We start from the raw sequence: 57,671 nt of genomic DNA, 5'->3' as shown, positions 1-57,671 counted from the left end.
GGCGTCCCGTGAGCACCCTTCCCGCACCCTGGTCGTCATCAAGCGCCACGCCCGCTCCCCGCGCGCACGCAACGAGCCCCGCCTCGACGCCGAGGTCCGCGTCGGCACCGACGCGGGCGCCGGCGAGACCGTGCTGCTGCGGCTTCACGGCGAAGTCGCCCGCCGCGCCGACTCCGTCGTCCTGCCGCTGCTGCTGCCCGACGCGCCCGTCGTCGTCTGGTGGCCGGTCGACGCCCCCGACGTCCCCTCCCGGGACCCGCTGGGCTCCCTCGCCCAGCGCCGTATCACCGACGCCTACGCCGTCGAGGACCCGCTCGGCGCGCTCTCGACCCGCGCCGCCGCCTACGCGCCCGGCGACACGGACCTCGCCTGGACCCGGCTCACCCCCTGGCGCTCACTCCTCGCCGCCGCCCTCGACCAGGCCCGTACGACGGTGACCTCGGCCGCCGTCGAGAGCGAGGCGGAGAACCCCAGCGCGGAACTCCTCGCCCGCTGGTTCGAGCAGCGCCTCGACGTCCCGGTCGAACGGGTCGTCAGCGACGGCCCCGTCGTCACGGCCGTCCGCATGGGCACCCCCGACGGCGAGATCCGCATCGACCGCCCCGAAGGCCCGGTCGCCCACCTCGCCATCCCGGGCCAGCCGAGCCGCGTCATGGCCCTCAAGGTGCGCACCACCGCCGAACTCATCGCGGAGGAGCTCCGCCGCCTGGACCCCGACGAGGCATACGAGTCGGCCCTGCGCCACGGCCGCTAGCGGAGCCCCCGGCCCGCGGAAGCCGTACCCGCGCCCGCTCACCGAGCGGGTGGCGAAGCCGGCTCCTGCCGCACCCGACGGCGCGGCCAGGGCAAGAGCAGCGTTGGTGCACGCTCGCTGTGTCCTCGTACGACGAACCCACCCTGCGGCACGCGGTGTTCCGCGCGGCCGACGGCACGCCGCACCTCACGGTCGACGTGGGCCGATGGCGTCACCCCGCCCGGCGGAAGACCATCACGAAGTCGGCCATCTCCCGGACCCGGGGCAGCTCCGGGTCCGGGAGGGCGCGGAGGCGCGCGCAGGCGTGGGTCACGAGGGGCAGGTCCGCGTCGGCGACCTGCCAGGCGCCGGTGAAGAGGCGGCCGCCCTCGATCGCGCGGGCCATGTCGGTGGGGGACACCCGGAAGACGGTGGGCCGTTCGCTCGCCGTCCCCTCGTAGGCCAGGCCGTGGGCGGACGCGAGGGGGGCGAGGAGAGCCGGGCCGTCCTGGCGGGTGCCGGACGGGTCGAGGCGGTCCTCGAGCTCGCCCACGATCCGGCCGATGTCGTCCGTGGGGCGCATGCCGCGGGCCGGGATCACCAGATAGCGGCCGCCGGGCCGCAGCACCCGCGCCACCTCGCGGAACACCGCGCGCGGGTCCGGGCCGGCGTGCAGCAGCCAGGTCGACACGGCCTGCGCGACCGAGGCCGTACGGACCGGAAGCCGGCCCGCGTCGCCGACCGCGACCCGGGGGCCGAGCCGCTCGCGGGCGTGGGCCAGCATGCCGGGGGAGAGGTCGACCCCGTACACCCGGTGGCCGCGCGCGGTCAGTTCGGCCGCCACGATCCCGGTGCCGACGCCGATGTCGAGCACCGGCTCGGCAGGGTCGAGCAGCGGCGCGAGCTGCCCGGCGAAGCCGGCGGCCCGCGCGGTCCCGCCCCGGGAGGCGTCATAGGTGGGCGCGATGGCGTCGAACGCGGCGGTGCGGCCCGGGGTCGGCCCTCCGCCGCTCACGCGGCGCTGCCGCTCGGCGCCACCGGCGTGAAACTGACCGGCAGCGTGGCCATCCCGCGCAGGATGCCCTCGCGGCGGGTCAGGTCCTCGTCCGGGTCGGTCAGCCGCAGGTCCGGGAAGCGGCGCAGCAGGGTGCCGAGCGCGATGCGGGCCTCCGCGCGGGCGAGCGGCGCCCCCAGACAGAAGTGCACGCCATGGCCGAAAGCGAGTTGTTGCGGCATCTCGCGGCGGGCCACGTCGAGGATGTCCGGCCGGTCGAAGCGGCCCGGATCGCGGTTGGCCGCCGCGAGACCGATGATGATCATCTCCCCGGCCGGGATGGTGACGCCGCCGATCTCGAACGTGTCGGTGGTGAACCGCGCGACCCCACGGCTCACCGGCCCCTCGTAGCGCAGCAGCTCCTCGATCGCCCCCGGCAGCAGCGCCGGATCGTCGCGCAGGGCGGCGAACTGGTCGGGGTGGCGCAGCAGGGCGTGCACACCGTTGGCGATGAGGCTCGCCGTGGTCTCGTGCCCGGCCAGCGTCAACAGGATGGCCATCGCGGTCAGTTCACGATCGCTGATCTTCTCCTCCGCCTGCGCCGCGCACAGTGCGCTCAGCAGGTCGTCGCGCGGTTCCCGCTTCCGCAGGGCGATCAACGGCTCGTAGAACGCGGTGAGTTCGGCCCGCGCCCTGGCCCCCTTCGCGAGCCGCTCCGGAGTGTTGGGCGGCATGATCAGACCGACCGCGAGCCGGGCGAAGTCCGGCCGGCCCTCCTCCGGGATGCCGATGAGCTCGCCGAGCACCGCCATCGGCAGCGGCAGGGCGAACTCGGCCACCAGATCGGCCGTGCCGCGCGCGGCGAAGGCGTCGAGGAAGGCGTCCGTGTGCGCCTGGATGCGCGGCGCGAGCGCCTCGATCCGGCGGGCGGTGAAGGCTTTGGAGACCAGGTTGCGCAGACGGGTGTGGTCCGAGCCGTCGGCCACGAGCATGCTGGCCATCAGGACGTTGGTCCGCTCCTGGTGGGCCATCTCCTCGGCCAGCCCGTTCACCCCGGCGGGGCTGCTGCTCAGCCGGGGATCGGTGAGTGCGGCCACCGCCTCGTCGTAGCCCGTGACCATCCAGACTTCAAGGGTGGGATTCAGCCGAACGCGCTGCACCACCCCGTGCTCCCGGATCCGCTCGAACAGCGGGTAGGGATCGGGCTGTTGAGCGACGTTCAGCGGCACATCGTGAACGATGGTCCGGCCTTGATCCGACATCCGCTACTCCCCGTGGGCGTGGGAAAGATCCGTGGCAGGTAGTCATACCAGCCACGGAAGTTGCGTGGTAGCGTCACCGGCCATCGGCACGGAGGATTACCCGCGGAACGGCGTCGCCCACCGGCGAAACGTTTGTTCCGCACTGCTCAACCGCAAGCATTTGCGGCCTGGACCAGGCCCTACTGCGCAGGGAGAGACGTTTCGTGACACCGCTCGACCAGACGGCGAAGGCCGATCCGCTCCTGCGACTCGCCCGTCCCGAGCTGCTCCGGAACCCCTACCCGGCATATGCCGAGTTGCGTGAAAACACCCCCGTCTTCTGGCACGAGCCCCTCGGCTCCTGGGTCCTCACCCGGCACGCCGACTGCCTCGCCGTCCTCACCGACAGCGCCCGCTTCGCCTCCGACTGGCGCCGGGCCGGCGAGGATGTCCCGGACCCGCTGCTCAGCGTCCAGACCCTCGACCCGCCTGAGCACACCGCCATCCGGCACCTGCTCCTCGACGGCTTCCGCGCCCAGGACCGGCACGCCCTCGCCGCGCGCCTCGACCACCGGGTCCGCGAACTCCTCGCCGACCTGGCCCGACGGCCCTCCTTCGACCTCGTCGGCGAGCTCGCCGAACCGCTCGCGCTGCACTTCGTCACCGACTTCCTCGGCGTGCCCGCCCCCGATTTCGGCCACTTCGTTCCCATGTCCCGCACCATCGTCGACGGCATGGACGCCGGGCTCTGGCCGGAGAAGCACGAACCCGCCGTCGCCGCCCGCGCCGAACTCGCCGCGTACGCCGGCGGCTGGCTCGCCGACCCGCCCGAGCACGGCCTCATCGCCTACGTCGCCGCGCACGCCGACGACAGCGGCGTCGAGCCGGCCGTCCTCCGCAACAGCCTGCGCGCCGTCCTCCACGCCGGATACGAGTCCGCCTCACGGCTCCTCGGCAACGCCGCCGCGGCCCTGCTCACCACCCCCGGCGCCCTCGCCGCCTTCCGCGCCGCCGGACCGGCCACCGCCGTCGACGAGCTCGTCCGCTTCGACGCCCCCGTCCAGGCCGACGCCCGGGTCTGCGTCACCGACACCGACATCGCGGGCGTCACCGTCAGGGCGGGCGACCCGGTCACCCTCCTCCTCGGCGCGGCCAACCACGACCCGCTGCGCTTCGCCCGCCCCACCGAGCTGCGACTCGACCGCGCCCCGAACCCCCACCTCGGGTTCGGCCGCGGGGCCCACGCCTGCCTGGGCGCGTCCATGGCGATCCGGCTCGCCGGATCGGTCCTCGGGACCCTCGCCACGGACCACCCCGAGGCGCGGGCGGTCGCGGAACCACACCACCGGCGCAACCTCACCCTGCGCGGACTCGACCGCTTCGAGGTGACGCTGCGCCCCGGGACGGAGGAGGAGGTCAGGACATGAAGTACTGGCACTGAGCACCGGCCGTGCGACGCACCGGGCCTGTGAGGCCCGCCCTTCGCCGAGGAGGAGGTACGGACATGAAGTACTGGCACTGAACCTGACCACCGCGCCGCCCGGCCCACGGGCGGGCGGCGCCGCTCCATGAGCCGTGGCCCTCGCGCCCGACCGCGCGAGGGCCACGGCCACGCGCCCGGGCACCAGGGGCCGTACCGCCCGGACCCGGGCCCACCCGTGGTCGTACCGCCGGTGGGGCCTTGGGACGCGGGCGCGATCTCCCGGCCGTCCGCCGCGCCTTCCGGAACACCGGACGATGAGAGGGTGGGAGACCCGGGGCGGGCGCCGAAGACCGGGTGAGGGGAGGGGAAGGATGGCGATCGGTGAGCTCGTACGGGCCGAACTCGCCCGGCACGACTGGGCGTCGCTGCGCTGCGGGTGCGGCGACGACGCGGAGCACCTGCCGCTGATGTTCGAGACGATCCTGGAGGCGCGGACACCCCGCGACATGATCGGCTACACCCTCGAGGACCACGTCGAACTCAACGGCACCCTCTTCCCGTGCTCGCCGCCGGCGGTCGCCGTGATCCTCGCCGCCCTCGCCTCCGGCCCCTCGCCGCTCGCGCGCGGAGTGCTGCTGCAGACGCTCTGGTACATGTCCGGATGCCACTAAGCCCATCAGGACCCGTCCCGGACGATCGAGGAGGAGTGCCGGGCCGCCGCCGACCGGGGTTTCTGGGTGCTCGCCCACCTCGGACTCAGCGGCGACGCCGAGGACGCCGAGAACGTGGCCGAGATCTGCGCGGGCTTCGGCCTCGGCGGAGAGCGCTACGACGACTACCAACGGCTCCTGCGGGACCGGATCACGGCGAAGACCAAGCGCCGCCGACGCCCCTGAACCACCCGAGCCGCGCGCCCACCCCACGGGCCCCGGGCCGCCGCATGCGGTCCGGCCTTCGACCGGGCGGCTCCCGCCGCCCCCGGACGGCGGGGCGGACCGTGTACATCTCGCCAAGCTGCGCGGGTAGTTGGCCGAGACCCGCTGGTGCCGCCCCCGCGGCTTGCTCCGGCCCCGCCCCACCGGCGAGGATCGCCCGCGGAACAACGCGTCGAACGGGGGATCCATGAAGCCTCGCCTGGTCTTCGTCCACGGCATCGGCGGTCCCCGCGACCCCGCCGCCGACCTGGACGAATGGCTGCGGGCCGTCGCCGCGGGCGCCCGCGCCGCAGGACACTCCGCCCACGTCTCGGCGCTGACCGCCGGCTGGGGCGCCGACGCCCGCTTCGCCTACTACGGCGACCTGTTCCGTACCGCCGGAGCCCAGGGCGGAGCCGCCGGAACCACCGAGGACCAGGACGACGAACTGCTCGCCGCGCTGCTCCTCGAAGCCGTCGACGAACGGCTCGCCGACCCTTCCCTCGCCCCCGCCCTCGACCCGGCCGAGGCCCGCGCCCTGCACGCCGCCCGCACCCGGCTCGTCCCGCCCGCGGGCGCCCAGGGCGCCGGCGCGCCCGCCCGGCGCGCGGTCAACGCCGTCACCAGCCTGCTCGCCGTGCCCGGCCTGCGCTCCGTCGGCGGCTGGCTCAGCGCCCGCGCCACCGTCGGCATGCTCGGCCAGGTCGCCCGCTACCTCAACCGCGGCGAGGCCGACGGCGCCACCACCCTCGACCAGCGGATCCGGGCCCGGGTCGCCGACTGCCTGGACCCCGAAGGACCCAACATCGTCGTCGCCCACTCCCTCGGCACCGTCGTCGCCCTGGAGACCCTGCACGAACAGGCCGCCGACGTCCCCCTGTTCGTCACCCTCGGCTCGCCGCTCGGCATCCGCACCGCCGTCGGGCCCCGCGTCCGCCCGCATCCCCTCGGCACGCCGGACTCCGTCCGCCGCTGGCTCAACTTCTGGGACCGCGACGACATCGTGGCCGCCCGCCCCCTCCTGGAGCGCTTCGTACGGCCCAACGCCGACGCCGTCGTGCCCGCGAGCAGCCGCGTCGACTCCGACGGAGCCTGGGTGCACCCGGCCGCCAAGTACCTGGCCCAGCCCGCCGTCGCCGGCCCCCTCGTCGAAGCGCTCACCACCGTCGCGGAGCGATGAGCGCACCGCGGCACGTGCTCGTGATCGGGGCCCAGTGCCCCGAACTCGGCCTGCTCACCGACCTCGAACGGGCCGCCCGCTCCCTGCACGACACCCTCACCACGCCCTGGGCCGGCGCCTGCGAGAAGGACCCGGCGCAGGGCCCCACCCTCCTCTACGGCCCCGACCTCACCCAGCAGCGGATCGAGACCGCCGTACGCCGGGCCGGCCGCACCGCCGCCGAGGCCGGCGCGGTCCTCGTCCTCGCCTTCCTCGGCCACGGCATGGCCGCCGGCACCCGCTTGTACTTCATGGCCGGCGACTCCCGCGCCGAGGACCCGCTCAGCGCCGTCGACGTCGGCTCGCTGCTCGGCGGGCTCCTCGACAGCACCGGCCTCGACGGTCTCGTCACCCTCGTCGACACCTGCCACGCCGGAAACGCCGTGCCCGACCTGAAGTCCCTCGCCGGCGGCATCCGGCGCGGCGACACCCGCCTGTCCCTGCTCATGGGCGCCGCCGCCGACGAGGAGGCATACGCCCTCCGCTTCAGCACCACCCTCGTCAAGGTGCTCCACCAGGGCATCCCCGACGCGGGCGAGACCCTGACCGCGGCCGTCGTCGCCCGGGCCGTACGGGAGGACGGCGGCGCCCTCGGACAGGCCGTCCAGCACGTCGACTACGACGGCGCCCAGTTCGCCACCGGACCGCTCTGGCTCGCCCGCAACGCCCGCCACGCCGTACACCGCGCCGGCTCCCCGCTCGGCCCGATCGGCCGGGCCGAGCTCGCCCGCGCCCTGCGCCCCCTGAACGGCACCGGAGGCGGCGACGAGGCGGGCGGTGGTGCCGGCGACGCAGGGGGAGACGGACCCAGTGCCTGCGAGGCACCCGGAGCCGGGGGCGAGACCGGCGGCGGTGCCGCTGTGGCCGACGGCGCACTCCACCCCCACGACCTGGACGCCCTGCGCGGACGCGTCGAAGCCCTGCCCGCCCCCGAACGGCAATGGGCCCAGGGCGTCCTGGACGCCCTGCGGGACGCCGCCCGGACCGTCGACCTGCTCGCCGCCTGGCCCGGCGCCGCCCTCACCACCACGCTGCTGCGCCGCGGCCTCGCCGCCGTCGAGGCCGCCCCGTCCGCCCCGCTCCCGGACTCCACCGGCACGGACCTGCTCCGCGACGCCGTCGAACACCTGCTGCTGCGCGCCCCGCGCGCCGGCCGCAGCCGCACCGGACCGCTCGCCGAGTTCATCGCCCTGCTGGCCCGCGAGACCGAGGTCGACCCGCAGGAACCGGCCCTGCGGGCCTGGGCGAAGGAGACCGGCGCCGTCATCGACCTCAACGACGCCTTCGCCCGGCTCGCGGAACGCACCCAGGAGATGCGGCTCCGGCTCGTCGTCAGCCTGCACGCCGCCGTCGGCGACGAATGGCCCGACACGCTCGCGGCCTGGCTCCTGGACGGCGGCACCGTCCGCCACCGCGAGGAGTTCCCCTGCCCCACCCAGGACCGCGCCGGCACCGAACGCACCCTCGGCGGAGTGCTGCGCTGGGCCTCCGGACTCGCCCGGACCCTGGACACGCCGCTGCGCCGGGTGGAGATCGCCGCCCCCGCCCCGCTGCTCGCCGGCTGGCGGCCCGAGGAGACCGACTTCGGCATCCGCCTCGGCACCCGCTACGACGTGGTGCTGCGCTGGAGCGACCGGATCCAGCCACCCGACCACCTGTGGTGGATCAACGACCAGGCCCGCGACATCCTCAAGGCCATCGACCAGGGGCCCGGCCCCGACGGCAGCCGCGTCGACTGGCTCGGCGAGACCGACACCCGCCGCCTGCCCGAACTGCGCGCCCGCCTGGCCGGCACCCCCCGCACCCGCGCCCTCGCCCTGGCCCACCGGCCCGAGCGGCTCGGCGAGCTGATGGAGACCCTGCTGGCCTCCTCACCCATCGTCCTGTGGCCCGACGACGACCCGGCCCGCCCCGCCGGCACCCCCGTGCCCGCACCCGTACGGCGCGCCGTGGACCGCCACTGGCACCTGCTGCCCACCGGGTTCTGCCGCGCCTACCGGGAGAAGTGGAGCGCCTGCTCGGCCCCCGACGACCACGCCCACGCCGCCGACGGCGGCGGCCTGCACCACCTCGCCGGGCTCCGTACCGTCTGGGACGGACCCGAGTGGCTGGAATTCTGTGCCTGGTTCGACCGGGAGCACACCGCCCACGCGTACACCGGCGACGCGTACACCGCCCCGGACCACACGGCTTCCGACCACACCGGCCACGCCTCCGCGGCCCCGGGGCCTTCCGGCCTGGGGCACGCGCATCACGACGACATCGAGCGGGAAGGGTTCCGCCCGGAACCGCTCCCGACGCACGGGGAGGAACCCGCATGACCTGGCAGCCCTTCTACGCCGGCCACGGCACCCCGCCCGCCGGGGCCGCCGACCGCGTCGAACTCCCCCCGGCCCCGCCGTGGCGGGAGTTCCCGCGCCGCTCCCTGCACCGCCAGTTCGTGCCCCCGCCCGGCCTCGTGGAGGCCGTCAACGCCGCGCTCGCGCTGCGCCGCCCCCTGCTGATCACCGGACCCGCCGGTTCCGGCAAGTCCACGGTCATTGAACAGGTCGCCGCCGAACTCGACCTCGGCACCGTGCTGCGCTGGCACATCACCTCCCGCAGCAACCTCGCCGACGCCCTCTACCGCTACGACGCCCTCGGCCGCATCCACGCCCAGCGCCTCCAGGGTGCCACCGGCGCCGACGACATCGCCCCCTTCCTGCGCATGGGCCCCCTCGGCACCGCCCTGCTGCCCGCCGAACGGCCCCGCGCCCTCCTCGTCGACGAGATCGACAAGAGCGACCTCGACCTGCCCAGCGACCTCCTCGACGTCCTGGAACGCGGCGAGTTCGAGATCCCCGAACTCGCCCGCTACGGAACGGACGTCGTCGCCGTACGGGAATGGCAGGGCGACCGGCACCACGAGGTGCACCGCGGCCGCGTGCAGTGCACCGAGTTCCCCTTCATCGTCATGACCAGCAACGGCGAACGCGACTTCCCCGCCGCCTTCCTGCGCCGCTGCGTCCGCTACACCATGCCCCTGCCCACCCCCGAGACCCTGCTGCGCATCGTCGAGGCCCACATGGGCGCGGGCACCGCCGGCACCCCCGAGGCCGGCCGGCTCGTCACCACCTTCCTGGAACGCCTCAGCGCCGGCGAGAGCCTCGCCGTCGACCAGCTCCTCAACGCCGTCCACCTCCTGTCCGGCACCGACGCCCCCGACGAGGCACGCCGCCAGGCGGTCGAGGACCTCATCCTGCGCGAGCTGTCCCATGCCTGATCCACTGCCCCGGCTGCTCTCCGCGCTGCGCACCACCGCCCCCGAACTGGACGGCACCGCACTCGCGGAGGCGCTGTGGCTGGCCGCCCTCATGGCCGGCCGGCGGCAGGAGCCGGGGCCCGGCCCCGTAACGGAACCGCCGGCGACGGATCGGAAGCGGCCCGGGCGGCAGCTCCCCGAGCCGCCCGTCACCTCCCCCGAGAACACCCCCACCCAGGAGCCGCCGCCCGCCCCGGCCCCCCGGCCCCGCACGCCGGACACCGTCACCCCCACCACCCGGCCCCTGCACGAGCGGCTCCCCGGCAGCACCGTCCCGATCCGCGGCCACGCCGTCGCCGCACCCCACACCGGCGGCCTGCCCCGCCCCCTCGAACTCACCCGCGCCCTGCGCCCCTGGAAACGGCGCTGGCCGGAAGGCCGCCGCAGCGCCCTCGACATCGACGCCACCGTCGACGGCTACGCCCGCAGCGGCGAACTGATCCCGGTCCTCAAGGCCGCGCCCGAGCGCTGGTTCGACCTGGTCCTCGTCGTCGACGGCTCACCCGGCATGCGGGTCTGGAGCGAGACCGTCGCGGAGTTCACCGCCGTCCTCGACCGCCTCGGCGCCTTCCGCACCCTCCAGGTCACCGACCTCACCTTCGACCCGACCGGCGCGCCCCGCGCCCCCGGCCCGCTCCGCTCGGCCGACGGACGCCGGCTCGTCGTCGTGGTCTCCGACTGCATGGCCGACGCCTGGCGCCGCCCCGCCGTCTGGCACCTCCTCAGGGAGTGGGCCGGCGCCCACCCCACCGCCCTGCTCAACCCGCTGCCCACCAAACTGTGGCGACGCGGCGGCCTCAACCTGCCCACCGCCCGCTTCACCCCGGCCGCCCCCGGCACCCACCGCAGCCGCGTCCCCGTCGTACCGCCGCCGCTGCCGGGCACCGGGGGAACCGGGGACGACGGCACCTGGCTGCCGATCCCCGTCCTCTCCCTCACCCCGCACTCCCTCGGCCGCTGGTCGCGCACGCTGATGCGCGGCGACCCGGAGGGCTGCACCGCCGTCCTCGTCCCGCCCACCGGCCGCGCCGCCACCGGCCCCGCCCGGCCGCCCACCACCCCTCTCCCGCGCGCCGAGCTCACCCGCCGCTTCCTGCGCACCGCCTCACCCCGGGCGGCCCGACTCGCCGTCCTCTGCGCCCCCTTCGACCGGCTGAGCCTCCGGCTGCTGCACCTGGTCCGCGAGAACAGGGTGCCGGAGGCGGTGACGGCGGACGTGGCCGAGGTCGTCACCAGCGGTGTCTTCGACGTCGTGGAGCGCGAGGAGGGCGGGACCGTCGAACTGATCCTGCCGCCCGACGCCCAGGCCGTCCTGGGCGAAGAGCTCCCCGCCCACGAGGTGTGGGCCCTCCACCAGGCCCTCGACCGCCACCTCGCCTCCCGGGGCGGCGGCCGCGGCCGCCTGCCCTCGGTCGTCCGCGACGGCGACGGCCCCCGCGACCTGGCGGCCGAGCAGGAGGCGTTCGCGCGCGCCTCCCGCCGGACGCTGGAATTCCTGGGCCTCGCGGAACCCGGGCCGGCGAACCCCGGCGCCACGACACCGGACGAGGCAGGCACGGAGGACGCCGGAACGGACGAGGCCGGGACCGCGCCGGCGGCGGACACCGAGACGGCGGCCGGGACGAGCCTGCCCCCGGCCCCCGACCCGTACATCGGTCACGGCGACCTCGCCGACCGGCTCGTCGGCGACCTGAGCTCCGGCGCCGTACGGGCGGTCTGCCTCGTCGCCCAGGACGACGCCCCCGGCGCCGGCCGGACGGCCCTGGCCCTGCACGTCGCCCACCGCGTACGGCGGCACTTCCCCGACGGCGTCCTGTACGTGCCGCTGCGCGCCTCCACCCGCCACCCGGTGTCCATGGAGTCGGCGCTGCACCGTGTGCTGCGCGCCCTCACCGGCTCCCGCGACAGCCTCCCCGACGAGGGCGCGCGCCCCGCGGCCGACCTCGGCGCGCTCCTGCACCACCTGCTGGTGGGACGCCGGGTGCTGCTCGTCCTGGACGACGTCGACGGCCCCGCCGGGCACCCGCCGCTGTGGTTCGAACCGCCCGAGGGCTGCGCCGTGCTCCTCACCTCCCGGCGGCGGCCGGACCCACGTGACGGCGACGGCGACGGCCCCGCCCTCGTCGAACTGCCGCCGCTCACCGGGCAGGACGCGGCCCGCCTGCTCGCCGTGTCCGGCGAAGGCACCGGCGAGCCCGCCGCGCGCGGCGCCTGGTGGCCGCTCACCCTCCGCATCCTCGGCGGCGCCCTCGGCTCGCGCGACCCCATGGTGGTGCCCAAGGCCGGGCGGTACGCCGCCCAGTGGCGCGACACGGGCCGCGCCGAGAACCCGGCGAGCGCCGTACGCCTCTGGCTCGGCGACCTGGCCAGGGGCCGCGCCACCACCCTCGTCGGTCTCGCGGTCGCCGCCGCCGGGGAACTCACCCGCGAAGAGGCCGCGAGCGTGCTGCGCGCCGAGCCCGGCCGCGTCACCGCCGAGCTCGACGGCCTCGTACGCGAAGGGCTGCTGGAACACCCCGGCCCCGGCCGGTACGCCCTCCCCGCCGTCGTCGAGACCGAGCTCGCCCGCCTCGAAGGCTACGAGGCCCGGCGGGACGTGGCCCGCGCGCGGATCGGCCCCTTCTACCGCCGGGCCGCCGCCGCCCTATACCTCGACCGGTACCCGGACGGCCGACTGCCCCAGCGGCTGCGGATCCCCGCCGCCGGCGCGCCCCGGCCCGAGGTGTGGGTGCCCAACGCGCTCGCCTTCTCCGGCGTGGACGCCGAGACGCTGCTGCTCCTCCACGAGGCGGACGCGGCCCGGCTCCACCCCGACCGCTTCCTCCGGGCCGCCAGGGCACTGGCCGCGTCCGGCACCCCGGACGACGGCCAGGCGCGGGGCCGGGCGACGCTCGCCCTCGCGCTGGCCGAGTACACGGCGGGCCGGCCCGACACCGCCTGGGACATCCTGGAGGAGGCGGGGCTCTCCCGCCTGGAGGGCGACCCCGCCACGTACGGGACGGCCGCCCTCCTGCTCGCCCGGCTCGTGCTCGCCCTGCGGCCCGACGACGGGGCGTGGGAGGCCGTGGCCTGGGCCGAGCGGGCCCTGGCACACGTCGGCGGCGACCTGAGGGCCGATGCCCGGGAGGTGCTGCTCTGCCTCGAAGAGGCCCTGGCCGCCTGCGGCGAGCAGGAGCAAGTGCTGAGGGTCAGACGACAGTTGGCCGACCACTATCGGGCCTGGGGCCTGCGCCTCGACCAGGCCGGGGCGCTTGTCCGCGCCGCGACGAGCCTGCTCCGGCTCGACCGCCCCGAGGAGGCCGAGGCGGCGGCACGGCAGGCCCTCGCCCTCCTCGACGCCCACCGCGACCCGGGCGAGGCGGGCCGGGCCGCCCGGGAGGAGGCCCGGCGACTGCTCCGTATCGCACGGGGAGAGGCGACGACCGTCATCGCGGTCGGCGCCCCCGCCAACCGCCGGGCGCGGGCCATGGACGACCTGCTCGGCGACCATCCGCTCGTCGGACCCGGCCGCTTCCGGACCCGGACGTTCGACGACTGCCTGCTGCTGCTCGTCGACGGCGACGTGCCGGTCGGCCCGCTCCTGCGCGACCTCACCGAGGCGCTGCCGCGGTGGGCACACCCCGCCCGCCCGCGGGGTGTCCCGCGACTCGCCGTGCACCGGGGCCCGGTGGGGCTCGACCCGGACGCCGACGTCGCCGTGGAGTACACCCGGACGATGCTGCGCTCGGCGGACTTCGTCCGCGTGGCGGGCAACTACCCGGACGACATCGTGCTCTGCGTCTCCCCGGAGGCGTACGAGACCCTGGCGCGCGAGGACGACGACGGCGCCCTGACCGGTCGGTTCGCCCCGCGCGAGGTGCGCAGCCGCTCGGGCGAGGTGGTGTGCGTGATCCTCGTCCCGCGCGTCGACCTGTCCGCGTACGACGCCGAACTCCTCGCCCTGGCACGCGCGTTCAACGAGCTCGACCCCGACGGGCGGACCCTCGCGGGGATCCTGCGACGCTGCCTCGACGCCGCCCTCGGCACCTGGCGCACCGGACGGATCGACGTCCGGGAGCTGGACGAGACCGAACGGCGGCTGCTGGACGGCGAGTTCGCGCGCGCCCTGTGCGACGTCCTGCCGTTCGGGCCGGTCTCCCGCTCCGGAGGCCCGCACCTGGTGTGGGAGCGACCGCAGGGAGCGGTGACGTTCCGGGTGAGGCTCGTCCTCGACGGCCCGGGCGAGACACCGTCCGAGCCGGAGGCGGAGGGCTCCGCGTCCCTGCTCGTCCACCCCGACGAGCGGACGGCCCGCTGGTCGGCCGGACTCGTCCGGGCCAAGGAGGGGCCTCTGACACCCGGTGCGGTGCTCTGGCTGCACCGGGACGCGCCGCTGCCCGAGAACGTCCTCCTCGGCCTCGCCCCCGAGGACCGCGCCGCCGTCCTCGCGCACCAGGACGAAGTGCGGCGCGTCGCCGAACTCTTCCGCCGGACCCCGCTCCGCACCGTCCCCGCCTCCGCGCTGCGGCCCCTGATGCGGGAGACCGTCTGGGACAGGGAATGGGTGGTGCGCCTCGCGGGCGCGGAGCTCCGCGAGGACGGGCTACTGCTCCTGGCGGCCAACGCGCGGGGCCGGGCCACGGCGGAGGCCCTGCGGCTGCCCGTACCGGAGCCGGGGGAGTACGTGTGCGTGCCACTCGCCCGGCGGCGACCGGAGCACGGCGGCCGGCCGTCGGTTGTCGTCGACGGCGTCGCCTGGGTCGTCGCCGGCGACGAGGACGAACGCGCGCCGCTGACCGGCGGATTCCCCGGCCTGCGGACGCGCTGACGTGCGCCGGAGCGACGCGCGTGCGGACGCGCTGACGGCCGCTGACGGCACGCGCGCCTTGACCGGCGGTTTGCCGGCCTGCGGACGCGCTGGTGTCTGCCGGCGCGACGCGTGCCGGCCGGCACCGACCGCGCGCGGTGACGGGACGTGCGGGTGAAGCTCCGCGTCCCCGTCCCTAAGGAGGCCCTCTCTCAGGAGGCACTCCCTTTCGCGGTGATCGCTTGGTAGCCTCCGTCCCGTGCTTCCCGCGCGTCGTCGTCCGCAGGCCGGGCGCGGCGGTCCCTCGTGATGGTGCGTCAGGTGATACGCCGGGCCGCCACGGTCACCGGGCGACCCCCGCGCGGAACTCCCGTTCCCCGCGAGGAGGGCCGCCTGCGCGCGGTCGTGGCGGCCTACGCGATTTCCTCCTACGGCAACTGCCTCAACCTCATCGCCCTGAGCCTGTTCGTCTACGCGGTCACCGGCAGCGGCCTCGGCCTGGGACTGCTGATGGCCCTTCGGCTGTTCGCCGGTCTGCTGGCCGGGCTCGGCGCCGGTACGCTGGCCGCCCGGATCGGCCGCCGACGCATGATGATCACGGCGGACCTGTGCCAGGCCGCGGCCATGGCGACCCTGGTCGTCCACGGCCGCGCGGTGCCCGTCTGGCTGCTCGCCCTCGTGGTGAGCGTCCTCGGCGCCGGCACCACCTTCTTCAACGTGGCCCTGCGCAGCGCGATCCCGGTGATCGTGGGCGCCGAGGCGCGGGTGCGGGCCAACGGCCGTCTGGTGACGGCGCGTTCCCTCGCCACCGTGGCCGGGTTCGCCTCCGCCGCGCCCGTCGTGGGCTTCGCCGGCCACGGTGCCGCGTTCGCCGTGAACGGGGTCACCTTCCTGGTGTCGGCCGCGGTCATGCTCCGCCTCCGCGTACGGACCGAGGAGACGGGGGAGAGAGGAGAGGCGGGGGAGACCCGGGAGACCCCGTCGACCGGGCGGGCGGCCGAGGAGGGCGGGGAAGCCGGGGAACGCGCGCGGCACGGCGGGACCGACGCCGGCGAGGCGGCGGGGACCGCCGGGCGGCGGCCGGAGTCCGCGACCCTCCTGCGGGTCATGACCGCCGTGCCCGCCCTGCTGCTCGGCATGGTCGTGCTCCGCGGCGTCGACGCCCTGGCCTCCGCCTCGCACAACGTCGCCCTGCCCCTCGTCGCCGAGCTCCGCACGCCCGGGAACCCCGCCCTCTTCATGACCCAGTTCTGGGCGTCCTGGGCCGCCGGCACCCTCGTGGCCCACCAGATCCTGAAACGCCGTCAGGCAGCCGTCGCCGAAGGGCACGGCGGCACCCTGGCTTTCGCCCTCGGCACCTGCGCGATGTCCGTGAGCTTCGTCCTGGCCTTCACCGGCCCCGCGCCCCTCCTGCTGACCGTGGTCGCCGGACTCGCGGGCCTCGCGGACGGGATCACCGAGATCGTCTACACCTCCCGCCTCCAGGCGGCGCCCGACCGCGAGCGCAGCCGCCTCTTCGGCCTGTCCGCGACGGCCGAGACCTCCGGATTCACCCTCGGCACGGTCGGCGCCGCGGCCGCCCTGGAGGCATGGCCCGCCCTCGCGGTCGTGGGCCTCTTCCACGGCCTGGCCTGCTGCGGCGCACTGATCCTGCTGATCGCCGCGACCGCCGCCCGCCGCCGCGCCGACCGCCCGCGCGACCGAGCCGGACACATGACCTGACCATCCGTACGACCCCGACCCCGACCCCGACCCCGACCCCGACGCCGACGCCGACGCACGAGGAGAGCCGACCCATGGAGCGAGCGCCCGGCCATGCCCTGTACCGAGGGCCGGAGCTGGAGTTCACCGACGACGACGCACCGCACGCCGTCGCCGCTCTCCTCCGCGCGGCGGAACGCCACCCCGAGGCCGGGGTGGTCATCGCCGAGGACGACGGCCGCACCCGGACCCTGCCCTATCCCGAACTGCTGTCCCAGGCCCGCCGCATGCTGACCGGACTGCGCCGACAGGGCCTGCGCCCCGGCACGGACGTCGTCCTCTGCGGCCTGCCGCTGACCACCTTCTTCCCCGCCGTCTGGGCCTGCCTGCTCGGCGGCGCCCGGCCCGCGCTCATCGCCGAACGCGCCGCACCCGGTTCGCCCACCCTCGAACGCCTGCGCCACACCTGCGCGTTGCTGGACGGTCCGCTCGTCCTCACCGACCGGGCGGGCGCCGCGTCGCTGGCCACGACCGCCCCCGACCTGCGGACCGTGGTCGCCGAGGCCGCCGACGCGGACCCCGAGGGCCGCGACGACCCCGAGGACGGTGTCGTGGAGCCCGAGGGCTCCGCCGTCGCCCTGCTCATGCTCTCCTCCGGCAGCACCGGCGCGCCCAAGGCGGCCCGGCTCACCCACGCCGGACTCGCCGAGTTCGCCGCCAGCACGCGCCGGATCCTCGGCGTACGGCCGGGCGACACGACCATGAACTGGCTCCCGCTGGACCACAGCGGAGCCTTCCTGCTCTCCCATGTCCTCGCGGTGTTCGCCGGCTGCACCAATGTGCACGCCCGCACCGACGACGTCCTCGCCGCGCCGCTGCGGTGGCTCGACCTCCTCGACGAGCACCGGGCGAACCATAGCTGGGCACCCGCCTTCGCGTACCGGATGGTCGCCGAGGCGGTCGCGGAGAACCCCGACCGCACCTGGGACCTGCGCGGCATACGGACCCTGCTGTGCGGCGGCGAGCAGATACCCCTGCCGGTGATGCGCGCGTTCCTCGGCGCCCTGGCACCGTACGGCGTCCGCGAGGAACACATCGTCCCCGCCTGGGGCATGGCGGAGACGGTCACCGCCATCACGTACGGGCGGCTCGACCGCCCGGGCTCCGTGCACCGCGTCCGCAAGGACAGCCTCGGCGGCGCCCTCGTCACCGCCGACGCGCGCACGCCCGAGCGGGACGTGCTGACCTTCGTGTCCGTCGGGGCACCCGCGCACCGCACGGAGGTCCGCGTCGTCGACGGGCGGGGCGAGCCGCTCCCGGAGCGGCGGGTCGGCGCGCTCCAGGTGCGGTGCGCGGCTCGGATCACGCCCGGGTACGTGCGCGATCCCGAGGCCGACCGCGCCGCGTTCCCCGCCGGCCGGGACTGGCTCGCCACCGGCGACCTGGCCTTCCTCGCGGACGGCCAGGTGACGATCACCGGCCGCAGCAAGGACCTGATCATCGTGAACGGGCACAACGTACTCTGCCACGAGGTCGAGGACATCGCGGCCACCGTCCCCGGCACCCGCGCGGGCGCGGTCGCCGCCTGCGGCGTGCCGGACCCGGACTCCGGGAGCGAGTGGCTCGTCGTGTTCTTCGTCGGCTCGGGCCGCCCGGACACCGACCGGGACATCGCCGCCGGCGTCAAGACGGCCGTCTTCGCGGGCCTGCGGCTCACCGTCGCCCGAGCCGTCCCCGTCCCGGAGGCCGACTTCCCGCGCACACCTGCGGGGAAGATCCGGCGCGCGGAGCTGCGCGACCGCCTGCTCGCCGGCGCGTTCGACGCCGCGCCCGCCCCCGATCCCGTCCCCGCCCCCGATCCCGTCCCCGCCCTCGATCCCGGCCTCGCCTCTGTCCCCGTCCCCGCCCCGGATGCGGAAGCGGACGCGGACGCCGTACGGGAAGAGGTACGGGAGGCGGTGGCCGCCCTGGTGGGGCGGCCGGTGGACACCACCACGCCGTTCTACGAGCTGGGCATGACCTCGCTGGCCCTCGGCCGGCTGCGGGGCCGTCTGGAGGAGCGCCTGGGCCGGGCCGTTCCCGTCACCGCCCCCTTCGAACACCCGACGATCGCCGCCCTCGCCGCCCACCTGGCGACCGCACCGCCCGCCACGGACGCCCGTCCGTCCTCGCTCCCGGCGCAGGTGCCCGTGCCGGCCGCGGACCACCGCATCGCGATCATCGGGCTGTCCGCCCGTCTCCCGGGAGCGCCCTCCGTCGACGCCTTCTGGGACAACCTCCGCCTCGGACGGGACGCCGTCAGCGTCTTCCCGCGCCGCAACGACATGCCGTCCCACGTGCCCGTGGGAGGCGTCCTCGACGACATCGAGGGCTTCGACGCGGAGTTCTTCGGCATGAACCCGAAGGAGGCCGGACTCACCGACCCCGCGCACCGGCTCTTCCTCGAATGCTGCCACGAGGCCCTGGAACAGGCCGGTCACGCCGCCCCGGCGCCCGGCACGCGCATCGGCGTGTTCGCCGGCAGCGGCATGAACCTGTACGACCACCAGAACACGGCCGGCCCGGTCCCGGACCCGGCCGCGGGCCCGTACGCGGATCCGGCCACCGGTCTGCTGACGGCCATAGGCCGGCAACCCGACTTCCTGGCCACGCGCGTCGCGTACCGACTCGGCCTCACCGGCCCGGCCATCGGTGTGCAGACCGCTTGCTCGACCTCCCTCGTCGCCGTCCACCTCGCCGCACAGTCCCTGCTCAGCGGCGACTGCGACCTGGCCGTGGCCGGCGCCGCGGCCGTCCACACGCCCCAGGACTCCGGCTACCACAGCCACCCCGGCTCCATCCTGTCCCCGACGGGCCGCTGCCGGGCCTTCGACGCGGACGCCGACGGCACCGTCGGCGGCAACGGCGTCGCCGCCGTCGTCCTCAAGCGGCTCGACCGGGCCCTCGCCGACGGCGACACCGTGCACGCCGTCATCCTGGGGTCGGCGGTCAACAACGACGGGGCGGGCAAGGCCGGGTTCAGCGCGCCGGGGCTCGCCGGCCAGGTCGACGTCGTACGGCAGGCCCTGCGCAGGGCGGCGGTCCCGCCGCACACCGTCACCTACGTGGAGGCGCACGGCACCGGCACCCAGCTCGGCGACCCGGTGGAGTTCGAGGCGCTGTCCCGGGCGTACGGGGCGGACACCGGGCACACCGGCTTCTGCACCCTGGGCTCGGTGAAGCCCGCCATCGGCCACCTGGACAGCGGCGCCGGCATGGCGGGACTGATCAAGACGGTGCTGATGCTCCGGCACCGCACCCTCGTCCCGACGCTCCACCTGAACCGCCCCAACCCCGCGCTCGCGCTCGACGGCAGCCCCTTCGTGCTCGGCACCCGGCTGCGGCCGTGGACCGCACCGCCCGGGACACCGCTGAGGGCCGGCGTCAGCGCCCTCGGAGTCGGCGGGACCAACGCCCATGTCATCCTGGAGGAAGCGCCGCCCCGCCGGACCCCCGCCGCCTCCCCGCACCCGGTGCTCGTGCCCGTCTCCGCCCGGGACCCCGAGGCCCTCACCGCCCTCACCGGCGCGCTGCGCCGCCATCTCCTCGACCACCCCGACACGGCCGCCGCCGACGTGGCCGCCACCCTCGCGCTCGGCCGGCCCCACCGCCCGCACCGCACCGCCGTCGTGGGACGCACGGCGGCGGAGCTCGCCGCGGCCCTGGAACGGGCCGCCCCCGACGGCCCCCCGCTGGGGCGACAGGGCTTCGCCTACCCCGGCCAGGGCAGCGCCCGCGCGGGCATGGCGCGCGAGATCCACGCCGCCCACCCCGAGGCGCGCCGCATCCTGGAGGCGTGCGAGCAGGTCTACGCCGAGGAGTTCGGCGGCAGCCTGCTGCCGCTGCTGCTCGACGAGGGCGCGGACCGCGCCCCGGGCCGTACGGTCTGGCCGACCTCGGTGGCCCAACCCGCCCTGTTCGCCCACCAGATGGCACTCACCGGCCTGTGGCGGGCGGTCGGCGTCCGGCCCGCCCTCGTCCTCGGTCACAGCGTCGGCGGGTACGCCGCGCTGTGCGCGGCCGGTGCCCTGTCCGTCGAGGACGGGCTCAGGATCACCGCCTGGCGCGGCCGGCTCATGGAACGGCACTGCCTGCCGGGCGGCATGCTGACGCTCCGCGCCGACCTGGCGACCGCGCGGCGCGTCGCCGAGGCGTCCGGAACCGAACTGGCCGCGGTCAACGGGCCCCGCTCCCACGTCCTGTCGGGCGCGCCGGACGCACTGGCGGAAGCCGGCCGCCTCCTGGACGCCGAGGGCGTGCCCTGGCGGGAGACGGCGGTCGACCGGGCCTTCCACTCGCGTCACCTCGACGCCGTGCTCCCCGAACTGAGGGCACGGGTCGAGGAGCTGGAGCTCCGCCCGCTGAACCTTCCGCTGGTCAGCACGCTGGACGGCGCCGTCCGCCCGGCCGGCTGGACGGCCGACGCCGACCACCTGGTCCGGCAGGCGCGCGAGCCCGTCCGCTTCGACCTGGCCGTCGCCACGGCCGCGGCCGAGGGCTGCGCGGACTTCCTGGAGATGGGCACGGGCGAGGTGCTGACCCGCATCGGGCGGCACTGCCTGCCGGACAGCCGCTGGCTGCCCGGCCAGGGCGCCGCCGCCGGCGAGCAGTGGCGGGGCTTCCTCGACTCGCTCGGCGAGCGGTACCGGCGCGGCGCGGAGATCGACTGGTCCCAGGTGACCGGTGGGGGAGGACGCGTCCCGCTGCCCGGGCACCCCCTGCGCCGTCGCCGCTTCCCGCTGCCGACGACGACACCGCCCGCACCGGCCGCCGCACCGGCCCCGGCCCCGGCCGCCCGCGCCTCGGTCCCGACTGCGGCACCTGAGCTGGTGGCGCGGACGGTGCGTACCTCACGCGACGAAATAACGGACTCCATACGGGAGTTGGCCGCGGACAAGCTGGGCGTCGACCCGGCGGACGTGGCCCCCGACCACTCGTTCTTCGCCCTCGGGGCCGACTCCCTGGCTCTGATGGGCCTGACCGCCGAGCTGGAGCGCCGCCACGGGGTACGGGTGCCCGTCCGGGAGCTGTTCTCCGACGCCGACACCCCGCGCGCCCTCGCCGACCTCGTCGTACGGCTCCGGGGCGACGCGCCCACGGATCCCGAGCGCCGGCCCGGGGCGGAGACCGGGGCCGGGTCCGGGGTCGAGCCCGAGATCGAGCTCACAACGGTGCCGACGCCTCTGGCGGAGACGGGCGAGGGCGACCTGCGGGAGGTGGTGGCGCAGCAGCTCCGGGTCACCGAGCGGCTCGTCGACCGGATGACCAGCCTGATGCACCGTCAACTGGACCTGCTGACCGGGACGCCGCCCGCAGCCGCGCCCGCAGCCACGCCCTCGGCTCCGGCCCCGGCGCGGGTCCCGGCCCCGGCGCGGGTCCCGGTCCCGGCGCCGGCTCCGGCCCCGGCGCGGGTCCCGGCGGTGCCGGTCCCGGCCCCGAGCCCGCAGTCGTCCCCGCGACCGGTCACGCCCTCCCAACCGCCCTCGGTCGCCTGCGACTTCAGCCTCTACTTCTTCGGCGACTATCCCGACACCGGCACCGCCGACACCTACGGTCTGATCCTGGAGGCCACGGAGTACGCCGACCGGCACGGTTTCCACGCCGTGTGGTTCCCGGAGCGGCACTTCGACTCGTTCGGCGCGCCCTTCCCCAATCCCTCCGTCCTCGCCGCCGCCCTCGCGACTCGCACCCGCCGCATCCGGCTCCACGCGGGCTCCGTCGTCCTTCCGCTCCACCACCCGGTCCGGGTCGCCGAGGAGTGGTCCGTCGTGGACAACCTCTCGGGCGGCCGGGTGGGGCTCTGCTTCGCGAGCGGCTGGCACGCCAGGGACTTCGCGCTCGCCCCGGAGAACTTCGGCTCCCACCGCGAGGTGATGTACGAGCGTCTGGAGGCCGTCCGTACGCTCTGGTCCGGGCGGCCGGTCACCCTGACGGGCGGAGACGGTGACCCCGTCGAGATCAGGCTCCAGCCCCAGCCGGTCCAGGAACGGCCGCCGCTCTACGTCGCCGTCGTGGGCAACCCCGACAGCTACCGCCGGGCCGGCGCCGAGGGACTCGGCGTCGTCACCAACCTCATGGCGCAGTCGGTCGAGCAACTGGCCGAGAACATCGCGCTCTACCGACGCGCCCGGGCCGAGCACGGCCATGACCCCGCCACCGGCCGGGTCGTGGTCCTCGTCCACACCTACCTCGCCGAGGACGCCGAGACGGCGCGGACGGAGGCGTACCGGCCCTTCGTCTCGTACCTCCGCTCCTCGCTCGCCCTCTTCGACCAGGTCACCAACAGCCTCGGCTTCGAGGTCGACCTGGCCAACACCCCCGAGGAGGACGTGGAGTTCCTGCTCGGTCGCGCCTATGAGAGCTACTGCGCCTCGCGTGCGCTCATCGGCGACACCGAGTCCGTCGCCGGGACCGTACGACGGCTGACCGAGGCCGGCGTGGACGAGATCGCCTGCTTCGTGGACTTCGGCGTCCCCGCGGACAAGGTCCTCGCCGGACTGCCCGCCATCGACGCCCTCCGCGCGCACACGGCCGCCGGTGCCGGTGCCGGTGCCGGTGCCGGCACCCCGGCCGTCACCGGCCGTGCGCCGCACCCGCCCCGTACCGTCTCCGAGGCACCGACACCGGCATCGGCCCCGGCACCGCAACCGGCACCGACACCCGCCCTGCCCGCCGCCGGCGGAGGCGAACTGGCGCCCCCTGAACGGCGGATCTGGCTCGTGGAGCAGATGTACCCCGGCACCGGCATGTACCACGAGCCGAAGGCGATCCGGCTGGACGGCCCGCTGGACGTCGAGCGGCTGCGGTGGGCGCTGCGGTGCACGGTGGCCGGCCAGCCCGCCCTGCGCACGGTCTTCGCCACCGTCGACGGCGACCCGGTGCGGCGGATCCACGACAGCGTCGAGGCGGACTGTCCGGTGGAGGACCACACCGGCTCGACCGAGGCGGAGGCGCTGGCCGCCGCCCTCGCGGGGGCGGCGGGGACGGTCTTCGATCTGGCGGCGGGGCCGCTGTTCTCGTGCCGGCTGCTGCGTCTCGCGGACGACCGGCACATCCTCTTCCTCCTCGCCCATCACATCGTCTTCGACTCCTCGTCCACCGTGGTCTTCACGCGCGAGCTCGCCGCCCACTACCGCGCCGGGCCGCACGGCGCTCCGGCGCTCCGCCCGCCGGCGGCTTGGCCGGCCGCCCGGAACGGCGCCGCCGGCACCGCCGTCACCCCCGAACGCCGGGCGGAAGTCCTCGACTTCTGGCGGCGCGAGCTCGCCGGCGCGCGGGACGTGACCCTGCCCTCGGACCGGGAGCGCCCGGCCGTGCGGTCCGGACGGGGCGCGAGCCTCACCCATGCCCTCGACGCGCGGCTCACCTCCGCCCTGAAGGAGTTCGCGGCCGGCCGGCGCTCCACGCTGTTCATGGTGCTGACCGCCGCCATCGGCGCCGTCCTCGGCCGGTTCGGCGGGCACGACGACATCGTCCTCGGCACGGCCGTGGCGGCCCGGCCGGAGGGCGCCGAGGACGAGATCGGGCTGTTCCTCGACACGGTGGCGCTCCGGGTGGAGCTGTCCGGCGACCCGGACTTCACGGAGCTGCTGCGCCGGGTCAAGGAGCGCAGCACCGCCGCGTACGAACACCGGGACGTGCCCTTCGACGAGCTCGTCTCCGCGCTCAACCCGCGGCGCGACCCGAGCCGCAACCCGCTGTTCCAGGTGATGGTGGAGTACGAGAACGAGGGCCGGGTGGACTTCGACCCGCCCGGCCTCACCGCGACGCTCGTCGACGTGCCGTCCGCGCGCGCGCCCTTCGACCTCGGCGTCTATCTGACCCACCACAGCGACGGCCTCCGGTTCATGACCGAGTACGACACCGACCTGTTCGCCGAGGCCGACGTGCGCCGCTTCGTGGACTACGTGGAGCGGCTGCTGCGGCGGATCCTCGCCGACCCCGGCGCGCCGCTCTCCGCGCTGACCGCGCTCACCGACACCGACCGGGCGGAGCTGGCACGCCTGGGGCGGACGGACGAGCCCCTGCCGGTCGTCACCGAGACCCTCCACGGACTGTTCGAGGCCCAGGCGCGGCGGTCACCGGACGCCGTCGCGCTGGTGTCCGACGCCGACGGCCGGCAGACCACCTACGCGGAGCTCGCCCGCGCCGCCGACCGCCTCGCCGGTCGGCTCCGCGCGCGGGGCGCGGGGCGCGGCGCACGCGTCGCGGTGGTGCTCCCGCGCGGGCCCGAGCTGATCACGGCGCTGCTCGCGGTCCTGAAGAGCGGGGCGGCCTACCTCCCGGTCGACGTGTCCCTGCCCGGTCCGCGAGTCGAAGGGCTCCTCACCGACGGCCGCCCCGTGCTGGTCCTGACCGACGAGGCCACCACGGCCCGCCACCCCGCGCTGGCCCGAGAAGGGGCAGGGTGGCAGGTCCTCACCCTCGGCCGGACCGCCGAGGAGACCACCGAGGAGACCGCCACGGAGGAGGACCCCGGCCTCCCGGCCGCCTCTCCCGACCCCGCTCCCGCCTCCGTCCACGCCGACGACCCGGCGTACTGCATCTACACCTCCGGCTCCACCGGCCGGCCCAAGGGCGTCGTCGTACCCCACCGGGGGCCCGTCAACATGGTGCTGCGGCACCTGGAGGAGCATCCGGCGCCGCTCCGGACCCTGCAGTGGACCTCGCCCTCCTTCGACGTCAGCGTCCAGGAGATCTTCACCACCCTCGCCGCCGGCGCGGCCCTCGTGCTCGTCGACGACGAACTGCGACAGGACCCCGCCGCCCTGGTGGGTGCCGCCCGGCGCCACGGCGTGCAGCGGATGTTCCTGCCCTGCACCCCGCTCACGTACCTCATGGAGACCGGGCCGCGACTGCCCGCCCTGCGCGAGCTGTTCTCGGCGGGGGAGGCCCTCCGTCTGACCCCCGCGTTCCTCGACTTCCTCGCACGTCACCCGGACTGCGTCCTGCACAACCAGTACGGGCCGACCGAGACCTCCGTGATCGTCACCTCCCACCGGGTGGACCCCGCCCGGGGCACCCGGCCGCCCATCGGCGCGCCGCTGCCCGGCGTACGCATCACCCTGCGCGACGCGAGCGGCGCCGAGGTGCCGAGGGGCGCGACCGGCGAGATCCACGTGGGCGGGGTGGCCGTGTCGTACGGGTATCACCGGCGGCCCGAGGAGACGGCCGCGGCCTTCCTGACCACCCCGACCGGCGAGACGGTCTACCGCACGGGCGATCTGGCCCGCTGGCGGAACGACGGAACCCTCGAGTTCCTCGGCCGCGTCGACGACCAGGTCAAGATCCGCGGGTACCGGGTCGAACCGGCCGAGGTGCGGGAGGCGTTGCGGCGACGGCCCGGCGTCCGCGACGCCGTGGTGGTGCCGCGCCGCAACCGGCACGGCGACACGGAACTCGTCGCCTACCTGACGCCCACCGCACCGGGGCTCCCGGCCGGGGCGCACGGCGACGGCACCGAAGCGCTCCGGGCCGACCTGGCCGCCGAACTGCCCGACCACCTCGTGCCCCGGCAGTGGGTGTGGCTCGACCGGCTCCCGGTCGGCACGTCCGGGAAGCTGGACCGCGGCCGGCTCCCCGCGCCCGAGGAGACCCCCGCCGCCGCCCTCGCCGCCTCCCCGGCGGCCGCCGGGGACGACGAGCCGGCCACCGGCACCGAGAAGGCCCTGCACGAGCTGTGGTGCGACGAACTGGGGCTGCGCACCGTCCCGGTGACGCGCTCGTTCTTCGCGCTCGGCGGCCACTCGCTCAGCGCCGTACGGCTCGTCAACCGGATGACCGCCGAACATGGCGTCGCCCTGTCCATGGCGGACTTCTTCCGCGCCCCCACCCTCCGGGCCGTCGCCCGCCTCATCGACCCCGAGGAGGCCGAGGACGCCGAGGAGCTCAGGGCTCCTGCCCCGCTCACCGCCCCCGTCCCCGCCCGGCCGGCCGGGCTCGTCCCCATGCCGGCCACCCTGCGCCGGCTCTGGCGCCGCCACCACGAGCGCACCGACCCCGCCGTCTACAACGTCGTCCACCGCGTCGACCTCGACGGCGCGCTGGACCCGGAGGCGCTCACCCGGGCGCTCGACGCCCTCGTACGCCGCCACGACGCCCTGCGCGGCCGGGGCGTGGCACGGGACGGCGAGCTCTTCGTCGAGACCCTGGCCGAGCTGCCCGTCGACGTGCCCCTCGACGACCTGAGGTCGCTCGGCCCGGCGGCCGTCGAGCGGTGGTGCCGGGACGAGGCGGAGCGGCCCTTCCGGATGGACCGGGCGCCGCTCTTCCGCTTCCGCCTCGGCAGGACGGCCGAGGACCGGTGGGTGCTGATGGTCGTCCTGCACCACGCCGTCTGCGACGGCTGGTCGATGGGCCTCCTGTGGAACGACCTCGGGCGCCTGTACGAGGACGGCGGGGCAAGTCCCGCCGCCGAGCCGGGCGGCACAAGCCCCGCCGTACCCGGCCTGCGCCCCGCGCCCGGAGCGCTCACCCCGCGCCCCGCGCCCGGAGTGCTCACCCCGCCCGGCGAGTCCGCCGCGCTCACCCCGCCCGCCGCCCAGTTCACCGACTTCGCCCGCTGGGAGGCGGAACAACTCGGCGGACCGCGCCGGGCCCGCCTGGAGGACTTCTGGCGCGCCGAACTCGCCGACGTACCCCTGCATCCGCGGTTGCCGTACGACCGGCCCCGGCCCGCGACGCTCTCCGGGCGGGGAGCCCTGCACCGGCACGTCGTCGAAGGACCTGTACCGGACCGGGTCGCCGAGGTCGCCGCCCGACTCGGCACCACGCCCTACACGGTGCTCGCCGCGGCCTTCGCCACCTGGGCCGCCCGGCACGGCGACTCCGCCGCCGACGTGGTCCTCGCGGCCTCCAGCGCCAACCGGGCCGGGCGGCGCGCGCACGAGGAGATCGTCGGCCTTCTGGGGGACGCCGTCCTCCTGCGGGCCCGCCTCTCCTCGGCCGAGACCTTCGCGGACCTCGTCACCGACCTCGGCGGCCGGCTCTTCGACGCACTCGACCACCAGGCCCTGCCGCTGGACGAGGTCGTGCGTCTCGTCGCGCCCGAGGCGGCGGACGGACTCTTCCCGAGGGTGCTGTTCACCGTCGTCACCACCCCGGCGCCGGCCCTGCGCCTGGGCCGGGTCTGCGCCACCGTCACCTCCCTCCCGGTCGGGGGCGCCGCCCGCAACGAGCTCTATGTCGTCCTCGTACCCCGCCCGGGATCCCTCGCGGTCACCTTCGAGTACTCCACCGACCTCTTCGACGCCGCCACGATCAGCCGCTGGACGGAGGAGTTCGTCCGGCTCCTCGCGACCGCCACCGCCGACCCGGACACACCGCTGTCGGTGCTGACCGGACGGCCCCCGCTCTCGGAAAGGCCCCCGCGCCCCGGCCGGCCGACATGAGCCGCTGACCGGCACGCGGCCGGCCGACCCGGGCGCACACCACGACCTCGAATACACCCGCGCCCTGACGGAGGCGACATCCTCCAGTCCCCGGCCGCCCCAGCCGTCCCAGACGCCTCGGGCGGTCAGCGGCGGTCGAGGGGGCCCCACGCACCCGTCTGGCGTGCGATCTCCTCTTCCGCCTGGGTGATGACCTCCTCGGCGACCCAGCCCAGAGGCTGGACGTCCCGCACGAGGGGCTCGTTGTCCGGGCCGCGGGCGGCCTCCCGCCCGTGGAGCAACCAGGGCCGCACCCGACCGTCCCTGATGCGGGGGAGGTGCGAGTAGTCGTAGAGGCGGCGGGCCGCCCAGGTGCGCAGCGACCGGTCGCCCCACCAGTCCTCGACGTCCAGGGGATTCGCGGACAGACCCGGGAGCTCCACTCCGGTCAGCGCGTCGCGGCTCCGGGTGCCCGTGAGGTCCACCTGCGGTCCCAGCGACCACCGGACGTACAGGCCGCGCCGTGCGGCCATCAGCCGGGTGAGTTCGTCCAAGGATGCGATGGTCGCCATCGAGGCGCGGTCGTGCTGATGCATGCACGGCGGCTACCCCCGTCACCCGGCCGCTATCCCATGCCGGGGTACGGACGCGGTGGGTCGCCCCGGGGGGCGTTAGTGAGAACGGCGCGCGGGGTAGCGGCGGAGGCGGACACCTCCCCGGAGACGCGAGGAGTCGCCATGGTGACCACACCGACCTCACCGACCTCACCGACTTCACCGACCTCGCCGACCACACCGGTGTACGGCCGAGGGCCGCGCGCCCTGCTCCCCACCGTGGGCCGTCTGGTGGAACGGGTCGCGGCGCGCCGCTCGGCCCCGGCCCTGCACCCCCACGGAGTCGGCTGCGCCGCCACGCTGCGGATCCGTCCCGCGGGGCGCCCGTGGGGCGTCCCGTGGCTGGACCGGCACGCGGAGTACGAGGTCCGGATGCGGTGGTCGCGCGCCCTGGGGCTCCCCGGGAGACTGCCCGACGGGCTGGGCATCGCCCTGCGCGTCCAGGACGCCGACGGTTCGGGCCGTCCGCTCGACCTGCTGTTCACCAGCAGCGGGGGCGGGTCCCTCACCCGGCACGTACCCCTGCCGCGCCTCGACGCGCTCGCCGGGCCGTACTCCGCCCTCGTGTCCTACCGCGTCGGTGACCGGACGGCCCTGCCGGCCCTCTGGCCCGAGAGGACGGACTCCGGGCGCCCGGCCCTGCCCGGTGATCTCGCGAGCCTGCGCCGGGCCCTCACGGCGGGCCCGCTCGCCTTCACGCTCGGCGCGGCCGAGCCCGGACAGCCCTGGCGGGCGCTCGGCACGCTCACCACCGGCACGCCGGAGGAACCGGAGGACCCGGACTACGACGCGTACGACCCGTATCTCCACCCTCTGCCGGATCTGCGCCCCACCGCTCGCCTGAGCCGCCTGCGCGAGGTCGCCTACGCGGCCTCCCGGGCCGGACGAGGGGCGTCCGTCCCGGGGGAAGACTGACCCGCCCGGCGCCAGCCGCTATCTTCCCGATATCGAGGCTCCGTTCGACGGCGTCGAGACCGACGGCCGCGGTCCGGCCGGCCCGGACACCACACGTCAGGAAGATCATGCTGAACCTGTCGGTCCTGCTCGAGGACTCCGCCCGTACCTACCCGGACCGCGACGCCCTGGTCCTCGGCCCGACCCGGCTGACGTACGCCCAGGTCGACGCCGCCGCCAACCAGGTCGCCAACCTGCTCGTCGAGCGCGGTGTCGCCCCCGGCGACAAGGTGGCCCTGAGCTGTCCGAACCTGCCGTACTTCCCGATCGTCTACTACGGCATCCTCAAGGCCGGCGCGGTCGTCGTGCCGCTCAACGTGCTGCTGAAGAGCCGCGAGATCGCCTACCACCTCGAAGACGCCGACGTGACGGCGTACTTCTGCTTCGAGGGCACCCCGGAGCTGCCGATGGGCGCCCAGGGCTTCGCCGCGTTCAACGAGGTCGCGGCGGCCCGGCACTTCTTCCTGATCACCGCCGACCCGGCCGCGCCGAGCCCGATCGAGGGCGCCGAGACCCTGGGCGCCGCGCTCGCCGGCCGCAGCCCCGACTTCGACCCCGTCGTCACCGAGGCCACCGACACCGCGATCATCCTCTACACCTCGGGCACCACCGGCCGGGCCAAGGGCGCCGAACTGTCCCACGCGAACACGATGATGAACGTGATGGCCTGCAACCGGGTCTTCGGGAGCGCGCCCGCGACTGACAGCCACGTGCTCTGCCTGCCGCTGTTCCACACCTTCGGCGCGACCGTGCAGATGCACGCGGGATTCTCGATGGCCGCCACCCTCCACCTCGTGCCGCGCTTCGACGCCGAGCAGGTCGTGCGGCTGATGAACACCGAGACCATCACCTTCTTCGCCGGTGTCCCCACGATGTGGTGGGGCCTGTTGTCGGCGCTCACCGAGGACATCGACGTCGACCGGATCGCCGGGAACCTGCGCATCGGCGTGTCGGGCGGCGCCAGCCTCCCCGTCGAGATCATCAGCCAGGTCCGGGAGCGGCTGCACGTCCAGATCCTGGAGGGCTACGGACTCTCCGAGACCAGTCCGGTGGTGACCTTCAGCGACCCGGACCGCGAGCCCCGGCCCGGATCCATCGGCGTACCGCTGTGGGGCGTGCGGGTGAAGCTGGTCCACGACGACTGGTCCGAGGTGAAGGGGACCGGCGAGATCGGCGAGATCGCCGTCAAGGGCCACAACGTCATGAAGGGCTACTACGGGCGTCCCGAGGCCACCGCCGAGGTCATGCGGGACGGCTGGTTCCGCACCGGCGACCTGGCCCGCCGGGACGAGGACGGCTTCTACTACATCGTCGACCGCTCCAAGGACATGATCATCCGGGGCGGTTTCAACGTGTACCCGCGCGAGATCGAGGACGTGCTGATGACGCACCCCGCGGTCAGCCTGGCCGCCGTCGTGGGCGTGCCGCACCCGAGCCACGGCGAGGAGGTCAAGGCGTTCGTCATCCTGAACGCCGGCGCCGAGATCACGCCCGACGAGCTGGTCGCCTGGGGCCGGGAGCAGATGGCCGGCCACAAGTACCCGCGCCTCGTGGAGATCGTCGACACCCTGCCCATGACCGCCACCGGCAAGATCCTCAAGCGCGAACTCGGCCGCTGACCCGCCGTCCGCCCGCCCGCCGCGAGACCTCCCCGCACCCCTGTGTGGTAGTGTCACGCGTTTGCGTGGTCGTCGCGGTGGGCGATTCCGCCCGTACGGTTTCCGCCGGTGTGCGGGCCGTTCGAAGCCCGCCGGGCCTTCCTCGGTACGTTCCCCTGCGGAAGGCTCTTCATGAAGCACCCCGATGACTCCACCACCGGCGCCACCGCCGGCACCTTCGCCGGCCTGCCGGCGGAGGTGCTGCGGACGCTGGGCGAACGCGGGGTGCGCGAACCCTTTCCGATCCAGGCCGCCACGCTGCCCGATGCCCTGGAGGGCCGGGACGTCCTCGGCTGCGGGCGCACCGGATCCGGCAAGACCCTCGCCTTCGGCCTGCCGCTGCTGACGCGTACGGCCGGACGGCGCGCCGAACCGAAGCAGCCCCTCGCCCTGATCCTGGTGCCCACCCGGGAGCTGGCCCAGCAGGTCACCGAAGCGCTGGCGCCGTACGCCGAGGCACTGCGGCTGCGGATGGCCGCGGTCGTCGGCGGCATGTCGATCGGCCGCCAGGTCGCCGCCCTGCGCGAGGGCGCCGAGGTGGTCGTCGCCACCCCCGGCCGCCTGCACGACCTGATCGAGCGCAAGGCATGCCGCCTGGGACGGGTCGGGATCACCGTCCTCGACGAGGCCGACCAGATGTGCGACCTGGGATTCCTGCCGCAGGTCGTCGACGCGCTCGACCAGGTGCACCCCGACGGCCAGCGGATGCTGTTCTCGGCCACGCTGGACGGGGACGTCGATAAGTTGGTCCACCGCTACCTCCACGACCCCGTCGTCCACTCGGTCGACCCGTCCGCGGGCGCCGTCACGACGATGGAGCACCACGTCCTGGTCGTCCACGGCCCCGACCGCTACGCCGTCACCACGGAGATCGCCGCCCGCGACGGCCGCGTCCTGCTCTTCCTGGACACCAAGCACGGCGTCGACCAGCTCACCCGCCATCTGCGGGCGAGCGGGGTGCACGCCGCGGCCCTGCACAGCGGCAAGTCCCAGCCCCAGCGCACCCGGACCCTGGCGCAGTTCAAGAACGGCCAGATCACCGTCCTGGTGGCGACCAACGTAGCGGCCCGCGGCCTGCACATCGACGACCTCGACCTCGTGGTCAACGTCGACCCGCCCACCGACCCCAAGGACTATGTGCACCGGGCCGGCCGCACCGCCCGCGCGGGTGCCTCGGGCCGCGTGGTCACGCTCGTGCTGTCGGGCCAGCGCCGCGAGACGAGCCGCGTCATGGCCGAGGCCGGCATCGAGCCGACCGTCACCAAGGTGCGCTCGGGCGAGGCGGAGCTGAGCCGGATCACCGGCGCCAAGTCGCCCTCCGGCACCCCGCTCGACGGCGGGCCCGCCGTCCCCCGCCCCAAGAACGCCAACGCTCCCTTCCGCGGCCTGGGCACCAGCAAGGACCCCTCCCGCGGCGCCGGCGGCAGATCCCGTAAGGCCGGAGAGGCCCGCAAGCTGGCCGAGGCCCGCAAGGCCGCCCTCGTGCGCCGCAACGGCTGAGATCCGCGGGGCCGTTGCGGCGCCGGCCCGGCCCGGCCCGGCCGGCGTGAAAGCATGACAAGCTGTGCCTGCCCGCCCACACCCGAACCCAGGAGGTCACCATGACCGCAGAGCCCGTAACGACGGAAGGTTCGGAGCCGGCCGACCCCGAGACGTCCGCCGTGGCGCCGGACGCCGACGGCAACTACGACCTCAAGCGCAAGTTCCGCGAAGCCCTGGCCCGCAAGCAGGGCGCGCAGACGGACGCGGCCGACGGCGCCGCCAACCCGAACGCGCCGAAGGTGCGCGCGGCCCACGGACCGGCCTCGAGCCAGCGCTCCTTCCGGCGCAAGAGCGGCGGCTGAGCCGGTCCCGGCGACCGGCCCCGCTGACCGGGCCGGGGACCGGGCCGGTGTGAGTCCCGGCACACCGGGTGCCCCCTGACCCGGGCATACGAACGGTTGTAGGCTCCTGACACGCCCTTGACCCGCACAACGCGGGCAGGGAGCAGACACATCTTGGGAGTCCCTCCGTGCTTCGCACCATGTTCAAGTCCAAGATCCATCGGGCCACCGTGACCCAGGCCGACCTCCACTACGTCGGGTCCGTCACGATCGACGCCGAACTGATGGAGGCCGCCGACCTGTTGCCCGGCGAGCTGGTCCACATCGTCGACATCGACAACGGGGCCCGCCTGGAGACGTACGTCATCGAGGGCGAGCGCGGCTCCGGCGTCATCGGGATCAACGGGGCGGCGGCCCATCTGGTGCACCCCGGCGACCTGGTGATCCTCATCAGCTACGCGCAGGTGACCGACGCGGAGGCGCGCGGCCTCGTGCCGCGCGTGGTCCACGTCGACGCCGACAACCGCATCGTGGAGCTCGGCGGCGACACCTCCGCCCCCGTGCCGGGCAGCGACACCGTCCGCCCGCCGCACGCGGTCCCCGCACAGACCTGACGGGGCGGGGCCGGTCCGACGGGGCCGACAGGGGCGCTCCGGCCGGCTCGGCGTCCGGCGCCACCCGAATGCGTGGGCCCTGCGCGCGGGGGCACACGGACCGGGTGAAGCTGGTGCCGAATCGTTCCCGACCGCTGGAGCACGCCATGACCCAGCCGCCCGTCCCCGACCCGCTGCCGCCGCCCACCCCGCCGGTGCCCCCGCCCGTACCGCCGCCCAGCCCCGTACCGCCGCCGAACCCGGCGCCCGTACCCGAGCCGGAACCCCAGCCGCAGCCGGGTCCCGCCGGACTGTGAGGCGCCGCCCCGGCGCCGGCGGTCCGGCGCCGACGGCAGCGGGGCGGGGGCGACGTGACGGACGGGGCGGGGGATCGGTCCGAAACCCTTGTCACGCACGGTGGCCCGCCCTTACCGTGGGCGACTGCCGATGCGTTCGAGGGGGGCCGGCCCATGGCCGTACGAGGGACACGCGGGAAGCACCGCAGGTATCAGCCGAGCCGGATCAACCGTGCTTCGCTCACCGTCACCGCCGGCGGCGCCGGCATGGCCCTGCCGCTGATCGGCGCGGGCACGGCGCAGGCGGCCTCCCTGGACGTCTGGGAGAAGCTCGCGGCCTGCGAGTCCTCGTCCAACTGGCAGATCAACACCGGCAACGGCTACTTCGGCGGTCTGCAGTTCAGCCAGGCCACCTGGGAGCGGTACGGCGGCACGCACTTCGCGCCGCGCGCCGACCTCGCCTCCAAGGACCAGCAGATCGCCGTCGCCGAGCGCGTGCTCAAGGGCCAAGGGCCCGGCGCCTGGCCGGGCTGCGCCCCGCGCGCCGGACTCGAACGGGGCGGGGAACCCGCCGGGATCGCCCCGCAGACGGAGGGCGTCCGCCCCCTGACGAACGTCGCGTTACCCACCCAGCGGACCGCGTCCGCGAGCCCCACGACCGTGCCGACCGTCCGCGAGATGTACACGGTCACCCCCGGCGACTCCCTCTCGAAGATCGCCCGGGAGCAGCGGGTACTGGGCGGCTGGCCCCGCTTGTACGAGGCGAACCGCAAGGTGGTCGGCGCCGACCCCGACCTGATCCACCCCGGCCAGCGCCTCACCCTCCGCATGGCCGCGCCCGCCGCGACGCCCACCAAGCCGCCGTCGCAGGCGGGGCCGCAGCAGAAGCCGCAGTCCCAGCAGAAGCCGAAGACCCAGCCGAAGCAGACGGCCAAGCCGCAGACGCCGGCGAAGCCGCCCGCCACGGCGACCCCGAAGCCCCCGACGGCCAGGCCGGCGCCCACCCGCCCCGCCGCGCAGCCGGTCGGCCGCCCGACGCCGAGGCCGGTCACCCCCTCCACCAAGCCGTCCGCCAAGCCGTCCGCCAAGCCTTCCGCGAAGCCCCCGGCCAGGCCCGCGGCGCGCCCCGCCCCGAAGCCCGTCACCAAGCCCGCCCCCAGGCCCGCGCCGAAGCCCGCCAAGGCCCGCTTCACCTCGCCCGTCGCCGACTCCGACGTCGGCACCCGCTACCGCGTCCAGGGCTCCTCCTGGTCCAGCGGATACCACACGGGCGTCGACTTCCCGGTCCCCACCGGCACCTCCGTCCGGGCCGTGGCCACCGGAAGGGTCGTCTCCGCCGGATGGGGCGGGGCCTACGGCTACCAGGTCGTCATCCGTCACCAGGACGGGCGCTACAGCCAGTACGCCCACCTCTCCGCCCTCACCGTCCGCGAGGGACAGCGGGTCGACACCGGTCAGCGGATCGGCCGGTCAGGGTCGACCGGCAACAGTTCGGGACCGCACCTCCACTTCGAGGTGCGCACGGGTCCCGGGTACGGCTCCGACATCGACCCGATCGCCTACCTCCGGGCCCGTGGCGTGTCGATCTGACCCGGAGGGGGCATCACCCGACGGTGCGTCCCCCCGGGGCCGCGCCGGCCCTTCGCGAACCGGTCCCTCGTGCGCCGGCCGGTTGCGGGCCGACTCGGCGCCTGCCCGCCGATCGCCTGCCGGTCCGTCGCCCGCCGGACGGCCGGCCGCCAGCCGGTCGACGGTGAGCCGCACCAGGCCGCCCGCCGCCACCGCGCCGCAGATCAGCGCGGCCACGGCGCCGGCCGCCCCGTAGCGGAAGGACTCGCCGAACAGGGTCAGGCCGACCACCGCCGCGATCACCGGGTTCACCACCGTGACGGTGGCCAGCGGCGCGGCCAGCCCCGCGTCGCGGTACGCGGCCTGCGAGAGCAGCAGCCCGGCGACCGCGAACGCGGAGAGGACCAGCACACCGGTCGACTCCGCCAGCGGGGCGTCCGCCGTCCACTCCTCCGCCACCGTCTTCGTGAAGACCGAGGCCATGCCGAAGGACACTCCGGCCGCGGCGGCGAGGGCCATGCTGCGCAGCACCGCACGCCGCACCACATGCGCGAGCACGAACAGCAGCGCGACCGCGCCGAAGGTGGCGGCCGCCAGCACGTGCCCCGCGTCGTCGGACAGCGCCCGCGGCGCGTCGCCGGCCGTCAGGCTCAGCAGCCCGGCCAGACCGACGGTCGCCATGACCGCCCCCCGCCAGGCCGTGCGGCCGGTCCGGCGGCCCACGAGCAGCGCCGCCATCGGCAGCGCGAACACGATCGTGAGGGCGCCCAGCGGCTGCACCAGGCTGAGCGGCCCGTACGCGAGCGCCGCGACGTGCAGGGCCGCGCCGAGCCCGTTCAGCAGCACGGCGCCCCACCACGCCGGACGGCGCAGCGGGGCGTACTGGAGACCGGTGGCCGAGGCCGCGACCCGTTCCTGCACGATCGCCGCGGCCGCGTAGGCGACCGCGGAGACCAGCGAGAGCAGGACGGACAGCAGGAGGGGGCTCATACCTCCACGATCTCTCTTCCGGGCGTCCCCGTCGTCGTACCCGGGAACGCGGGCACGCGTACCGCGGAGGGAGTACGCGGCCGGCCCGTACGCCCAGCGGTGTACGGGCTCACGGGCCGGGCCCCCACAAGCCCGACCCCCGCAGGCCGGGACCCCGGCACGGTCAGGACGGGTGGAACGCGACCTTTCCGCTGTCCAGGTCGAAGCGGGCACCGACGACGGAAGCCCGGGAGAACACCCGGTCCCGGGCGAGCCGGCGCCGCACCCGGTCCACCTGGGCCCGGACCGTGTTCTCCACCCAGTCGCCCGGCAGTCCGCGGGTCGCCCGCGCGGCGGGGGTCAGCTCCTCGACCACCCGCGCCAGATGCCCCGCAACGGGCTCCCCGGTCCGTACGTGCTCCACGGCCGCCGCCGCGGCCCCGCAGCGCTCGTGGCCGAGCACCACGATCAGCCGGACCCCCAGCTCGTCCACGCCGAACTGGAGGGAGCCGAGCACCGCCTCGTCCAGGGCCTGGCCCGCGGACCGCACGGTCAGCAGGTCGCCGAGGCCCTGGTCGAAGACGAGCTCGGGCGGGACGCGCGAGTCTATGCAGCCGAGCACGATGGCGAAGGGGTGCTGGGCCACGGCGACGGACGCCCGCCACGCCGCGTCCTCGTGCGGGTGCCGCTGCCGGAGCGCGGTGTAGCGGGCGTTGCCCGCCCGCAGCTCGGCGAGCGCGGCGGCCGGGCCGAGGGGCCCGGCGGGCCGGCGCGGGGCGGGGACGGCGTGGGCGGCCGCAGCGGCCGGGGCGGCGGCGGTGGTCAGCGCGGCGAGGCCGAGCGCGAGCAGACCGCGGCGGCCGGGGGCGGACGGAGATGTCATGGCGTTCATGGCCCGAGCGTGGTCGGGCGGTGCCCGCCCGGCGGTAGGTTTGGTCGAGTCATGACCGGTTCCTGACCGGAAGTGTCCGTGTCCATGGGATGCGGCATACGAGCGCGCCGGGACGCCCCGGCCGCCGGCCGGGAAGGCCGGCCGGGACCCGTCGGCCACGGACGTCGGCCGGGACCCGTCACCGGCCACGAGGGCACGTACGGACGCCGTGGCGGCGACCGGAGCGAAGGGGGGCGCGGGGATGGATCTCGCCGGGGTGGATCCCGACGACAGCACGGCGATCGGCGGCTTCTTCGCCCTGCGCACCACGGCCCCCGACGGCGGCGGCGCCCATCAGCCCCTCGCCCGCCTCTACGCGGGTGCCGACGACGCCCCGCTGACCGCGCGCGTCGACCGGGTCGCCGCCCGGCTCGGCGCCCCCGAGCGGCGGGTCGGCGCCTCCGTCGCCCATCTCGGCCTGGCCGCCCGGCTGTGGTCCACCGCCCTCGGCCCCGCCGCCCTGCACGGCCGCTTCCCCGACCTGACGCCCGCCACCCTCCACTGGGACGGCGCCCTGACCTCGCCCGACGACCTGTGGTGGTCCGGCACCGGGACCCGCCCCGCCACCGTCGCCGAGCTGCGCGCCGCCGTCCACGAGGCCCACCTCGTGCCCCTGCACGCGGCCTTCGCCCGCGACGGCCGGATCTCCCCCCGCCTCCTCTGGGGCAACGCCGGCTCCGCGCTCGCCGGGGCGCTGCGCGAACTCGTCCGCTGGGCCCGGGCCCACGACCGCCCCGAGGCCGCCGAACGGGCCGCCGCGCTCGTCCACGGGCTCTTCGACCATCCCGACCTGGCCCGCACCGTCCGGGGCCCCGCGCTGCGCCGTACGAGCTGCTGTCTCTACTACCGCTGCCCCACCGGAGGACTGTGCGGCGACTGTGTGTTCGACCACCCGCCCCGAACGGGTTTGGAGCGGCGGCCTCCCGCTCCGTAAAGTTGCGGATTCGGGAGTACCGACGTAATGCAGGCGCGAGCGATCGAGGAACGACGAAGGCCATGACGGTGACTGAAGAGACCCAGGAGTACGGGCCGGGCATCGACCCCGAGCGCCTGGCCGTCTGCCTGAGCGTGCTCGACGAGCTCGACAAGCTGGAGGTCGACCACCCGGACGCGATCGCCGTCCGCCGCGCCACCGCCGGCATCTACCGGACGGTGAAGCAGCGCCGCCGTCAGGAGCGCCGGGCCGCGAAGACCGCCCACGACAAGGCGGTCACCGAGGCCACCGCGACCGGCTCCGCGCAGCGCATCGACGACGAGACCGAGGGACTGCTGCCCTCCTCCGTCACCGAGGAGGGCCGGATCGCCGGCATACTCCAGCGCCCCCGCTCCTGCTACGTCTGCAAGACGCGGTACGTCGAGGTCGACTACTTCTACCACCAGCTCTGCCAGAGGTGCGCCGCCGAGAACCGCACCCGGCGCGAGGCCCGTGCCGACCTCAGCGGCAAGCGGGCCCTGCTCACCGGCGGCCGGGCCAAGATCGGCATGTACATCGCCCTGCGGCTGCTCCGGGACGGCGCGCACACCACCATCACCACCCGCTTCCCCAAGGACGCCATCCGCCGCTTCAAGGCGATGGAGGACTCCGCGGACTGGATGCACCGCCTGGAGGTCGTCGGCATCGACCTGCGCGACCCCGCGCAGGCCGTGGCCCTCGCCGACCAGGTCGCAGAGGCCGGGCCGCTCGACATCCTCGTGAACAACGCGACCCAGACCGTGCGCCGGCTGCCCACCGCGTACGCCGCCCTGGTCGAGGGCGAGAACGCCCCGCTGCCCGCCGGCGAGCTGCCCGCCCACCACGTCATCGGCGCCTTCAACTCCGGCGCCGTCGGCGAGCTCGTCGGACCGGCCGGACTGCCGGCCGGCGTCAGCGGCCTCGACGCGCAGGAGGTCGCCGACCTCGCCCTGGTCGCCGGCAACGCCAGCGTCGCCCGGCACCTCGACGGCACCGCCATCGACGCGGGCGGCCTGGTGCCGGACGTCGTCGAGACCAACACCTGGGTGCAGACCATCGAACAGATCTCCCCGGTGGAGCTGCTCGAGACGCAGTTGTGCAACTACACGGCCCCGTTCATCCTCATCAGCAAGCTGCGCCCGGCGATGGCCGACGCCGCGGCGAAGGCGGCCAGCCGCCGCGCGTACGTCGTCAACGTCTCCGCGATGGAGGGCGTCTTCAGCCGCGGCTACAAGGGCGCGGGCCACCCGAACACCAACGCCGCCAAGGCCGCGATCAACATGGTGACGCGGACCAGCGCCCAGGAGATGTTCGAGACCGACGGCATCCTGATGACCTCCGTCGACACCGGCTGGATCACGGACGAGCGCCCGCACTTCGACAAGCTCCGCCTCGCCGAGGAGGGCTTCCACGCCCCGCTCGACCTGGTCGACGGCGCGGCGCGGGTCTACGACCCGATCGTGCGCGGCGAGCAGGGCGAGGACCTGTACGGCGTCTTCCTGAAGGACTACGCCCCCGCGAACTGGTGACCCCGCGGGCCCGGGACGGGCCCGGAAATGATCGATGATCGGGCGTCTGAGCTCGGCAAACGGGCCAACGTCACCCGATCGCGTCACACTTTTGTGCCCCATAGAGCGCTGACGCGCTCATCTGGTTAGTCTGAGGTCCACGGTCGGCCACCGGGGTTTCACCGAACCCTCACGGCCGGCCAGGGGACTGGCCTTCCGACCAAGGCCGCGGTCCCGCCCGCAGAACGGCGCCACCGCGACCGAACGGCCTCTCGTCCCCCATTGGTACGCGACACAAAGGAGTGCGCGGTGACACCAGAACTGACCAAGCAGGAGCAGCCTCCGGCCGAACCGACCGAGCGTCCACGCCGGTCCGGAGAGCTCGGCAGCCTCGAAGTGTGGGCCCGCTCGGCCCCCATCCGGCTCGCCGGCTACGAGGACGACCTCGCCGAGCCCCACATCCTGCCCGGCATCGACTGAGCCGCGACTGCCGCGCTTCCCGTGCCCCCGGCCGATCCCTCGGCCGGGGGCACGGGTGTGTCGAGGGTCCGGCGGGGCCGTCGGTCAGTCCCGCAGCCGGACCGGCGGCATGTACTCCCGCAGCAGCGTGCGGTGCCACCAGGCCCCGGTCGACCGCAGTTCGCGCCAGGTGGTGAAGCGGTAGCGGTAGAGCCGCGCCCGGATGTGGGTCGGCGGGGCGTCCGGGAACGGGTTGTGGCCGAGCAGTCGCAGGGTGGCGCGGTCGCCGGCGAGGAGCCGCTCGACGAACGGGCCGAACCAGTCGCGGGCGTAGGCGGGGGAGAGCGCCGCGAACCACATCAGCCAGTCGAGTCGCAGGTGGTACGGCGCGAACTGGCGGGGCAGCCGGCGGGGATCGCCCGGCTTGCCCTTGAAGCCGTACTCCCTCCACTCGGTGCCCGGGCGCGGATCCGGGTCGTCCGTGCCCTCGATCACGATCTCGTCGCGCACCCGGCCGACCGTGCCGAAGGCGCCGTAGGTGTTGACCAGGTGCAGCGGGTCGTAGGAGCGGTTCATCGCCTGCCGCCGGGAGAGCAGGTTGCGGGCCGGCCGGTAGCTGCGGAAGAGGATCAGGGCGGTGGCGGCGCAGACGACGACCACGTACCAGAGCGGCGCCTCGGGCTGGGGGTGGTCGCCGACGAGGAGCGAGCCGTCGACGACCGAGAGGGCGAGCACGATGGTGAGCCAGTTCAGCCAGGCGAAGTTGCCGGAGAGGACCAGCCAGAGCTGGGTCACCACCATCAGTCCCGCCGCGGCCGTCGCCACCGGCTGCGGGGCGAAGAGCAGGACGGGCACGCCGAGCTGCACCACGTGGTTGGCGGCGCACTCGACCTTGTGCAGCGGTCCGGGCAGGTGGTGGAAGAACCAGCTCAGCGGGCCGGGCATCGGCTGGGTCTCGTGATGGTGGTGGAGGCAGGTCAGGTCGCGCCAGCAGCGGTCGCCGCGGATCTTGATGAGCCCGGCGCCGAACTCCACCCGGAACAGCAGCCAGCGCAGCAGGAACAGCACGAGCACGGGCGGGCCCGTGTCGTCGTTGCCGAGCAGGACGGCGAGGAAACCGGTCTCCAGGAGCAGCGACTCCCAGCCGAAGGAGTACCAGGTCTGCCCCACGTTCACGATCGACAGGTACATCGCCCAGATCAGCAGCCACAGCAGCATCGACACGGGCAGCGGCACCGCGTCGCCCGCCCCCGCCATCAGCGCCAGGGCGAGGGCGGCCCCGCTCCACGCGACCGTGGCGAAGAGCCGGTCGGAATAGCGCCACTGGAACAGGCTGGGCGCGCGCCGGGCCGGGACGGCGCGCACGAAGTCCGGCACCGGCAGCATGCCGCGCTCGCCGATCAGGGCCCGGAACTGGAGGCCGGCCGAGACGAACGCGACCAGGTACAGACTGGCGAGCCCGCGCTGGAAGACGATCCGGCTCAGCCAGTAGTCGGGGGCGGTGAACCACTCCATGACGTCCGCGTGCGGCGCGGGGCGTCAGCGCTTCTCGTCGTCCGCCGTGCGCTCACCCTCCGCCTGGGACGGGGTCGTGCGGGTCACCATCGGATGCAGGTGCGCCTTCTGCTGCGCGTCCATGTCCTCGTCGAGGCGCTCTCCCTCGGCCTGCGAGGGGCTGGTGTACTCGTCGTACTGGCTCATGGCCGCCTCCTTCACGGAGTACGCGGGAGTACAGAAGGAGCGTAACGCGTCCCGCGCTCCGCGACGAGGGCGGCCAGGGTGCGGCCCAGGCGACGGGCGTAGGCGTGCTGGAGGGCGCGGACGACCGGTCCGCCGAGCCGGGTGTACCAGACGGCGGCGCGGCTGAACGCGGTGATCGTGAACCACACCGTGCCGTCCTCGTGCAGGTCGACCACGAAGGACTCCTCGCCGCGTTCCGGGTGCCCGGCCCGGGTTCCGTAGGCGAAACCGGTGCTGCGGTCGGTGTACGCGGTCCAGACGACCTGGCAGGGGGCCGTGAACCGGACCGGCCCGAGGCCCATCGAGACCTCCAGGGTGGCCCCGGGCTCGGCGCGCTCCGCCGCGCTGTCCACCCGGGCGCCGGACGCGCGGTGCATCGCCCAGGTGGTGACGGCGGCTCCGGCGGCCGCGAAGTCCCGCCGCCCGTGGCCGACCCGGACGGTGTGGTGCAGGTGGTGGTAGCCGGCGGGCAGCGGGCCGGTGCGAGTGGCGCCGACCTCGGGGTAGTGCGGCCCGGCGGTCCTGCCGGTGCCGAGGGTGTCCGAGAGGCTGCGGACGAGTCGGGTCATGCCGGGAGCTCCGTTCGGTGGGCGGGGGAGGGGGCGGTGGTGGGAGTCGGGAGAGGGGTCACGGGAGCGGTGAGCGGGGTGGCGGACGCGTCGGCGGTACGGGTACGAAGAGGGCGCCGCGTACCCGTACCCGGCCGGGCGGCCCGCAGACGGCGCCAGGCGAGCAGCGAGCAGAGCGCGAAGCCGAGCGCGTTGCCCAGGCCGTGCGTGGCGGCCGTCCAGGTGAGGGTCGGGTGCGGAAGCCCGGTGGCCTCCCCGACCGCCCAGGCGAGCGCGAGCAGCATGGTGGCGACGAGGACGGCCGCCGACACCCCGAGCAGGGCGCGGGTGACCGGGTCGGGGGCGCTCGGCCGCAGCTCGCGCCAGGTGGTGAGGGCGACGGCCCACATGCCGGCGGTGAGGACGAGCGCCCCGGCCAGTTCGGCCCAGTCGTCGACGAAGTAGCCGAGCAGCACGAGCAGGGTGCCGAGCGGCACGCTGAGGGCGGCGAACCGGGACGCGGGGCCCTCGGCCGTACGGCAGACGAGGCCCGCGACCAGGGCGGCGGCGAAGCCCGCGAAGTGGAAGTGCGGCACGGTCAGGGCGAGGATGTCGAGCTCGAAGCCGAACAGCTCGTGGCCGGCGCGTTCGGCGACCAGGGCGACCCCCGCGACCGCCGGGCTGCCGAGGGCGGTGAGCACGGCCACCTCGGCCGGGGCCAGGGACCTGGTGAGCGCGAGGCGGACCGGGGCGTGCAGCGCGAGCGCCAGGGTGGCCAGGGCGTAACAGCCGGCCAGCGCGGCGGCGAGCGGGGAGCGGGGGAGCCAGAGGGAGACGGCGCCGGGGAGGGCGAGAAGCGGCCAGAGGCGGGCCAGGAGCCTGAGGCCGGCCGCCTGGGGGCCGTCGACGAGCCGGAGCCCGGCGGGGACCACGACGAGCATGCCCAGCATCACGATCGTTCCGACGAGCACCGACATGACACGCCCCTCTGTTGAACACGTTCAACGCCTTCGATGGTGAGCGTAGCCCCACCCTTGAACGCGTTCAAGGGTGGGGTCGGTGACAGGGCGGCGGCACGGCTGCGGGGCCGAACCGGATGGACGCGCCCCGATTGCGAGCCTCCGCGCCCTGCGGCAGACATGAAGGGACGACTCGGGGCGAACAGGCGGGAGACCCAGGTGCGCGACGCAATCCGACGACGGCCCACGCGGCCCGCGGCCGGCGCGATCACCGCGCTGGCCTCGGCCCTGCTGATCGCCGGCTGCTCCTCCTCCGAGCCCGGCGGACCGGGCGCGGAGCGGACCGCCGCCGCGGCCGCCGTCCGCGAGGTACTGCTCCTGCCCGCCGCCTCCCCGGGCCCCGCCCCCTTCACCCCCTCCACCACGCAGGAGGGCGCCCCGGTGAACCGGGGCGCCCCGCCCGCCACCGGCGTCGGGGACCCGGCACCGGCCGGCCGCCCGCTCACCGGCGCCACCCCCGGCCTCTACGGCGGCACCCGCTCCCTCGCCAGTTGCAACGTCGAGCAGCAGATCGCCTTCCTCACCGCCGACCAGGGCCGCGCCCGTGCCTTCGCCGAGGCCGCCGGCATCCCCGAGAGCAACCTCGCCGGCTGGCTGCGCGGCCTCACCCCCGTCCTACTGCGCGCCGACACCCGGGTCACCAACCACGGCTTCCGCGACGGCGGCCCCACCGCCTTCCAGTCCGTCCTCCAGGCCGGTACGGCCGTCCTCGTCGACCCGTACGGGACGCCCCGGGTCCGCTGCGGCTGCGGCAACCCGCTGCGCGCCCCGGCCGCCGCCCAGGGCGCCGCGCACGCCGGACAGCCCTGGCCCGGCTACCGACCCGACCGGGTCGTCGCCATCACCCCGACCACCACCGTCGTCACCCGCCTGGTGATCGCGAGCACCGCCGACAACACATGGATCGAGCGGAAGACCGGCACCGACGGCGACCAGGACCGCCGCCCGGACGTCCTGCCGCCCTGCGCCCCCGCCTCCTGCGACCTCGTCGGCGCACCGCCCGCCCCGCTGCCGGACGCCCCCGCCCCGCAGCCCCCCGCCACCCCCTCGGAGCCCTCGCAACCCTCGGAGCCGTCGGCGCCCGAGGCACCCGGCGTGCCCACCCCGGAAGCCCCCGCCACCCCCGACGCCCCCGCCACCCCGGACGACGGCGGCACCGCACCCGTCCCCGACGCCCCCGTCATGCCGGACGCCCCCGACGCGCCCGTGCCCGACGGGCCCCAGGAGTACCCGCCGCAGGAGCCGCCGCCCTCCTTCGAGGAGCTGTTCCCGGACGAGACCGCGCCGCAGCAGCCCGAGACCTTCGAGGGCTGAAGTGGCCGCCGTGGACGCGTTGTTGCCAAGCTGTTGCCGATCTTCACCGTGCGCGGCGGCGTGGCTGCGCCTAGCGTGGCCACCATGAACGCGGGCAGAGGGGGCGGGGAGGCGGCCGAGCGGTGCCGCTGCGCAGCGGGGACGGACGGACCGGCCTGCTGCTTCCTCCATGAGTTCGGCCGGGAATTCCGGATGGGCAGCTTCGACTGGGATCTGGCCACCGGCCGGATGATCATGGACGAGGGCGCCCTGAACGTCTTCGACATGGCACCCGGCGAGTACGACGGCGACCCCAGGACCCTCGGCTCGCGCGTCCTGTCCGACGAGAGCCGCCGCCTCGACGCCCTGGTCGCCCAGGCGCTCAAGGACGGCAGCGAACGCTACGGCGCCTACTTCCGGATCCGCACCCGCGCGGGCGTCCAGCGCTGGACGCACACCCAGGGCCTCGTCCGGCGGGACGAGGAGGGCCGCCCGGTCCGTATCGTCGGGGTCGTCCGCGACGCCTCCGAGGAGCTCACCGAGTCCGCCGCCCGCCTCGGCCTCGACGAGGGCCGCCGGCAGCGCACCAGCGTCGTCGAGGGCATGACGGCCGCCCTCGCGCACGCCCGGACCGTCCAGGACATCATCGACCTGCTCAACGACTCCCAGGGCCTGGAGCACTTCGGCGCCGCCAGTCTCGTCATGGGCCTCCTGGAGGCCGGGCGCATCCACCTCGTCGCCGAAGGGCCCGACGGCGCCTTCGTCCCCGGCACCCGCTTCACCCGCGTGGACGAGCCGTACCCGATGAGCGAGGTCGTCCGCACCCTGCGCCCCCGCTTCATCGAGTCCGCGGAGGACTTCGCCGCGTCCTACCCGATCCTGTGGCCCCACATCAGCGGACTCGGCATCACCTCCGCCGCCTACCTCCCGCTGATCGCCCAGGCCCGCCCCATCGGCGCCCTCGGCCTGCTCTACAGCGACCGCACCGGCTTCAGCGCCGACGAGCGCAACCTCCTCGTCGCCCTCGGCAGCTCCATCGCCCAGAGCCTCCAGCGCGCCATGCTGTACGAGCAGGAGCACGACCTCGCCGAGGGCCTCCAGCAGGCGATGCTGCCCCGCCGCATCCCCGACGTCCCCGGCACCCAGATAGCGGTCCGCTACCGCTCCGCCCGGCTCGGCCGCGACATCGGCGGCGACTGGTACGACATCATCCCGCTGCCCGGCGGCCGGGTCGGCGCCGTCATCGGGGACGTCCAGGGCCACGACACCCACGCCTCCGCCGTCATGGGCCAACTGCGGATCGTGCTGCGCGCCTACGCGGCCGAGGGCCACACGCCCGCCACCGTCATGGCCCGCGCCTCCGTCTTCCTCCACGAACTCGACACCGAGCGCTTCGCCACCTGCACGTACGCGGAGGCCGACCCGGCCACCGGCCTCGTCCAGATCGTGCGCGCCGGCCACGTCGACCCGCTCGTCCAGGACCCCGACGGCACCGCGCACCGGATCGCCGTCGAAGGCGGCCTCCCGCTCGGCCTCTCCGCCGAGTTCGGCCGGCTCGACTACCCGGTCACCACCGTCGAGCTCGACCCCGGGCACACCCTCCTGCTGTACACCGACGGCCTGGTCGAGAAGCCGGGCGCCGACCTCGACGAGGGCCTCCAGTGGCTGTCCTCGCTGGTCAAACGGGGCCCACGGGACCTCGCCCAGCTCGCCGACCACCTCTGCGACGTCGTCGACGAACGCGGCGGAGAGGACGACGTCGCCGTCCTGCTGCTGCGCCGCGAGGGCGTCCACCCGCCGCAGGCCGGCGGCCGCCTCCAGCAGCACGTGGGCCAGAACGACCCCGAGGCGCTCCGCTCCGCCCGCCACATGATCCGGGCCGCCGTACGGGCCTGGGGCGCGGGCAGCCGCTCGGACGAGATCGAGCTGGTCGCCGACGAGCTGACCACCAACGCCCTGATGCACACCGACGGCGGCGCCATCGTGACCCTCCGCATGCTGGCGGGCCCCGACCGCCGCCTCCGCGTCGAGGTCGAGGACCGCTCCAGCGCCCTCCCCCGCCGCCGCGAAGCGGGCGACTCGGGCGTCTCCGGCCGCGGCCTGCTGCTCGTGGACCGCATCTCCGACGTGTGGGGCGTGGAGCCGCGCGGCAGCGGCAAATGCGTCTGGTGCGAGTTCACGACGGAACCCCCGGGCCCCTGAGGACCGGGCCCCACCGGCCGTCTCTCCGCCGACCGGGCAGCGACCCGCCGACGGCACGGCCCTCTAGCCCGTGAACCGCTGGACCTGCTCCGCCCGTCACGGCCCCCGCCGGCCCGGCTCGCCGACCCGCCCTCCGCCGCGCGCTCGTCGCGCCCGTGCGGCAGGCTGTTGGCATGCCCGAGTTGCCCGAGGTGGAAGCCCTCCGCGTGTTTCTGGACGAGCAGCTCGTGGGCAAGGAGATCGCCCACGTGCTGCCCGTCGCGATCAGCGTGCTCAAGACGTACGACCCGCCGCCGAGCGCGCTCGACGGGGAGCGGGTCACCGCTGTGCGCCGGCACGGGAAGTTCCTCGACATCGAGGCGGGCGGGCTGCATCTGCTCGTGCACCTCGCCCGGGCCGGGTGGCTGCGGTGGCAGGACGTGCTGCCCTCCGGGCCGCCGCGGCCCGGCAAGGGGCCGCTGGCGCTGCGGGTCGCGCTCACCGGCGGCGACGGCTTCGACCTCACCGAGGCCGGCACCACCAAACGCCTCGCCGTCCACCTCGTCCGGGACCCCGCCGACGTCCCCGGCGTCGCCCGGCTCGGACCCGACCCGCTCGCCGACGACTTCGACCTCGCCGCCTTCACCGCCCTCCTCGCCGGAGAACGGCGCCAGATCAAAGGCGCGCTGCGCGACCAGAGCCTCATCGCCGGCATCGGCAACGCCTACAGCGACGAGATCCTGCACGCCGCGAAGATGTCGCCGTTCAAGCCCACCCAGAACCTCACCGACGAGGAGACCGCCACCCTCTACACGGCCCTGCGCACCACCCTCGCGGACGCCGTCGAACGCTCCCAGGGCCTCGCCGCCGGCCGCCTCAAGGCCGAGAAGAAGAGCGGCCTCAGGGTGCACGGCCGCACCGGAGAGCCCTGCCCGGTGTGCGGCGACACCATCCGCGAGGTCTCCTTCAGCGACTCGTCCCTCCAGTACTGCCCCACCTGCCAGACCGGCGGCAAACCGCTCGCCGACCGTCGTCTGTCCAGGCTGCTCAAATAGTCTCCCGCCCATAGGCGCACCGCCGCGCATAGACTCCCGCGCATGCTGCGCGTACTGGCCGTCGACGACGAGGCGCCGGCCCTCGGGGAACTGCTCTACCTGCTCCGGGCCGACCCACGGGTGCGCAGCGCCGAGGGCGCCGGAGACGCCACCGAGGCGCTGCGCAGGATCGGCCGCGCCCTGGAGGCCGGAGCCGACGGCGACGAGGGCATCGACGTCGTCTTCCTCGACATCCACATGCCCGGACTCGGCGGGCTCGACCTGGCCCGCCTGCTCGGCGGCTTCGCCCGGCCGCCGCTCATCGTGTTCGTCACCGCCCACGAGGGCTTCGCCGTCCAGGCGTTCGACCTGGAGGCCGTCGACTACGTCCTCAAGCCCGTGCGCCGCGAACGCCTCGCCGAGGCCGTGCGCCGCGCCCACGACCTCGTCCACGTCCAGGCCCACGCACAGGTACACCCCACGGCCGCCCACCCCGCGCCCGCACCCGCGCCCGCGCCCCCCGAGCAGATCGCGGTCGAGCTCGGCGGCGTCACCCGCTTCGTGTCCGTCGACGACATCGCGTACGTGGAGGCGCACGGCGACTACGCCCGCCTGCACACCGACCACGGCAGCCACCTCGTCCGCATCCCGCTCTCCACCCTCGAGGAACGCTGGGCTGCCCGCGGCTTCGTCCGCATCCACCGCAGCCACCTCGTCGCCCTGGCCCGCATCGACGAGCTCCGCCTCGACGGCGGCACGACCACCGTCCGCGTCGGCCACGCCGAGCTCGCCGTGTCCCGCCGCCACGCCCGCCAGCTCCGCGACCTGCTCCTCCGCCGCGCCGGCGCCTGACCGGCGACCGAGCCGCGGCGCCCCTACCGGGCCCGCACCCCTTCCGCGTACACTCCACGGGCCCACCGGACCGTGAGAGAGCGGACGCCCATGTCCGAGGACCCCCAGCGCCGACCGCGGCGCGAGACCGTCACGTACGCGACGGCCCTCGCCGGCGGCCCCGTGCCCCGGCCGCGGCCCCACCACGCGCCCGCCCGCTCCGAGATCAGCGAGCAGACCACCCTCGGCCACACCTACGTCCGCTCCCTGATGCGCAGCCAGCTCCGGGCCGCCCTCACCGGCCTCGGCGCCCTCGCCCTGCTCGTCGGCTCCCTGCCGCTGCTGCTCGCCCTGCCCGCGCCCGAGGCCGTCGTCTGGGCCGTGCTCGGCGTCGGCGTCCACCCGGTCGTCTGGGCCGTCGCCCACTGGTACGTGCGCCGCGCCGAACGCAACGAACGCGACTTCACCGGCCTCGTCGAACGGTGACCGGCCGCACCGGGGGCCCGGCCCGATGAACCAGACCCACGCGATCGCCGCCGTCACCGCCGTCGTGCTCGCCACCGTCCTCATCGGCGGTCTCGGCCTGCGGATCTCCCGCACCACCTCCGACTTCTACGTGGCCTCCCGCACCGTCGGCCCCCGCCTCAACGCGGCCGCCATCAGCGGCGAATACCTCTCCGCCGCCTCCTTCCTCGGCATCGCCGGGCTCGTCCTCGTCCAGGGCCCCGACATGCTCTGGTACCCGGTCGGCTACACCGCCGGCTACCTCGTCCTGCTGCTCCTCGTCGCCGCCCCGCTGCGCCGCTCCGGCGCGTACACGCTGTCCGACTTCGCCGAGGCCCGGCTCGGATCGGCGCGCGCCCGCCGCGTCGCCAGCCTCTTCGTCGTCGGCATCGGCTGGCTCTACCTGCTGCCCCAGCTCCAGGGCGCCGGGCTCACCCTGGAGATCCTCACCGGCGCCCCGGACTGGGTCGGCGGACTGCTCGTCGCCCTCGTCGTCACCGGCATCGTCGCCGCCGGCGGCATGCGCAGCATCACCTTCGTCCAGGCATTCCAGTACTGGCTGAAACTGACCGCCCTCCTCGTCCCGGCGCTCTTCCTGGTCGCCGCCTGGTACGGCGACGGCGCCCCGCGCGCCCGCTTCGACGCCCCCGCCGTCTTCCGCGACCACACCTCCGTCCGGGTCGCCGAGACGGTACGGATCGAGGTCGACGCCCCCCTGACGCTGACCGTCACCGGACGCGTCGACGACCGGGCGTACGCGCACGCAGGCGTCACCCTCGCCCCGGGCACCCACCGCGTCGAGGGCGGCACCGAACTCGCCTTCCCCGCCGGCGCGCCCGTCCCCGAGCGGTCCGCCACCGGCGCCGACCCGCTCGGCTGGTCCCAGCCCCTGGCCGGCGGCCGCGACGGCCACCAGTTGTACGCCACGTACGGGCTGATCCTCGCCACCTTCCTCGGCACCATGGGCCTGCCGCACGTCGCCGTCCGCTTCTACACCAGCCCGCACGGCCGGGCGGCCCGCCGCACCACGCTCGTCGTGCTCGGCCTCGTCGGCGTCTTCTACCTGCTGCCGCCGCTCTACGGCGCGCTCGGCCGGATCTACACCCCCGAACTCGCCCTGACGGGGGCCGCCGACGCCGCCGTGCTCGTCCTGCCGGAACGGATGCTCGCCGGTGTCCTCGGCGACCTGCTGGGCGCGCTCCTCGCGGGCGGCGCCTTCGCCGCCTTCCTGTCGACCGCCTCGGGGCTGACCATGTCGGTCGCCGGCGTCCTCGCCCAGGACGTGCTGCCCTCCCGGGGCGCCCGGCACTTCCGGCTCGACTTCCGGCTCGCGAGCCTGCTCGCCACCGCCGTGCCGCTGAGCGCCGGACTCGTCGCCTCCGAGGTGCCGGTCGCCGACGCCGTCGGCCTGGCCTTCGCCGTGTCCGCCTCCTCGTTCTGCCCGCTGCTCGTCCTCGGCATCTGGTGGCGGCGGCTCACCCCGCCGGGCGCCGTCGCCGGACTCCTGCTGGGCGGCGGCTCGGCGCTCGCCGCCGTCATGGCGACCCGGGCCGGGCTGCCGCCGGAGGGCTGGCCGCACACCCTGCTGGCCTGGCCGGCCGTCTGGTCGGTCCCGCTCGGCTTCCTCAGCATGATCCTCGTGTCCCTCGCGACCCCGCGCAGCATCCCGGCCGGGACGCCGGCGATCCTGGCCCGTCTGCACCTGCCCGAGGAGATCGCCGGCAAGGCGCTCCCCGTCGGCGGTGAGCGGTGACCGGCATCGAACTGGCCGCCGCGGGCGCCGTCGGGGCGGTGCTCCTCGCCGCCGGCTTCGTCCTCGGCCACCTCGCCGCCCGCCGCGGACGCCCCTCCGCGGAACTCGACCTCGGCACCCCCGTCGAACGGGCCACCTTCCACACCCTGCACACCGCCTCGCTCGCCGCGCCGCCGCTGCGCGCCGGCCTCACCGAGGACACCGCGCGCAAGGCCGCGGGCCGGCTGCGTTCGCTGCTCGGCACCGAGGCGCTGTGCCTGACCGACCGGGGCGCGGTCCTCGCCTGGGACGGGCCCGGCGAGGCACACCACCGCGAACGGGCCATGCGCCTGGTCGCCGAGACCCTCGCCTCGGGGCGCGGCCGGTCCGCCCGCACCGGCTGCGACGACGACTGCGCCGACCCCGAGTGCCCGCTGCGCTGGGCGGTGGTCGCCCCGCTCACCGGCGAGGACGGGGTGCTGGGCGCGCTCGTCGCGTACGGCTCACGGGAGTCGGCGGTCCTGGTGCGGGCGGCGACGGAGGTGGCCCGCTGGGTCTCCGTCCAGCTCGAACTGGCCGAGCTCGACCGGTCCCGCACCCGGATCGTCGAGGCCGAGATCCGCGCCCTGCGCGCCCAGATCTCCCCGCACTTCATCTTCAACTCCCTCGCCGCCATCGCCTCGTTCGTCCGCACCGACCCCGAGCGGGCCCGCGAACTGCTCCTGGAGTTCGCCGATTTCACCCGCTACTCGTTCCGCCGGCACGGTGACTTCGCCCAGCTCGCCGACGAACTGCGGGCCATCGAGCAGTACCTGGCCCTTGCCGGGGCCCGGTTCGGCGACCGGCTGAAGGTGACCCTGCGGATCGCCCCCGAGGTGCTCCCGGTGACTCTGCCCTTCCTGTGCCTCCAGCCGCTGGTGGAGAACGCGGTCAAGCACGGCCTGGAGGACTCGGCCGAGGGCTGCCGGGTGGTGATCGCGGCCCGTGACGCGGGCGCCGAGGCCGTCGTCACCATCGAGGACGACGGGGTCGGCATGGACCCCGAGGCGCTCCGCGCGATCCTGCGCGGCGAGCGGGCCCCGTCCTCGGGCCTCGGCCTGTCCAATGTCGACGAGCGGCTGCGGCAGGTGTACGGGCCGGAGCACGGTCTCGTCATCGAGACCGGGATCGGCGCGGGCATGAAGGTGACGGTACGGATCCCCAAGTACCGCCCCGGGGTGCACCCGACGGCCTGACCGCGCGGCCCGCACGCGTCCGGCGGGCCGGCACGGTCCGGCCGGTCAGCACAGGTGCAGGGCGAGATGGCCCAGGGCAACGCCGACCTGCCAGGCGGGCAGCCACACCTGCCGCTCCTCGTCGACGCTGCCGAGCCCGGTGAGCCCGGCCAGGTCTGCGGCCCGCAGCTCCGTCGCCCGCAGCCGCCGCCAGGTGTCCCGGGCCAGGGCGGCGTCGGGCCCGTCCGGCGGCGCCTCGTCGAGCCGGGCGGTGACCCAGGCGGACCAGGGGTGGTCGTGCGCGGTCCGGCGCAGCCAGGTGCCGGTCCCGGCGCCGGAGAGCAGGATCGTGAGGGCGAGGGTCTGCACCCCGGCCCGGAACTCCAGCGAACCGGGGCCCGCGAGCCCGCTGGTCCGCATCACATCGTCGGCGACGTATTCGGCGCACAGCCAGTCCATGGGGACGGCGAGTCCGCCTCCGCCGGCGCCGTTCGTGCTTTCGGGCAGCACCGTTTCCACCTCTCCCGGACGTCCTGGACGAGACCCCGGGGACGAGCCTCCTCCGAGAAGGGCGTGCGCGGGGCGCATTCGCTCAACTCGCCCGGGTGGATTCGGACACGGGCCGCCCCCGGATCGATGCAGGTGGGAGCCGTGTGACGAACGGTAACTCCAGGGGCGCGCGGGGCCGGTCCGACCGGGAAGCGGGCCGGGGACATGGGGCCGGTTCAGCCCAGGAGCGCGTACACCGCCGTGGCGTGCGCGGCGGTCTCCTCGGTGCCCTCGGCGGTCATCGTGATGTCCGCGAAGGCCATCCGCTTCCCCGCCTTGGTCAGCCGCGCCCGCACCAGGACGTCCGTGCCGACCACCGCGCGCTGGAAGCTGATCGACTGCTGGACCGTGGTCATCGGGACGAAGCCGCCGCGGGCGGCGGCCACCGCGATCACCGTCGCCGTGTCGGCCGCGGCCATCAGCGCCTGGCCGGAGAGCCCGCCGCCCTCCCGGGCGAGCCGGTCGGACCAGGGCAGCCTGAGGACGGCCTCGTGGCCGTCGACGGAGTCCACGGAGAGCCCCAGGTCGAGCACCCAGGGGGCGAAGTTGTCGGAGAGGACCTTTTCGGCGGCGGCGAGAGTCAGCGTCACGACGGTCATTGTGGGGTCGCGGCGGTGTGCCGGGCAACGGCCGCGCGGCGCGGCGGCCGGTAGCCGGGGAGCCGGTGGCCGAGCTGGCGCAGGGCGTAGTGCGAGCGGGACTTGACGGTGCCGGCCGGGATGCCGAGGTCGGCGGCGGCCTCGTTGACGGTCAGTCCGTGGAAGTAGAGCCGGACCAGGACCGCGCGGTGCTCGGGGCTGAGGCCGCGGACCGCCGCCCGGACGTCGAGTGCCGCGTCGCGTGACTCGGTGGTGTCGGCCGGGGAGGCGGTGAGGGCGAGCATCCCGTCGCCGATCTCGGTGGGCCGGGAGAGCCGGGCGCGGCGCGCGTCGATGGCGAGCCGCCGGGCCACCGTGAACAGCCAGGGCCGCATCGACTCGTACGGGGAGTCGAACGCCTCGGGATGCAGCCAGGCCCGGACCAGGGTCTCCTGCGCCAGGTCCTCGGCGCGCTGCCGGTCGCCGTGGGTGAGGCCGAGGAGGAAGGCGAGCAGGGCCTGGCCGTGCTCGCGCTGGAGTTCCCTCAGGGCCCGCTCGTCGGTGGTCGCCGTCGGCCTCGGTGCCGTCACTGCCGTTCTCATGACGCCGTATACGAACGCATTTGGGCGCCGGGGGACAGGGAACGGACGGATGTCTGCGACGAACGGTCGCATCGAGCGGTGAACGGTTCGGCGAGCGGTCACGGCACCGGTGGCCGGAATCCTTGCGTCCGATTCAGCGGGTTTTGCCCTGCTCTGCGGCAATGACCCTTGACTGGGGCTTTCGCCCGCTGTGAATTCACATGAACAGATGTTCATCCCATGAATCAGCGGAGTTCGGCAGATGACCCCACGCACCAGACCCGGCGCGGCGGCCCTCGCCGCCGTCCTGCTCGCCGCGGCCACCGGCTGCGCCGCCGCGGACCGTACGGCCCCCGCCCCGGCGGCCCCGAGCAAGGCGCCGCACCGCCCCGCCGCACCCGGGGGAGCGTCCGCGCCGGCCCCCTTCACCCTGGTCGCCTCCGGCGACGTCCTCCCGCACGACTCGATCATCCGCCAGGCCGCCGCCGACGCCGGTGGCGCGGGCTACGACTTCCGCCCCATGCTCTCCGGCGTCAAGCCCGTCGTCTCCGGCGCCGACCTGGCGATCTGCCACATGGAGACCGTCTACGGCAAGCCGGGCGGCCCCTACACCGGCTACCCCGCCTTCAAGTCGCCGCCCGAGATCGCCCAGGCGCTCAAGGAGACCGGCTACGACTCCTGCTCCACCGCCTCCAACCACACCCTGGACGACGGGGCCGCCGGACTGCGCCGCACCCTCGACGCCCTCGACGAGGCCGGCGTCCGGCACGCCGGCTCCGCCCGTACCGCCGAGGAGGCCGCCCGGCCCATTCTGCTCGAGGCGGGCGGCGCCACCGTCGCCCAGCTCGCCTACACCTACGGCACCAACGGCTATCCGCTGCCCGAGGGGCAGCCCTGGGCCGTCAACCTCATCGACGAGCAGAAGATCGTCGCCGACGCGCGGGCCGCCCGCAGGGCCGGCGCGGACGTGGTGGTCGTCTCCCTCCACTGGGGCACCGAGTGGCAGACCGCCCCCGACGAGCGCCAGCTCACCCTCGGCCGGTCCCTCACCGCCTCGCGCACCGGCGGCCGCCCCGACATCGACCTCGTCCTCGGCACCCACGCCCACGTCCCGCAGGCGTACGAGAAGGTCAACGGCACCTGGATCGTCTACGGCATGGGCGACCAGATCGCCGGGGACATGATCAACTACGCGGGCTCCTACGACCCCCGCGGCAACCAGGGCACCCTGGCCCGCTTCACCTTCGGCCCGCCCTCCACCCGCGGCGGCCGGTGGGAGGTGACCCGGGCCGAATTCCTCCCGCAGTACTTCGACACCGCGCGCGGCCGCGTGGTGAACCTCAACGCCGCCATCAAGAAGGGCGAGAGCCGGTACACCGAGGTCCGCGACACCATCCGCCAGGTCGTCGAGGGCCGCGGCGCCGTCCAGGACGGACTGGTCATGGGGGAGTAGCCCCGCCCGCCTCCCGGGGGCCTACGGAACGACCGTCACCGGCCAGCGGCCCGCCTTGACCAGACGGACCGCGACCGAACCGACGAACCGGTGCCCGGCCGACTCCGAGGCCCCCACGACCACCGCGTCCGCCTTCAGCTCGTCGGCGGCCGAGACCAGACCCGCGTACGCGTCCCCGCGGAAGGTGTGGAACTCCCAGCGCACCCGCCAGACCTCCCGCACCTTCTCCGCGGCCTCCCGGATCTCGGCCACCAGACCCTCGGCGATCTCCTCCGTGGCCCCGGCCACCGGTGCGCCGAGCGCCGCGCCCGCGGCCATCACCGGCTGCACGTAGACGAGGGCGAGCAGCGCGTTCTGCCGCCGGGCGAGACCGGCCGCGTACGCCGCCGCGCGCAGGGACGAGCCCGAGCCGTCCACCCCGGCGACGATCACTTTCGGGCCGTCCGTACCCCGCTCGAAACCGCTCACCCTTCGAGGTTATCGGCTCATCAGGTGCTTTCGGACGGGCGGCCGGTGTCGCTGCGCGGGCCGGGCCGTCCTCCGTTCGCACCATTGGTCATGAAAAAGGATGAGACGACGACAGGGCGACGGTCGCTGCTGCGCCTCGCCGCCGCCCTCGGCGCCACCACCGCCGTCGGGGTCTTCACCACCGACCGCCTGACCGGGCCCGACGGCACGCCCGCCGCCGCCCCGGGCGGTCCATCCCCGGCCGGACCCGCCGCCGGTCCGACGGCCGGGGGCCCGCCGGGCGCCGCGGCGGGGCCGCAGGCACAGGCCGCCCGGCTGAGACCCTCCGCGTACCGGCTCCAGCCGATGACCGGCTACGCGCCGCCCGCCTTCCGCAAGGCGATCCCTCCCGTGCGCACCCGGCCGTTCCTCCATCTGACCGGTGTCGGACGCTCGATGGTGCTCACCTTCGACGACGGCCCCGACCCCCGCTACACCCCGGACATCCTGGCCGTCCTGCGCCGGCACGGCTGCCGGGCGATGTTCTTCGTCTGCGGCGAGATGGCGGCCGCGCGGCCGGACCTGCTCAAGGAGATGGCCGAGGACGGGCACGTGGTCGGCAACCACTCCTGGTCCCATCCCCTCGTCCCCAAGCTCCGGCCCTCCCGCATCCGTCAGGAACTCGGCTCCACCTGCGACGTCATCGAGCAGGCCCTCGGCGCCCCGCCGCTGTGGTACCGGGCGCCGTACGGGGCCTGGAACCGGCACTCGTTCGAGATCGGCGCCGAGCTGGGCATGGAGCCGCTCGCCTGGACCGTCGACACCCTCGACTGGAAGGAACCGCCCGCCGACAGCATCGTCCGCCGCGTCCTCGACGGGGCCGGCCCCGGCGTGATCGTCCTCAACCACGACGCCGGCGGCAACCGCTCCCACACCGTCGCCGCCCTCGAGCGCTATCTGCCCGAACTCCTCGACGCGGGCTACAGCATCACCGTGCCGCGCCGCTGAGGAGGGATACAGGAAGGGCCCCGGTGCCTGGTGCGCGCCGGGGCCCTTCCTCCTCTCGGGGGCGGTGCTACCGCGACCCCACCATCCGGGCGTAGACCACCACGTTGCCGTCGTAGCCGTGGGCGCGCGAGTAGCCGCCGCCGCAGGTGATGACGCGCAGTTCGGGCTGGCCGGTGTCCCCGTAGACCTGGACGCCGGGGAAGCTGTCCTTCGAGTAGACCTCGACCCCGTAGATCTCGAACACCGCCACCCGACCGTCGTAGCGGTCCACCTCGATGTGCTGGCCCTTCTCCAGGGAGCCGAGGCCGTAGAAGACCGCCGGGCCGGCCATGTTGTCGACGTGGCCCACCACGACCGCCGTACCGCGCTGGCCCGGCGCGATGCCGTTCTGGTACCAGCCGGCGAGGTTGGCGTCCTGGGCGGGCGGGGCGGCGATCCAGCCGTTCTGGTCGAGGCCCACGTCCATGATCGGAGCGGCCACCCGGATCGCCGGGATCCGGATCCGCGAGGCGGGCGCGAAAGGCAGCTCCTGGAGGCCGGCGACCGTGGGGGGCGGGCCGACCGGCCGGGCGGCCGGGCGGGCCGCGGCCGCGGGCTGGGGCGGGCCGGCCTCGAAGCCGACCCCGTTGCGCATTATGGCCAGGCCGGAGAGCATGACGAGGGCCAGCGCGCCCCAGGGTTGGCGTCTCCTGGCGGCTTCGAAGAGGCTGAAGTCCTTGGGGCTCATCGTTCTCCCTTGGTGGCGTCACGTGGAACGGTAAGGGCGGGGATACGAACCGGCGATCGGAGCGGGGCGAACGGGTGGCGCGGGCGGCGGAACGGGTCCGCGGGGCCCCGGACCGGGTGAACCGGGCGTCAGCCATCCGAGTCATCGTCAGATCATCGTCCTGACGCTCTGTGACCTGCGGCTCCG

The 57,671-nt window shown here is 75.2% G+C and carries 43 protein-coding genes (1 of these 43 only partly in view); 29 read left to right on the top strand and 14 right to left on the bottom strand.

The genetic code is table 11. The features are described from left to right. Window positions 1-754, top strand: partial view of a glucose-6-phosphate dehydrogenase assembly protein OpcA gene (gene opcA, locus ABZ135_RS10070; protein ID WP_356693758.1) — the 3' portion only. 158 nt of this gene lie to the left of the window's left edge; 754 of the gene's 912 nt are visible here — the last part of the coding sequence; the start codon falls outside the window, past its left edge; it ends in the stop codon at window positions 752-754. Window positions 755-965: 211 nt separating this feature from the next. Here the strand turns inward: opcA and ABZ135_RS10065 are convergent, their stop codons facing one another. Next, the gene (locus tag ABZ135_RS10065; RefSeq protein WP_356693756.1) at window positions 966-1,748 is read right to left on the bottom strand and encodes a class I SAM-dependent methyltransferase; all 783 of its coding nucleotides are present in this window, start codon (window positions 1,746-1,748) and stop codon (window positions 966-968) included. Continuing rightward, window positions 1,745-2,956, bottom strand: coding sequence for a cytochrome P450 (locus tag ABZ135_RS10060; protein WP_356693754.1), 1,212 nt, complete (start codon window positions 2,954-2,956; stop codon window positions 1,745-1,747). The genes ABZ135_RS10065 and ABZ135_RS10060 overlap by 4 nt, the downstream gene beginning before the upstream one ends. 236 nt (window positions 2,957-3,192) lie before the next feature. On the opposite strand from ABZ135_RS10060, the gene ABZ135_RS10055 reads away from it, so the two are divergent. The 9 genes from ABZ135_RS10055 (at window position 3,193) to ABZ135_RS10015 (ending at window position 27,741) form a co-directional block, all read left to right on the top strand. After that, complete coding sequence (locus ABZ135_RS10055) at window positions 3,193-4,395, top strand: cytochrome P450 (RefSeq protein WP_356693752.1); 1,203 nt, start codon at window positions 3,193-3,195, stop codon at window positions 4,393-4,395. Between the two features lie 367 nt (window positions 4,396-4,762). Further along, the gene (locus ABZ135_RS10050; RefSeq protein WP_356693750.1) at window positions 4,763-5,062 is read left to right on the top strand and encodes a hypothetical protein; all 300 of its coding nucleotides are present in this window, start codon (window positions 4,763-4,765) and stop codon (window positions 5,060-5,062) included. Between the two features lie 66 nt (window positions 5,063-5,128). Further along, window positions 5,129-5,287, top strand: a complete 159-nt coding sequence (locus ABZ135_RS10045; RefSeq protein ID WP_356693749.1) for a hypothetical protein — start codon at window positions 5,129-5,131, stop codon at window positions 5,285-5,287. Window positions 5,288-5,513: 226 nt separating this feature from the next. Beyond that, a complete protein-coding gene (locus ABZ135_RS10040) occupies window positions 5,514-6,485 on the top strand; it encodes an alpha/beta hydrolase (RefSeq protein WP_356693747.1) in 972 nt (323 codons plus the stop codon). Then, window positions 6,482-8,845: a hypothetical protein gene (locus tag ABZ135_RS10035; protein ID WP_356693745.1), complete on the top strand. Its 2,364-nt coding sequence runs from the start codon at window positions 6,482-6,484 to the stop codon at window positions 8,843-8,845. Before ABZ135_RS10040 ends, ABZ135_RS10035 begins: the two co-directional genes overlap by 4 nt. Then, complete coding sequence (locus ABZ135_RS10030; RefSeq protein ID WP_356693743.1) at window positions 8,842-9,786, top strand: MoxR family ATPase; 945 nt, start codon at window positions 8,842-8,844, stop codon at window positions 9,784-9,786. The genes ABZ135_RS10035 and ABZ135_RS10030 overlap by 4 nt, the downstream gene beginning before the upstream one ends. Further along, a complete protein-coding gene (locus ABZ135_RS10025) occupies window positions 9,779-14,632 on the top strand; it encodes a NaeI family type II restriction endonuclease (protein ID WP_356693741.1) in 4,854 nt (1,617 codons plus the stop codon). Before ABZ135_RS10030 ends, ABZ135_RS10025 begins: the two co-directional genes overlap by 8 nt. 303 nt (window positions 14,633-14,935) lie before the next feature. After that, the gene (locus ABZ135_RS10020) at window positions 14,936-16,333 is read left to right on the top strand and encodes an MFS transporter (RefSeq protein WP_356693829.1); all 1,398 of its coding nucleotides are present in this window, start codon (window positions 14,936-14,938) and stop codon (window positions 16,331-16,333) included. Between the two features lie 74 nt (window positions 16,334-16,407). Then, window positions 16,408-27,741, top strand: a complete 11,334-nt coding sequence (locus tag ABZ135_RS10015) for an amino acid adenylation domain-containing protein (protein ID WP_356693739.1) — start codon at window positions 16,408-16,410, stop codon at window positions 27,739-27,741. A 125-nt stretch (window positions 27,742-27,866) separates the two neighbouring features. Here the strand turns inward: ABZ135_RS10015 and ABZ135_RS10010 are convergent, their stop codons facing one another. Beyond that, window positions 27,867-28,316, bottom strand: a complete 450-nt coding sequence (locus ABZ135_RS10010) for a DUF6098 family protein (RefSeq protein WP_356693737.1) — start codon at window positions 28,314-28,316, stop codon at window positions 27,867-27,869. A gap of 141 nt (window positions 28,317-28,457) precedes the next feature. Here ABZ135_RS10010 and ABZ135_RS10005 point away from each other — a divergent pair, with 141 nt between their 5' ends. From ABZ135_RS10005 to ABZ135_RS09975, 7 genes are all read left to right on the top strand, one after another. Then, entirely contained in the window at window positions 28,458-29,249 is a 792-nt protein-coding gene (locus ABZ135_RS10005) for a phosphodiesterase (protein ID WP_356693735.1), read from the top strand. Window positions 29,250-29,356: 107 nt separating this feature from the next. After that, the gene (locus ABZ135_RS10000; RefSeq protein WP_356693733.1) at window positions 29,357-30,907 is read left to right on the top strand and encodes a long-chain fatty acid--CoA ligase; all 1,551 of its coding nucleotides are present in this window, start codon (window positions 29,357-29,359) and stop codon (window positions 30,905-30,907) included. A gap of 171 nt (window positions 30,908-31,078) precedes the next feature. Then, window positions 31,079-32,446, top strand: coding sequence for a DEAD/DEAH box helicase (locus ABZ135_RS09995; protein ID WP_356693731.1), 1,368 nt, complete (start codon window positions 31,079-31,081; stop codon window positions 32,444-32,446). Between the two features lie 101 nt (window positions 32,447-32,547). Then, a complete protein-coding gene (locus ABZ135_RS09990; RefSeq protein ID WP_356693729.1) occupies window positions 32,548-32,790 on the top strand; it encodes a DUF5302 domain-containing protein in 243 nt (80 codons plus the stop codon). Window positions 32,791-32,957: 167 nt separating this feature from the next. Beyond that, window positions 32,958-33,383 (top strand): aspartate 1-decarboxylase, encoded by a 426-nt coding sequence (gene panD / locus ABZ135_RS09985; protein WP_356693727.1) that lies wholly within the window; start codon window positions 32,958-32,960, stop codon window positions 33,381-33,383. A gap of 146 nt (window positions 33,384-33,529) precedes the next feature. Then, on the top strand, window positions 33,530-33,679 hold the full coding sequence (locus ABZ135_RS09980) for a hypothetical protein (protein ID WP_356693725.1): 150 nt from the start codon (window positions 33,530-33,532) through the stop codon (window positions 33,677-33,679). 153 nt (window positions 33,680-33,832) lie between these two features. Beyond that, on the top strand, window positions 33,833-35,248 hold the full coding sequence (locus tag ABZ135_RS09975) for a peptidoglycan DD-metalloendopeptidase family protein (protein WP_356693723.1): 1,416 nt from the start codon (window positions 33,833-33,835) through the stop codon (window positions 35,246-35,248). Here ABZ135_RS09975 and ABZ135_RS09970 read toward each other — a convergent pair. Both ABZ135_RS09970 and ABZ135_RS09965 read right to left on the bottom strand, forming a co-directional pair. Continuing rightward, on the bottom strand, window positions 35,129-36,217 hold the full coding sequence (locus ABZ135_RS09970) for a DMT family transporter (RefSeq protein ID WP_356693721.1): 1,089 nt from the start codon (window positions 36,215-36,217) through the stop codon (window positions 35,129-35,131). The genes ABZ135_RS09975 and ABZ135_RS09970 overlap by 120 nt on opposite strands. Before the next feature lie 163 nt (window positions 36,218-36,380). Then, window positions 36,381-37,088 (bottom strand): carbonic anhydrase, encoded by a 708-nt coding sequence (locus tag ABZ135_RS09965; RefSeq protein WP_356693719.1) that lies wholly within the window; start codon window positions 37,086-37,088, stop codon window positions 36,381-36,383. Between the two features lie 241 nt (window positions 37,089-37,329). Between ABZ135_RS09965 and ABZ135_RS09960 the strand changes: the two genes are divergently transcribed. The 3 genes from ABZ135_RS09960 to ABZ135_RS09950 all read left to right on the top strand — a co-directional run bounded on the left by ABZ135_RS09960 (window position 37,330) and on the right by ABZ135_RS09950 (window position 40,067). After that, on the top strand, window positions 37,330-38,061 hold the full coding sequence (locus tag ABZ135_RS09960) for an IucA/IucC family C-terminal-domain containing protein (protein WP_356693717.1): 732 nt from the start codon (window positions 37,330-37,332) through the stop codon (window positions 38,059-38,061). Window positions 38,062-38,123: 62 nt separating this feature from the next. Beyond that, window positions 38,124-39,608 (top strand): SDR family NAD(P)-dependent oxidoreductase, encoded by a 1,485-nt coding sequence (locus ABZ135_RS09955; protein ID WP_356693715.1) that lies wholly within the window; start codon window positions 38,124-38,126, stop codon window positions 39,606-39,608. 288 nt (window positions 39,609-39,896) lie between these two features. Then, a complete protein-coding gene (locus tag ABZ135_RS09950; RefSeq protein WP_356693713.1) occupies window positions 39,897-40,067 on the top strand; it encodes a hypothetical protein in 171 nt (56 codons plus the stop codon). Between the two features lie 84 nt (window positions 40,068-40,151). Here the strand turns inward: ABZ135_RS09950 and ABZ135_RS09945 are convergent, their stop codons facing one another. From ABZ135_RS09945 to ABZ135_RS09930, 4 genes are read right to left on the bottom strand one after another with little or no spacing between them, the layout of a single operon-like run. Further along, the gene (locus ABZ135_RS09945; protein ID WP_356693711.1) at window positions 40,152-41,561 is read right to left on the bottom strand and encodes a lipase maturation factor family protein; all 1,410 of its coding nucleotides are present in this window, start codon (window positions 41,559-41,561) and stop codon (window positions 40,152-40,154) included. 24 nt (window positions 41,562-41,585) lie between these two features. Further along, a complete protein-coding gene (locus tag ABZ135_RS09940; RefSeq protein WP_356693709.1) occupies window positions 41,586-41,747 on the bottom strand; it encodes a hypothetical protein in 162 nt (53 codons plus the stop codon). An 11-nt stretch (window positions 41,748-41,758) separates the two neighbouring features. Next, window positions 41,759-42,355: a DUF1990 domain-containing protein gene (locus tag ABZ135_RS09935; RefSeq protein ID WP_356693707.1), complete on the bottom strand. Its 597-nt coding sequence runs from the start codon at window positions 42,353-42,355 to the stop codon at window positions 41,759-41,761. Further along, window positions 42,352-43,311 (bottom strand): YndJ family protein, encoded by a 960-nt coding sequence (locus ABZ135_RS09930; RefSeq protein WP_356693705.1) that lies wholly within the window; start codon window positions 43,309-43,311, stop codon window positions 42,352-42,354. Before ABZ135_RS09930 ends, ABZ135_RS09935 begins: the two co-directional genes overlap by 4 nt. A 201-nt stretch (window positions 43,312-43,512) precedes the next feature. Between ABZ135_RS09930 and ABZ135_RS09925 the strand changes: the two genes are divergently transcribed. The 7 genes from ABZ135_RS09925 to ABZ135_RS09895 all read left to right on the top strand — a co-directional run bounded on the left by ABZ135_RS09925 (window position 43,513) and on the right by ABZ135_RS09895 (window position 52,163). Continuing rightward, window positions 43,513-44,667 carry a DUF6777 domain-containing protein gene (locus ABZ135_RS09925; RefSeq protein ID WP_356693703.1) on the top strand — a complete coding sequence of 385 codons (1,155 nt, stop codon included), beginning with the start codon at window positions 43,513-43,515 and terminating at the stop codon, window positions 44,665-44,667. Between the two features lie 84 nt (window positions 44,668-44,751). Continuing rightward, window positions 44,752-46,848 carry a SpoIIE family protein phosphatase gene (locus tag ABZ135_RS09920; protein WP_356693701.1) on the top strand — a complete coding sequence of 699 codons (2,097 nt, stop codon included), beginning with the start codon at window positions 44,752-44,754 and terminating at the stop codon, window positions 46,846-46,848. Between the two features lie 173 nt (window positions 46,849-47,021). Next, window positions 47,022-47,882: a DNA-formamidopyrimidine glycosylase family protein gene (locus ABZ135_RS09915; RefSeq protein WP_356693699.1), complete on the top strand. Its 861-nt coding sequence runs from the start codon at window positions 47,022-47,024 to the stop codon at window positions 47,880-47,882. Window positions 47,883-47,924: 42 nt separating this feature from the next. Continuing rightward, window positions 47,925-48,713, top strand: a complete 789-nt coding sequence (locus tag ABZ135_RS09910) for a LytTR family DNA-binding domain-containing protein (protein WP_356693697.1) — start codon at window positions 47,925-47,927, stop codon at window positions 48,711-48,713. 90 nt (window positions 48,714-48,803) lie between these two features. Then, the gene (locus ABZ135_RS09905) at window positions 48,804-49,178 is read left to right on the top strand and encodes a hypothetical protein (RefSeq protein WP_356693695.1); all 375 of its coding nucleotides are present in this window, start codon (window positions 48,804-48,806) and stop codon (window positions 49,176-49,178) included. 25 nt (window positions 49,179-49,203) lie between these two features. Continuing rightward, window positions 49,204-50,949 carry a cation acetate symporter gene (locus ABZ135_RS09900; protein ID WP_356693693.1) on the top strand — a complete coding sequence of 582 codons (1,746 nt, stop codon included), beginning with the start codon at window positions 49,204-49,206 and terminating at the stop codon, window positions 50,947-50,949. Continuing rightward, the gene (locus ABZ135_RS09895; RefSeq protein WP_356693691.1) at window positions 50,946-52,163 is read left to right on the top strand and encodes a histidine kinase; all 1,218 of its coding nucleotides are present in this window, start codon (window positions 50,946-50,948) and stop codon (window positions 52,161-52,163) included. The genes ABZ135_RS09900 and ABZ135_RS09895 overlap by 4 nt, the downstream gene beginning before the upstream one ends. Window positions 52,164-52,208: 45 nt before the next feature. Here ABZ135_RS09895 and ABZ135_RS09890 read toward each other — a convergent pair whose 3' ends face one another. The 3 genes from ABZ135_RS09890 to ABZ135_RS09880 form a co-directional block, all read right to left on the bottom strand. Then, window positions 52,209-52,601, bottom strand: coding sequence for a hypothetical protein (locus tag ABZ135_RS09890; RefSeq protein WP_356693827.1), 393 nt, complete (start codon window positions 52,599-52,601; stop codon window positions 52,209-52,211). A gap of 266 nt (window positions 52,602-52,867) precedes the next feature. After that, window positions 52,868-53,281 (bottom strand): PaaI family thioesterase, encoded by a 414-nt coding sequence (locus tag ABZ135_RS09885; protein ID WP_356693689.1) that lies wholly within the window; start codon window positions 53,279-53,281, stop codon window positions 52,868-52,870. A gap of 5 nt (window positions 53,282-53,286) precedes the next feature. Further along, window positions 53,287-53,859 carry a sigma-70 family RNA polymerase sigma factor gene (locus tag ABZ135_RS09880; RefSeq protein WP_356693687.1) on the bottom strand — a complete coding sequence of 191 codons (573 nt, stop codon included), beginning with the start codon at window positions 53,857-53,859 and terminating at the stop codon, window positions 53,287-53,289. A gap of 253 nt (window positions 53,860-54,112) precedes the next feature. Here ABZ135_RS09880 and ABZ135_RS09875 point away from each other — a divergent pair, with 253 nt between their 5' ends. Beyond that, window positions 54,113-55,303: a CapA family protein gene (locus ABZ135_RS09875; protein WP_356693685.1), complete on the top strand. Its 1,191-nt coding sequence runs from the start codon at window positions 54,113-54,115 to the stop codon at window positions 55,301-55,303. Window positions 55,304-55,324: 21 nt separating this feature from the next. Here the strand turns inward: ABZ135_RS09875 and ABZ135_RS09870 are convergent, their stop codons facing one another. Continuing rightward, window positions 55,325-55,771, bottom strand: coding sequence for a universal stress protein (locus ABZ135_RS09870; protein ID WP_356693683.1), 447 nt, complete (start codon window positions 55,769-55,771; stop codon window positions 55,325-55,327). 90 nt (window positions 55,772-55,861) lie between these two features. Here ABZ135_RS09870 and ABZ135_RS09865 point away from each other — a divergent pair, with 90 nt between their 5' ends. Beyond that, entirely contained in the window at window positions 55,862-56,758 is an 897-nt protein-coding gene (locus ABZ135_RS09865) for a polysaccharide deacetylase family protein (protein ID WP_356693681.1), read from the top strand. A 67-nt stretch (window positions 56,759-56,825) separates the two neighbouring features. On the opposite strand, the gene ABZ135_RS09860 is transcribed toward ABZ135_RS09865, so the two are convergent. Next, window positions 56,826-57,485, bottom strand: coding sequence for a class F sortase (locus ABZ135_RS09860; RefSeq protein WP_356693679.1), 660 nt, complete (start codon window positions 57,483-57,485; stop codon window positions 56,826-56,828). Window positions 57,486-57,671 lie beyond the last annotated feature (186 nt).

Source organism: Streptomyces sp. NPDC006339 (genome assembly GCF_040612775.1).
In the GTDB taxonomy this organism is placed as follows: domain Bacteria; phylum Actinomycetota; class Actinomycetes; order Streptomycetales; family Streptomycetaceae; genus Streptomyces.
Note: the sequence above shows the minus strand (reverse complement) of the source record. Positions and strands in the feature narration are given on the sequence as shown.

Bases quoted from the DNA above. Each gene is read 5' to 3' on its own strand.
- ABZ135_RS10050 (WP_356693750.1), top strand. From the start codon at position 4,763: ATGGCGATCGGTGAGCTCGTACGGGCCGAACTCGCCCGGCACGACTGG.
- ABZ135_RS10040 (WP_356693747.1), top strand. From the start codon at position 5,514: ATGAAGCCTCGCCTGGTCTTCGTCCACGGCATCGGCGGTCCCCGCGAC.
- ABZ135_RS10035 (WP_356693745.1), top strand. From the start codon at position 6,482: ATGAGCGCACCGCGGCACGTGCTCGTGATCGGGGCCCAGTGCCCCGAA.
- ABZ135_RS10030 (WP_356693743.1), top strand. From the start codon at position 8,842: ATGACCTGGCAGCCCTTCTACGCCGGCCACGGCACCCCGCCCGCCGGG.
- ABZ135_RS10025 (WP_356693741.1), top strand. From the start codon at position 9,779: ATGCCTGATCCACTGCCCCGGCTGCTCTCCGCGCTGCGCACCACCGCC.
- ABZ135_RS10015 (WP_356693739.1), top strand. From the start codon at position 16,408: ATGGAGCGAGCGCCCGGCCATGCCCTGTACCGAGGGCCGGAGCTGGAG.
- ABZ135_RS10010 (WP_356693737.1), bottom strand. From the start codon at position 28,316: ATGCATCAGCACGACCGCGCCTCGATGGCGACCATCGCATCCTTGGAC.
- ABZ135_RS10005 (WP_356693735.1), top strand. From the start codon at position 28,458: ATGGTGACCACACCGACCTCACCGACCTCACCGACTTCACCGACCTCG.
- ABZ135_RS10000 (WP_356693733.1), top strand. From the start codon at position 29,357: ATGCTGAACCTGTCGGTCCTGCTCGAGGACTCCGCCCGTACCTACCCG.
- ABZ135_RS09995 (WP_356693731.1), top strand. From the start codon at position 31,079: ATGAAGCACCCCGATGACTCCACCACCGGCGCCACCGCCGGCACCTTC.
- ABZ135_RS09990 (WP_356693729.1), top strand. From the start codon at position 32,548: ATGACCGCAGAGCCCGTAACGACGGAAGGTTCGGAGCCGGCCGACCCC.
- ABZ135_RS09980 (WP_356693725.1), top strand. From the start codon at position 33,530: ATGACCCAGCCGCCCGTCCCCGACCCGCTGCCGCCGCCCACCCCGCCG.
- ABZ135_RS09975 (WP_356693723.1), top strand. From the start codon at position 33,833: ATGGCCGTACGAGGGACACGCGGGAAGCACCGCAGGTATCAGCCGAGC.
- ABZ135_RS09970 (WP_356693721.1), bottom strand. From the start codon at position 36,217: ATGAGCCCCCTCCTGCTGTCCGTCCTGCTCTCGCTGGTCTCCGCGGTC.
- ABZ135_RS09965 (WP_356693719.1), bottom strand. From the start codon at position 37,088: ATGAACGCCATGACATCTCCGTCCGCCCCCGGCCGCCGCGGTCTGCTC.
- ABZ135_RS09960 (WP_356693717.1), top strand. From the start codon at position 37,330: ATGGATCTCGCCGGGGTGGATCCCGACGACAGCACGGCGATCGGCGGC.
- ABZ135_RS09955 (WP_356693715.1), top strand. From the start codon at position 38,124: ATGACGGTGACTGAAGAGACCCAGGAGTACGGGCCGGGCATCGACCCC.
- ABZ135_RS09945 (WP_356693711.1), bottom strand. From the start codon at position 41,561: ATGGAGTGGTTCACCGCCCCCGACTACTGGCTGAGCCGGATCGTCTTC.
- ABZ135_RS09940 (WP_356693709.1), bottom strand. From the start codon at position 41,747: ATGAGCCAGTACGACGAGTACACCAGCCCCTCGCAGGCCGAGGGAGAG.
- ABZ135_RS09935 (WP_356693707.1), bottom strand. From the start codon at position 42,355: ATGACCCGACTCGTCCGCAGCCTCTCGGACACCCTCGGCACCGGCAGG.
- ABZ135_RS09930 (WP_356693705.1), bottom strand. From the start codon at position 43,311: ATGTCGGTGCTCGTCGGAACGATCGTGATGCTGGGCATGCTCGTCGTG.
- ABZ135_RS09920 (WP_356693701.1), top strand. From the start codon at position 44,752: ATGAACGCGGGCAGAGGGGGCGGGGAGGCGGCCGAGCGGTGCCGCTGC.
- ABZ135_RS09915 (WP_356693699.1), top strand. From the start codon at position 47,022: ATGCCCGAGTTGCCCGAGGTGGAAGCCCTCCGCGTGTTTCTGGACGAG.
- ABZ135_RS09910 (WP_356693697.1), top strand. From the start codon at position 47,925: ATGCTGCGCGTACTGGCCGTCGACGACGAGGCGCCGGCCCTCGGGGAA.
- ABZ135_RS09905 (WP_356693695.1), top strand. From the start codon at position 48,804: ATGTCCGAGGACCCCCAGCGCCGACCGCGGCGCGAGACCGTCACGTAC.
- ABZ135_RS09900 (WP_356693693.1), top strand. From the start codon at position 49,204: ATGAACCAGACCCACGCGATCGCCGCCGTCACCGCCGTCGTGCTCGCC.
- ABZ135_RS09890 (WP_356693827.1), bottom strand. From the start codon at position 52,601: ATGGACTGGCTGTGCGCCGAATACGTCGCCGACGATGTGATGCGGACC.
- ABZ135_RS09875 (WP_356693685.1), top strand. From the start codon at position 54,113: ATGACCCCACGCACCAGACCCGGCGCGGCGGCCCTCGCCGCCGTCCTG.
- ABZ135_RS09865 (WP_356693681.1), top strand. From the start codon at position 55,862: ATGAAAAAGGATGAGACGACGACAGGGCGACGGTCGCTGCTGCGCCTC.
- ABZ135_RS09860 (WP_356693679.1), bottom strand. From the start codon at position 57,485: ATGAGCCCCAAGGACTTCAGCCTCTTCGAAGCCGCCAGGAGACGCCAA.